This is a genomic window from Sporosarcina sp. P2 (genome assembly GCF_002743255.1).
In the GTDB taxonomy this organism is placed as follows: Bacteria; Bacillota; Bacilli; order Bacillales_A; family Planococcaceae; genus Sporosarcina.
This window is the reverse complement of record NZ_PDYY01000012.1, coordinates 56,283-113,953: the sequence shown is the minus strand read 5'-3', so window position 1 is coordinate 113,953 and position 57,671 is coordinate 56,283. Positions and strand designations below refer to the sequence as shown.

The 57,671-nt window shown below is 41.2% G+C and carries 58 protein-coding genes (2 of these 58 cut by a window edge); 39 read left to right on the top strand and 19 right to left on the bottom strand.

Translation table 11 applies throughout. The annotated features are described in order from the left end of the window. The 16 genes from CSV67_RS13150 to paaX all read left to right on the top strand — a co-directional run. Positions 1–281 carry the 3' portion of an ABC transporter ATP-binding protein gene (locus tag CSV67_RS13150; protein ID WP_099632049.1) on the top strand. The gene continues 460 nt to the left of window position 1, outside the view, so 281 of the gene's 741 nt are visible here — the last part of the coding sequence; its start codon lies off the left edge, out of view; it ends in the stop codon at positions 279–281. A gap of 17 nt (positions 282–298) precedes the next feature. Next, a complete protein-coding gene (locus CSV67_RS13145) occupies positions 299–1,474 on the top strand; it encodes an ABC transporter substrate-binding protein (protein ID WP_099632048.1) in 1,176 nt (391 codons plus the stop codon). A gap of 255 nt (positions 1,475–1,729) precedes the next feature. Beyond that, positions 1,730–2,764, top strand: a complete 1,035-nt coding sequence (locus tag CSV67_RS13140; protein WP_099632047.1) for an NAD(P)/FAD-dependent oxidoreductase — start codon at positions 1,730–1,732, stop codon at positions 2,762–2,764. 36 nt (positions 2,765–2,800) lie between these two features. Continuing rightward, positions 2,801–3,040, top strand: a complete 240-nt coding sequence (locus CSV67_RS13135; RefSeq protein WP_099632046.1) for a ferredoxin — start codon at positions 2,801–2,803, stop codon at positions 3,038–3,040. A 121-nt stretch (positions 3,041–3,161) separates the two neighbouring features. After that, positions 3,162–4,115 (top strand): 1,2-phenylacetyl-CoA epoxidase subunit PaaA, encoded by a 954-nt coding sequence (gene paaA, locus CSV67_RS13130; RefSeq protein ID WP_099632045.1) that lies wholly within the window; start codon positions 3,162–3,164, stop codon positions 4,113–4,115. A 16-nt stretch (positions 4,116–4,131) separates the two neighbouring features. Continuing rightward, positions 4,132–4,479, top strand: a complete 348-nt coding sequence (paaB, locus tag CSV67_RS13125; RefSeq protein WP_099632044.1) for a 1,2-phenylacetyl-CoA epoxidase subunit PaaB — start codon at positions 4,132–4,134, stop codon at positions 4,477–4,479. Beyond that, on the top strand, positions 4,476–5,285 hold the full coding sequence (gene paaC, locus CSV67_RS13120; RefSeq protein WP_199173180.1) for a 1,2-phenylacetyl-CoA epoxidase subunit PaaC: 810 nt from the start codon (positions 4,476–4,478) through the stop codon (positions 5,283–5,285). The genes paaB and paaC overlap by 4 nt, the downstream gene beginning before the upstream one ends. Before the next feature lie 24 nt (positions 5,286–5,309). Next, positions 5,310–5,813, top strand: coding sequence for a 1,2-phenylacetyl-CoA epoxidase subunit PaaD (gene paaD / locus CSV67_RS13115; RefSeq protein ID WP_099632043.1), 504 nt, complete (start codon positions 5,310–5,312; stop codon positions 5,811–5,813). Between the two features lie 14 nt (positions 5,814–5,827). After that, positions 5,828–6,133: an EthD family reductase gene (locus CSV67_RS13110; RefSeq protein ID WP_099632042.1), complete on the top strand. Its 306-nt coding sequence runs from the start codon at positions 5,828–5,830 to the stop codon at positions 6,131–6,133. Further along, on the top strand, positions 6,130–6,906 hold the full coding sequence (locus CSV67_RS13105; RefSeq protein ID WP_099632041.1) for an enoyl-CoA hydratase/isomerase family protein: 777 nt from the start codon (positions 6,130–6,132) through the stop codon (positions 6,904–6,906). Before CSV67_RS13110 ends, CSV67_RS13105 begins: the two co-directional genes overlap by 4 nt. A 14-nt stretch (positions 6,907–6,920) precedes the next feature. Continuing rightward, positions 6,921–7,694 carry an enoyl-CoA hydratase-related protein gene (locus CSV67_RS13100; protein WP_099632040.1) on the top strand — a complete coding sequence of 258 codons (774 nt, stop codon included), beginning with the start codon at positions 6,921–6,923 and terminating at the stop codon, positions 7,692–7,694. Positions 7,695–7,708: 14 nt separating this feature from the next. Beyond that, entirely contained in the window at positions 7,709–9,223 is a 1,515-nt protein-coding gene (locus CSV67_RS13095; RefSeq protein ID WP_099632039.1) for an aldehyde dehydrogenase family protein, read from the top strand. A gap of 93 nt (positions 9,224–9,316) precedes the next feature. Then, complete coding sequence (locus tag CSV67_RS13090; protein ID WP_099632038.1) at positions 9,317–10,189, top strand: 3-hydroxyacyl-CoA dehydrogenase; 873 nt, start codon at positions 9,317–9,319, stop codon at positions 10,187–10,189. Beyond that, the gene (locus CSV67_RS13085; RefSeq protein ID WP_099632037.1) at positions 10,186–11,391 is read left to right on the top strand and encodes a thiolase family protein; all 1,206 of its coding nucleotides are present in this window, start codon (positions 10,186–10,188) and stop codon (positions 11,389–11,391) included. The genes CSV67_RS13090 and CSV67_RS13085 overlap by 4 nt, the downstream gene beginning before the upstream one ends. Positions 11,392–11,427: 36 nt before the next feature. Further along, positions 11,428–12,204: an enoyl-CoA hydratase-related protein gene (locus CSV67_RS13080; RefSeq protein ID WP_099632036.1), complete on the top strand. Its 777-nt coding sequence runs from the start codon at positions 11,428–11,430 to the stop codon at positions 12,202–12,204. A gap of 95 nt (positions 12,205–12,299) precedes the next feature. After that, entirely contained in the window at positions 12,300–13,160 is an 861-nt protein-coding gene (paaX, locus tag CSV67_RS13075) for a phenylacetic acid degradation operon negative regulatory protein PaaX (protein ID WP_099632067.1), read from the top strand. Positions 13,161–13,218: 58 nt separating this feature from the next. Here paaX and CSV67_RS13070 read toward each other — a convergent pair whose 3' ends face one another. Then, the gene (locus CSV67_RS13070) at positions 13,219–13,746 is read right to left on the bottom strand and encodes a gamma carbonic anhydrase family protein (protein WP_099632035.1); all 528 of its coding nucleotides are present in this window, start codon (positions 13,744–13,746) and stop codon (positions 13,219–13,221) included. 63 nt (positions 13,747–13,809) lie between these two features. Here CSV67_RS13070 and CSV67_RS13065 point away from each other — a divergent pair, with 63 nt between their 5' ends. Further along, a complete protein-coding gene (locus CSV67_RS13065) occupies positions 13,810–14,757 on the top strand; it encodes an NAD(P)H-dependent flavin oxidoreductase (protein ID WP_099632034.1) in 948 nt (315 codons plus the stop codon). Positions 14,758–15,045: 288 nt separating this feature from the next. Here the strand turns inward: CSV67_RS13065 and CSV67_RS13060 are convergent, their stop codons facing one another. Continuing rightward, positions 15,046–16,410 carry a sigma-54 interaction domain-containing protein gene (locus tag CSV67_RS13060; RefSeq protein ID WP_099632033.1) on the bottom strand — a complete coding sequence of 455 codons (1,365 nt, stop codon included), beginning with the start codon at positions 16,408–16,410 and terminating at the stop codon, positions 15,046–15,048. Between the two features lie 255 nt (positions 16,411–16,665). On the opposite strand from CSV67_RS13060, the gene CSV67_RS13055 reads away from it, so the two are divergent. The 6 genes from CSV67_RS13055 (at position 16,666) to CSV67_RS13030 (ending at position 23,443) form a co-directional block, all read left to right on the top strand. Next, a complete protein-coding gene (locus CSV67_RS13055) occupies positions 16,666–17,700 on the top strand; it encodes an NAD(P)/FAD-dependent oxidoreductase (protein WP_099632032.1) in 1,035 nt (344 codons plus the stop codon). Between the two features lie 26 nt (positions 17,701–17,726). After that, entirely contained in the window at positions 17,727–17,975 is a 249-nt protein-coding gene (locus tag CSV67_RS13050; RefSeq protein ID WP_099632031.1) for a ferredoxin, read from the top strand. A gap of 48 nt (positions 17,976–18,023) precedes the next feature. Further along, positions 18,024–19,118, top strand: a complete 1,095-nt coding sequence (locus tag CSV67_RS13045) for an aromatic ring-hydroxylating oxygenase subunit alpha (protein ID WP_099632030.1) — start codon at positions 18,024–18,026, stop codon at positions 19,116–19,118. Beyond that, positions 19,111–20,556 carry an aldehyde dehydrogenase family protein gene (locus CSV67_RS13040; RefSeq protein ID WP_099632029.1) on the top strand — a complete coding sequence of 482 codons (1,446 nt, stop codon included), beginning with the start codon at positions 19,111–19,113 and terminating at the stop codon, positions 20,554–20,556. The genes CSV67_RS13045 and CSV67_RS13040 overlap by 8 nt, the downstream gene beginning before the upstream one ends. 17 nt (positions 20,557–20,573) lie before the next feature. Continuing rightward, a complete protein-coding gene (locus CSV67_RS13035) occupies positions 20,574–21,656 on the top strand; it encodes a tartrate dehydrogenase (protein WP_099632066.1) in 1,083 nt (360 codons plus the stop codon). Positions 21,657–21,781: 125 nt separating this feature from the next. Then, positions 21,782–23,443 (top strand): BCCT family transporter, encoded by a 1,662-nt coding sequence (locus CSV67_RS13030; RefSeq protein ID WP_099632028.1) that lies wholly within the window; start codon positions 21,782–21,784, stop codon positions 23,441–23,443. 437 nt (positions 23,444–23,880) lie between these two features. Here CSV67_RS13030 and yedF read toward each other — a convergent pair whose 3' ends face one another. Both yedF and yedE read right to left on the bottom strand, forming a co-directional pair. Further along, complete coding sequence (gene yedF / locus CSV67_RS13025) at positions 23,881–24,120, bottom strand: sulfurtransferase-like selenium metabolism protein YedF (RefSeq protein WP_099627815.1); 240 nt, start codon at positions 24,118–24,120, stop codon at positions 23,881–23,883. Continuing rightward, entirely contained in the window at positions 24,110–25,318 is a 1,209-nt protein-coding gene (yedE, locus tag CSV67_RS13020; protein WP_099632027.1) for a selenium metabolism membrane protein YedE/FdhT, read from the bottom strand. The genes yedF and yedE overlap by 11 nt, the downstream gene beginning before the upstream one ends. A gap of 427 nt (positions 25,319–25,745) precedes the next feature. On the opposite strand from yedE, the gene CSV67_RS13015 reads away from it, so the two are divergent. After that, on the top strand, positions 25,746–27,260 hold the full coding sequence (locus CSV67_RS13015) for a BCCT family transporter (protein WP_233192619.1): 1,515 nt from the start codon (positions 25,746–25,748) through the stop codon (positions 27,258–27,260). Between the two features lie 111 nt (positions 27,261–27,371). Here the strand turns inward: CSV67_RS13015 and CSV67_RS13010 are convergent, their stop codons facing one another. The 4 genes from CSV67_RS13010 to CSV67_RS12995 all read right to left on the bottom strand — a co-directional run bounded on the left by CSV67_RS13010 (position 27,372) and on the right by CSV67_RS12995 (position 31,250). Next, positions 27,372–27,941, bottom strand: a complete 570-nt coding sequence (locus tag CSV67_RS13010) for a nitroreductase family protein (protein ID WP_099632025.1) — start codon at positions 27,939–27,941, stop codon at positions 27,372–27,374. A gap of 117 nt (positions 27,942–28,058) precedes the next feature. Then, positions 28,059–29,591 (bottom strand): AbgT family transporter, encoded by a 1,533-nt coding sequence (locus CSV67_RS13005; RefSeq protein ID WP_099632024.1) that lies wholly within the window; start codon positions 29,589–29,591, stop codon positions 28,059–28,061. A gap of 313 nt (positions 29,592–29,904) precedes the next feature. Further along, on the bottom strand, positions 29,905–30,747 hold the full coding sequence (locus CSV67_RS13000; RefSeq protein ID WP_099632023.1) for a YitT family protein: 843 nt from the start codon (positions 30,745–30,747) through the stop codon (positions 29,905–29,907). A 68-nt stretch (positions 30,748–30,815) separates the two neighbouring features. After that, the gene (locus tag CSV67_RS12995) at positions 30,816–31,250 is read right to left on the bottom strand and encodes a hypothetical protein (RefSeq protein WP_099632022.1); all 435 of its coding nucleotides are present in this window, start codon (positions 31,248–31,250) and stop codon (positions 30,816–30,818) included. Between the two features lie 132 nt (positions 31,251–31,382). On the opposite strand from CSV67_RS12995, the gene CSV67_RS12990 reads away from it, so the two are divergent. From CSV67_RS12990 to proS, 5 genes are all read left to right on the top strand, one after another. Beyond that, positions 31,383–32,288 (top strand): DMT family transporter, encoded by a 906-nt coding sequence (locus CSV67_RS12990; protein ID WP_099632021.1) that lies wholly within the window; start codon positions 31,383–31,385, stop codon positions 32,286–32,288. Between the two features lie 155 nt (positions 32,289–32,443). Continuing rightward, positions 32,444–33,718 (top strand): sensor histidine kinase, encoded by a 1,275-nt coding sequence (locus CSV67_RS12985; RefSeq protein WP_099632020.1) that lies wholly within the window; start codon positions 32,444–32,446, stop codon positions 33,716–33,718. Beyond that, positions 33,715–34,590 carry a response regulator gene (locus tag CSV67_RS12980; protein ID WP_099632019.1) on the top strand — a complete coding sequence of 292 codons (876 nt, stop codon included), beginning with the start codon at positions 33,715–33,717 and terminating at the stop codon, positions 34,588–34,590. Before CSV67_RS12985 ends, CSV67_RS12980 begins: the two co-directional genes overlap by 4 nt. A gap of 98 nt (positions 34,591–34,688) precedes the next feature. Next, positions 34,689–35,978, top strand: a complete 1,290-nt coding sequence (locus tag CSV67_RS12975) for a cation:dicarboxylate symporter family transporter (RefSeq protein ID WP_099632018.1) — start codon at positions 34,689–34,691, stop codon at positions 35,976–35,978. Positions 35,979–36,137: 159 nt separating this feature from the next. Beyond that, a complete protein-coding gene (proS, locus tag CSV67_RS12970; protein ID WP_099632017.1) occupies positions 36,138–37,574 on the top strand; it encodes a proline--tRNA ligase in 1,437 nt (478 codons plus the stop codon). Between the two features lie 489 nt (positions 37,575–38,063). On the opposite strand, the gene CSV67_RS12965 is transcribed toward proS, so the two are convergent. Beyond that, positions 38,064–40,256, bottom strand: coding sequence for a DNA topoisomerase III (locus CSV67_RS12965; RefSeq protein WP_099632065.1), 2,193 nt, complete (start codon positions 40,254–40,256; stop codon positions 38,064–38,066). Positions 40,257–40,457: 201 nt separating this feature from the next. On the opposite strand from CSV67_RS12965, the gene CSV67_RS12960 reads away from it, so the two are divergent. Beyond that, entirely contained in the window at positions 40,458–40,895 is a 438-nt protein-coding gene (locus tag CSV67_RS12960; protein ID WP_099632016.1) for a GatB/YqeY domain-containing protein, read from the top strand. A 51-nt stretch (positions 40,896–40,946) separates the two neighbouring features. Here the strand turns inward: CSV67_RS12960 and CSV67_RS12955 are convergent, their stop codons facing one another. From CSV67_RS12955 to CSV67_RS12945, 3 genes are all read right to left on the bottom strand, one after another. Beyond that, positions 40,947–41,549, bottom strand: coding sequence for a hypothetical protein (locus CSV67_RS12955; RefSeq protein ID WP_099632015.1), 603 nt, complete (start codon positions 41,547–41,549; stop codon positions 40,947–40,949). Between the two features lie 510 nt (positions 41,550–42,059). Beyond that, positions 42,060–43,577: an osmoprotectant update ABC transporter permease/substrate-binding subunit OpuFB gene (gene opuFB, locus CSV67_RS12950; RefSeq protein ID WP_099632014.1), complete on the bottom strand. Its 1,518-nt coding sequence runs from the start codon at positions 43,575–43,577 to the stop codon at positions 42,060–42,062. Beyond that, complete coding sequence (locus CSV67_RS12945) at positions 43,570–44,520, bottom strand: ABC transporter ATP-binding protein (protein WP_099632013.1); 951 nt, start codon at positions 44,518–44,520, stop codon at positions 43,570–43,572. The genes opuFB and CSV67_RS12945 overlap by 8 nt, the downstream gene beginning before the upstream one ends. Positions 44,521–44,678: 158 nt before the next feature. Between CSV67_RS12945 and CSV67_RS12940 the strand changes: the two genes are divergently transcribed. From CSV67_RS12940 to CSV67_RS12925, 4 genes are all read left to right on the top strand, one after another. Beyond that, positions 44,679–45,710: an ABC transporter permease gene (locus CSV67_RS12940; RefSeq protein WP_099632012.1), complete on the top strand. Its 1,032-nt coding sequence runs from the start codon at positions 44,679–44,681 to the stop codon at positions 45,708–45,710. Position 45,711: 1 nt separating this feature from the next. After that, positions 45,712–46,389: an ABC transporter ATP-binding protein gene (locus CSV67_RS12935; protein WP_099632011.1), complete on the top strand. Its 678-nt coding sequence runs from the start codon at positions 45,712–45,714 to the stop codon at positions 46,387–46,389. Positions 46,390–46,580: 191 nt separating this feature from the next. Next, a complete protein-coding gene (locus CSV67_RS17080) occupies positions 46,581–47,555 on the top strand; it encodes a c-type cytochrome (RefSeq protein ID WP_099632010.1) in 975 nt (324 codons plus the stop codon). Positions 47,556–47,644: 89 nt separating this feature from the next. Next, entirely contained in the window at positions 47,645–48,274 is a 630-nt protein-coding gene (locus tag CSV67_RS12925) for an alpha/beta hydrolase (RefSeq protein ID WP_099632009.1), read from the top strand. Between the two features lie 226 nt (positions 48,275–48,500). Here the strand turns inward: CSV67_RS12925 and CSV67_RS12920 are convergent, their stop codons facing one another. From CSV67_RS12920 to CSV67_RS12910, 3 genes are all read right to left on the bottom strand, one after another. After that, on the bottom strand, positions 48,501–49,406 hold the full coding sequence (locus tag CSV67_RS12920) for an EamA family transporter (RefSeq protein ID WP_099632008.1): 906 nt from the start codon (positions 49,404–49,406) through the stop codon (positions 48,501–48,503). A 161-nt stretch (positions 49,407–49,567) separates the two neighbouring features. Then, positions 49,568–49,807, bottom strand: a complete 240-nt coding sequence (locus CSV67_RS12915) for a hypothetical protein (RefSeq protein WP_099632007.1) — start codon at positions 49,805–49,807, stop codon at positions 49,568–49,570. Between the two features lie 16 nt (positions 49,808–49,823). Beyond that, the gene (locus CSV67_RS12910; RefSeq protein ID WP_099632064.1) at positions 49,824–50,123 is read right to left on the bottom strand and encodes a DUF3243 domain-containing protein; all 300 of its coding nucleotides are present in this window, start codon (positions 50,121–50,123) and stop codon (positions 49,824–49,826) included. 157 nt (positions 50,124–50,280) lie between these two features. Between CSV67_RS12910 and CSV67_RS12905 the strand changes: the two genes are divergently transcribed. Then, a complete protein-coding gene (locus CSV67_RS12905) occupies positions 50,281–50,748 on the top strand; it encodes a YflT domain-containing protein (protein WP_099632006.1) in 468 nt (155 codons plus the stop codon). Between the two features lie 199 nt (positions 50,749–50,947). On the opposite strand, the gene CSV67_RS12900 is transcribed toward CSV67_RS12905, so the two are convergent. After that, positions 50,948–51,157 carry a CsbD family protein gene (locus CSV67_RS12900; RefSeq protein WP_099632005.1) on the bottom strand — a complete coding sequence of 70 codons (210 nt, stop codon included), beginning with the start codon at positions 51,155–51,157 and terminating at the stop codon, positions 50,948–50,950. 295 nt (positions 51,158–51,452) lie between these two features. Continuing rightward, positions 51,453–51,575, bottom strand: a complete 123-nt coding sequence (locus CSV67_RS17045; RefSeq protein WP_255397303.1) for a hypothetical protein — start codon at positions 51,573–51,575, stop codon at positions 51,453–51,455. 145 nt (positions 51,576–51,720) lie between these two features. On the opposite strand from CSV67_RS17045, the gene CSV67_RS12895 reads away from it, so the two are divergent. Next, on the top strand, positions 51,721–52,914 hold the full coding sequence (locus tag CSV67_RS12895) for an MFS transporter (RefSeq protein WP_099632004.1): 1,194 nt from the start codon (positions 51,721–51,723) through the stop codon (positions 52,912–52,914). Positions 52,915–52,962: 48 nt separating this feature from the next. On the opposite strand, the gene CSV67_RS12890 is transcribed toward CSV67_RS12895, so the two are convergent. After that, positions 52,963–54,612, bottom strand: coding sequence for an SLC13 family permease (locus CSV67_RS12890; RefSeq protein WP_099632003.1), 1,650 nt, complete (start codon positions 54,610–54,612; stop codon positions 52,963–52,965). A gap of 256 nt (positions 54,613–54,868) precedes the next feature. Here CSV67_RS12890 and CSV67_RS12885 point away from each other — a divergent pair, with 256 nt between their 5' ends. Further along, the gene (locus tag CSV67_RS12885; RefSeq protein WP_099632002.1) at positions 54,869–55,948 is read left to right on the top strand and encodes an AI-2E family transporter; all 1,080 of its coding nucleotides are present in this window, start codon (positions 54,869–54,871) and stop codon (positions 55,946–55,948) included. A gap of 99 nt (positions 55,949–56,047) precedes the next feature. Further along, positions 56,048–56,326, top strand: coding sequence for a hypothetical protein (locus CSV67_RS12880; protein ID WP_099632001.1), 279 nt, complete (start codon positions 56,048–56,050; stop codon positions 56,324–56,326). 37 nt (positions 56,327–56,363) lie between these two features. Here the strand turns inward: CSV67_RS12880 and CSV67_RS12875 are convergent, their stop codons facing one another. Beyond that, positions 56,364–57,071 carry a hypothetical protein gene (locus tag CSV67_RS12875; RefSeq protein WP_099632000.1) on the bottom strand — a complete coding sequence of 236 codons (708 nt, stop codon included), beginning with the start codon at positions 57,069–57,071 and terminating at the stop codon, positions 56,364–56,366. A gap of 107 nt (positions 57,072–57,178) precedes the next feature. On the opposite strand from CSV67_RS12875, the gene CSV67_RS12870 reads away from it, so the two are divergent. Then, positions 57,179–57,671: the 5' portion of an ABC transporter permease gene (locus CSV67_RS12870; RefSeq protein WP_099631999.1), read on the top strand. Its footprint extends 326 nt past the window's final position; only the first 493 of its 819 coding nucleotides appear in the window; the start codon lies at positions 57,179–57,181; the stop codon falls past the right edge of the window.

The following is a 57,671-nucleotide window of genomic DNA, read 5'->3' as shown; positions in this document are numbered from 1 at the left end:
CAAGAGGTATGATGGCAGAGCCTGACTTATTGTTATTAGACGAACCTACATTAGGACTAGCTCCACTTATAGCGAAGGACGTATTAGAACTAGTCGGTAATTTACGTAAGCAGTTTGGAACAACGATTTTATTAATAGAACAAAATTTACATGCATCCCTTAAAGTTGCTGATCGGGGGTATGTCATTTCTCATGGTGAAATCATTAAGAGCGGCAGTTCAAGTGAATTATTGAATGATCCGGAAGTAAAAGAAGCTTATTTAGGTCACACAGTACATTGATGATGGGGGATGAGAAGATGTTCAAAAAATTAACTATGTTATTTCTAGCAGTTATCATTTCATTGGTGCTAGCCGCATGTAGCGACACTGACGCGAAGTCCGAAAGTGGGGAACTGACAGAGTATAAGATCGGTGCCATTTATTCAAAAACGGGTCCAAACAGTCCGTTAGGCGAACCTGAATGGAATGCAGCAAAACTACTAGAAGAGAAAATCAATGCAGATGGTGGAATTAATGGCATTCCGCTAAAGATCATCTTGGCGGATGATGAATCCAGCCAGGAAAAAGCAACACAAGAAGCTAATCGATTAGTGAACGACGAAAAAGTATTAGCGTTACTCGGGTCTTCAGGTAGTGGTGAAAGCCTTGCTATGAAAGGAATCGCCTTGCAACAAAAAGTTACTATGATCTCGGCTGCAGCGAGTGCGCATGTCGTTGAACCTGTTGAAGATGCAGAATGGGTATTTAAAACACCGCAATCGGATAGACAAGCAGTTGAACGGGTTTATATGTATTTAAAAGAACAAGGAATTAAGAAAATTGGTACGATTAGTGATTCTAATGCGTTTGGCTCAAGTGGCTTAGAGCAATTGGAAGCTTTAGCAGATGACTATGATATTAAAATCGTAGCAAAAGAAAGCTATAATACACAAGATCCTGATATGAGTACGCAAGTGACGAAGATTAATAGTGCAAAAGCAGAAGCAATCGTCGTCTGGGGAACGAATCCAGGACCTGCCGTCATCGCAAAGAATGCGCATGATCTAGGAATTAGTTTACCGGTATTTGGAAGTCATGGCATTGCAAATCAAAACTTTATCTCTTTAGCGGGAGAGGCTGCAGAAGGTGTAGTAATTCCAACTGGAAAGCTATTATTCCCAGACCAGATTCCTAAAGATGATATACAGCACAGTGTATTATCAGAGTTCTACAATGAGTATACAGAAAAGTACGGCAGTGAACCGACTAACTTTGGTTCTTATGGCTATGACAATGTGATGTTGACAGTGGAAGCATTGAAGAATGGTGCTACTGATCGTGAAGCAATTCGAGATTATTTAGAAGAGAATATTAAAGACTGGATTGGTACGACAGGAGTTTATAATTACACAGCTGAAGATCATAATGGGCTTGGACCGGAGAGCTTTGTAATGGCGACTGTGAAGGATGGAAAATGGACATATATTGAATGATGTAAAAAGCACTGCGTCTTAGCAGTGCTTTTTGTATGAAGAGTTTTTAAACAACTACATATCTACTAAGTAAAATACGTCCGTGACGCAATGCTCTGGAATCTCGAAATGAAAATAAATTATTCTGAATATATTCTTGACAACGCTTACACATTGATTTAAGATACTAAGTATAACAAGAAAAGCTAACAACGTATTTTATGCGTTATACTTGGAAGGATCGATTTTCTTTCGATAGAGAGGAGAAGCCAGCATATGAGTAATGAACAGAAAGTTTATGATATAACAATAATTGGTGGCGGCCCTGTGGGTTTGTTTACATCCTTTTATGCAGGTATGCGTCAAATGTCGGTAAATTTGATTGAGAGTCTTCCGCAACTTGGCGGTCAACTAACAGCTTTGTATCCAGAGAAGTATATTTACGATATTGCAGGTTTCCCAAAAATCACTGGACAAAAACTTATTGACAATCTAGTTGAGCAGATGTCTCAGTTTGAACCAACTATCACACTTGAACAAGAGGTACGTGAAGTGACTAAGCAAGACGACGGGAACTTCAAAATCAAAACGAATAAAGAAACACATTATTCTAAGGCAATTATTATTACTGCAGGAAATGGTGCATTTCAACCTAGAAAGATTGAAATTGAAAACGCTGAACAATACGAGGGTAAAAACTTACATTACTTTATTAAAGATTTACAATACTTCGCAGGAAAGAATGTTCAGGTTCTTGGCGGTGGAGATTCTGCGGTAGATTGGTCTCTAATGCTTGAGCCGATTGCCAACAAAGTAACACTCGTTCACCGCCGCGATAAATTCCGCGCACATGAAGCTAGTGTTGAGAACTTAATGAATTCCAAAGTAGAAGTTAAAACACCATATATTCCATCATTATTTATTGGTGAAGATCATATTGAAAAAATCGTTCTAAGTAAAATGAAGTCAGACGAGGTAGAGGAAATCGCAATTGACGAAGTAATAGTCAACTATGGTTTCGTGTCTTCACTTGGTCCTATCAAGGATTGGGAACTAGAAATAGAAAAGAACAGCATTGTCGTTAATTCGAAAATGGAAACGAACATTAAAGGTATTTATGCTGTAGGCGACATTTGTACGTATCCAGGAAAAGTTAAACTTATAGCTAGCGGGTTTGGAGAAGCACCTACGGCTGTTAGTAATGCCAAGGTCTACATTGATCCAACGGCTAAAGTTCAAGCAACACATAGTACGACATTAATGGAGAAAAAGGAAAAGCTAGATCAGAAAAAAGTCCCGGTCAACTCTTGAACATTTGACTCATTAGAATAAAGGAGGACACCTTTTATGGCTACACATACTATTGTTGATCAATCAACTTGCATAGCGTGCGGTGCTTGCGGAGCAAGTGCACCTGACATTTTTGATTATAATGATGAAGGTTTTGCATTCGTACATCTAGATAATAATGAAGGTTCAGCAGAAGTCGATGAGGATTTATTGGATGATTTGGATGATGCGGTTGAGGGCTGCCCAACTGACTCCATTAAAGTATCAGAATATCCAATCGTTTTGGAAGAGGTCTAGTATTTTTTTGAGACCAAGTATAACAAAATTTGTGAAAAGACGTTAAGTTTGTTATATTTGATCGTTTAAATACGTATCTTGTGGTATTAACTTTTCAAAATCTAAAGGAGGAATTAGATAAATGGTAATGATGACAGCGATGACCGCAGATGAAAAGATGGAGTATTTCATGGAACGTATAGAAAGTGGCGAAAAGATCCAGGCAGATGATTGGATGCCGGAAGAGTATCGTCAAACGTTAATTAAACTCATTTCCATGCACGGAATCAGTGAAATTATGGGAGCGCTCCCTGAGAAAGAGTGGGTACCTAAAGCGCCTTCACTATACCGCAAACTTGGAATTATGGCGAAAGTACAAGATGAAATGGGTCACGGACAACTATTATTACGCGTAGCAGAAGATTTAATGAAGCCATATGGTAAAACTCGCGGTGATATCATGCAGGATCTATTCAATGAGGATCTGAAGTTTCATAATGTATTTCATATGGAAACAAAGACTTGGGCAGATGCAGGATTGATAGGTTGGTTAGTAGATGGGGCTGCAATCATTACACAAACGAATATGCTAGATGCATCTTACGGGCCGTATGCAAAGGCCTTACAACGTATTTGTGCAGAAGAAGTATTCCATGCGCAACACGGAGAGTCGATTATCATGGCACTTGCTGAAGGAACAGAAGAACAGAAAGCAATGGTGCAAGACGCGCTTAACCGCTGGTGGCCAGCACTGCTTATGTTTTTTGGACCTCCAAGTAAAGCTACGACAGGTGCATCAAAGCAAGAAGCTACTATTAAATATCGTATTCGTAAGAACACAAATGAAGAATTACGCCAGAGCTTCTTGGATAAATATATTCCGAGAATTCTATCGCTCAGTTTAACAATCCCGGATGCTACATTGCATTTCAATCAGGAGAAGAAACATTGGGTTTATCAGCAACCCGACTGGTCAGAGTTCAAAGAAATTATTAAAAATAATGGACCAAAATCACAAGCGCGTCTTAATCTTCGCCGTTCATCATATGAGAACAATGCGTGGGTACGTGAAGCGTTAAGTGCAATTGTTGAATAAAGGAGCGGAAGAGAATATGTCAGAGAAAACATTTTATCAAGAGTTTGAAGTATTTAGTAAACGCACCCATGCTGCGTCATTCCAGCACCAATTCGATTTACTAGCACCAAATGAAGATATGGCACTTATGATGGCACAAGAAAACTTTATGCGTCGTGAGCCAGTCGTTGATATATGGGTCGTAAATAAAAAAAATATCCGAAGTATGGATGAAGAAGAACGTCTTTCTTTGAGTCGTTTAGATAACAAAGATTACCGTACTACAAAAGGTTATGGTTACTTACGTAAAAAATGGCGTAAATACGAACAAGAAATGCTCGATGAGAAGGAAATCCTATCTTGGGCAGGAGGTAAAGAAAAATGAGTAATGTTGAAAAAATGATGAGTACGGAAGAGAAAAAAGCAGTAGAAACGCTTTTATTTCAGTTAGCAGATGATGATTTCCTGTTTTCATATCGTGGCTCTGAATGGTTGGGTCTAGCTCCGCATATAGAAGAGGATGTTGCATCATCTTCTATCACACAAGATTCCATGGGTCATGCAGCTATGTATTATAAGTTGCTAGAGGACTTAGGATTAGGTAATGCGGATGATCTAGCCCACTTACGCCCTGCAGTAGAACGAAAAAATAGCGTTTTGACTGAACGTATTAATGGTGACGGCTATTATATGGACACACCACAATATGATTGGGCTTATACAGTAGTTAGAAGTTACTTCTATACACAAGCGAAACGAGCGAAGATCAATTCACTTAAAGAAAGCTCATATAAACCACTCCAAGAGATTGCTGTAAAAGTTAGTATGGAACTCTATTATCATGTGATGCATTGGAAGTTATGGTTCAAACAATTACTAAGCTCCACAGAAGAAGCGAAAACTAAAATGATGAGTGCAATTGAATTGGTTGTTGCAGACATGGGAGATCTATTCTCTTATGGAGAACAAAAAGAACCGATTGAACGCTTTGACTTGATAGATTCAGAAGAAAAAATACAAAATGCTTGGCTTGAAGCATTACGTCCAACATTTGAAAAATTGGAATTGGATTTACCGATAATTCCTGAACCTAAGTTGAATGGACGTAATGGACAACACACAGATGAGTTGCAAGCAGCAATCGATACACTTTCTGAAGTGTACAGAATCGATACAGCCACTAACTGGTAATAGATAGAAAGAGGTGTTTTGGAAATGGTAGCTCTTATAAAAAACTCACAAAACTTGGAAGTATGGAAGGTGCTTGAAAGCGTCAAGGACCCTGAAATTGATACAGTCAGTATAGTGGATCTTGGAATGGTGGAGAAAGTGGAAGTTGAAGCCGAACAGATCAAGGTAACGTTATTGCCTACGTTTTTAGGTTGCCCGGCACTTGAAATCATCCGAACGAATACTAAGAATGCTGTGATGGGGCTATCTTTTGCCAAAAACGTCGAAGTAGAATTTATTTTCAGTCCTCCTTGGACATCTGATCGTGTGACGGAAAATGGAAAAAAAGGATTGAAAGAGTTTGGAATCGCTGCTCCACCGCGTCATCTGGAAGAAGATGGATCGTGGCACGTGGATTGCCCGTATTGTAATTCAACCTACGTCACGATGGAAAATATATTTGGACCAACTGCTTGTAGAAGTATTTTATATTGCAAGAGTTGTAAAACACCGTTCGAAGCAATGAAACCTGTATCAACAATAATGTAATTGGAGGATTTTAAATGGCTAAATTAATCGCACTATACAAACACCCTGAAAACAAAGAGGAATTTGACGAGCATTACTTCAATGTTCATTCACCACTCACAGCGAAGATTCCTGGCTTGCGTGAAATGAAAGTAACGAAATTCACTGGTAACCCAATGGGTGGAGAACCACCGTATTACTTGATGTGTGAAATGATTTACGATGATGCTGCATCATTAAAAGCAGGTTTGAGCTCTGATGAAGGAAAAGCTTCTGGAAAAGACTTGATGGGCTTTGCAGGTAAGCTAGTTACTTTAATGATAGGTGAAGACAGCGAATGACAGCCTTCAAATTCATAGAAACATCGGTTGATCAACAAATCGGCATCATTGAATTGAACAGACCTAAGCAATTGAACTCTTTAAATCGTTGTATGGTAGGTGAAATTCTCGAGGCGCTGCAAGCGTTTGATCGAAATGAGGAAGTACGTGTAATTTTGCTAGTTGGCAAAGGAAAAGCTTTCTCTGCTGGTGCTGATATAGAGGAGATGGCCGGGGCAGATTCAATGAGTCTCGAATTGTTGAATCAGTTTGCTGACTGGGATCAGATTCCTCTTATCAAAAAGCCCATCATCGGTGCAGTTCATGGATTTGTTTTTGGTGGAGGTTTTGAACTTGCCCTTTGCTGCGATGTCCTATTAGTCGCTGATGGCACAGAGTTTGCATTCCCTGAAGTGACGTTAGGTGTTATGCCAGGAGCTGGCGGGACGCAACGCTTAACTAAGTTAGTTGGACGTGCGAAAGCGATAGAGTGGCTGTGGACAGGTGAGCGAATCAAAGCTAATGAATTACAAAAATACGGAGTGATCAATCGAATCGTCTCTCCAGAGCTATTGCGCGAAGAAGCTTTACGGTTTGCAAATAAGATCGCTAGCATGCCGCCACTTGCTATCCGAATGATTAAGGATTCAGTGAACAAGGCGGTTGACTATCCACTGTATGAAGGTATGCAGTATGAGCGAAAGAACTTCTATCTCTTGTTTTCATCGGAGGATCAAAAAGAAGGAATGCAAGCTTTTGTCGAAAAGAGAAAACCGGTATATAAAGGAAGATAAGGAGACGACTTTCTATGTTTGAAACAATTCAATACGAGTTGAAAGATGGTATTGCTTGGCTGACATTGAATCGTCCTGATAAATTAAATGCATTCGTAGCTCAGATGAATCGTGAAATTAAAGATGCGTTGCGTATGGCATCAAAGGACGACAATGTAAGATGCATCGTCGTAACAGGAGCGGGTAGAGCGTTCTGTTCAGGCCAGGATCTGTCAGAAGTTGATGAACAAATGGATCATGGGCAAGTACTAAGAGATCACTACGGTCCAATGATTTTGGAGATAAAGAAATCGGAAAAGCCGATTATTGCAGCAGTCAATGGAGTAGCGGCCGGAGCGGGTTTTAGTCTAGCTTTAGCATGTGATTTACGTTTGATGTCTGAGAAAGCCAGCTACATAAATGCATTCATACATGTAGGACTCATTCCTGACTCTGGCAATCTGTTTTATCTATCGCAATTAGTTGGTTCAGCGAAAGCAGCAGAAATTTCAATTCTAGGTGAGAAAATCTCTGCAGCGCAGGCGTTGGATTTGGGTCTAGCAACAAGAGTTTATTCTCAAGAAGATTTTGAGGTAGAAGTGAAAGCGTTCGCAAAAGGTATTGCCACGAAGCCAACTAAGGCTATTGGACTAATTAAAAGAGGATTGAATGACGTTCAAACACTACCGTTTGAAGAATATCTTCAACGTGAAGCAGAAAGTCAGCGTATTGCTGGCTTAACTGAAGATCATGTAGAAGGTATCGAAGCATTTAAAAACAAAAGAAATCCTGAATTTATTGGAAAGTAAGAGGAGGAAATAAAATGACAAATGTTCAAGAGCAAGAAGTAGCACAAACGATGAAGCGTGATTTCTATAAATTGTTTATCAACGGAGAGCAAGTAGAGAGCAGCAATGGTGCTCGGACAAAAGTCTATAATCCCGCAACAGGAGAGCTCCTAGCGGAAGTCGCAAAAGCAACTCAAGAAGATGCACAACGCGCTATTGAAGCAGCACGTAATGCATTTGATAACGGGAAGTGGAAAATTACCCCAACGGGAAAACGTGCTCGTGTACTTAATAAAATTGCAGCGATCATGAGAAGTCGTTTTAGCGAATTAGTAGAACTAGAAGTACTGAATACGGGTAAAACTATTTCGGCAGCACAAGCTCAGATTAATCAGGCTGTAGAAGACTTTGAGTTTTATGCAGGGGCACTAGTTTCACACCGCGGCTCTGTAAATAACGTACCTGGCCAATTCCACAACTACACAGAAAAAGAGCCGGTTGGCGTATGTGCGCAAATTATTCCATGGAACTATCCTTTAATGATGGCAGCTTGGAAAGTTGCACCGGCACTTGCGGCAGGGTGTTCTGTAATTATTAAACCTGCATCTCTTACACCGCTGACAGCAATTATCTTAGGAGAAATTTGCCATGAAGCTGGAGTTCCCGAAGGTGTAGTAAACATCTTACCGGGATCAGGTTCTGAAATTGGAAACTATCTGGTTGAACATGATTTGGTAAACAAAGTAGCTTTCACAGGCTCTACACCGATTGGTAAAGATATTATGGCACGTGCTTCTGGCACATTGAAGCGTGTCACATTAGAGTTAGGCGGAAAATCACCAAGCCTAATCTTTGAAGACGCGGATATTGATCAAGCAGTAGATTGTTCTATCTATGGTATTTACAATAACACTGGACAGTCATGTGACGCACGTTCACGAATTTATATACATGAAGATGTGTATGATGAGTTCGTTGAGAAATTCGTTGAAAAAACTAATCGTATCGTTCTGGGTGATCCGTTCAGCAAAGGAACACATGTAGGGGCAGTAATTGACCAAGGACAATTGGATACTGTAAAAGAATATGTACAATCGGCAATTGATGAAGGGGCAGAAATTTTGGCCGGCGGTGAGCAAATACACCCTGAAGGCTTTGAGAAAGGTTTCTGGTATGCACCGACAGTTATCGGTAACGTGACGCAAGAAATGCGCGTAGTACAAGAAGAAATCTTTGGTCCTGTTGTTGTGCTTTCCAAGTTCTCAAATGAAAAAGAAGCGATCGCATTGGCGAATGACTCGGTGTTCGGTCTAGCATCATCTGTTTGGTCTAAAGATGGCGCACGTGCAACACGTGTTGCAAATCAAATCCAAGCGGGCATCGTCATGATCAACTCACCATTCTCTGCTTTCCCTGGAACACCATTCGGTGGATACAAGCAATCAGGATTTGGACGCGAGTTAGCTATTGAAACATTGGATCTTTACTCCGAGACGAAGAGTATCATGTCTTACTATGGATCTCGCCCATTAAACCCATTCGGACTGTAAAAAACATTACCTTAAAAGGAACAGGGGCTAGTTTGCATGCCGCTGTTCTTTCTTACTATAAATATGAAATAGCTATTTAAAGGGGGAAGTAAAATGATTAAAAATATAGTAGTTGTTGGTTCTGGCGTGATGGGTAGAGGTATTGCTTATGTAAGTGCATTAGGTGGATATTCTGTCACTATCGTAGATATTAATGAACAAGCATTGGCTAACGCAGAGAAAGAAATTGAGTTGATCATTACAAAAGGTGTGGATCGACAAAAAATCACGCAACAAGTAGCGAAAGAGCTTCGTACAAATCTTCATTTCGAAACGGAGTTAGCAATCGCGGCAAAAACAGCGGATCTAGTTATTGAAGCGGTACCTGAAATTGCAGATATAAAAAAACAAGTATTCCAAACGATTGAAGAAAATGCACCTAAATCCTGCTATTTTGCAACTAATACGTCAACTATGAGTCCAACTGAAATTGCATCGTACGGTCAACGTCCTGAACGCACTATTGCCATGCACTTTTTCAACCCTGTACATAAAATGCCACTTGTAGAAATTATACGCGGGCTAGAAACAAGTGATGAAACAGCAGAAGTCATTAGAAATGTAGCTGTAAAAATGGGGAAAGAAACGGTTGTCATCAATGAATTCCCTGGTTTTGTCACAAGCCGAATTAGCGCACTAGTCGGAAATGAGGCTTTTTACATGTTGCAAGAAGGCTTAGGCTCACCTGAAGAAATCGATAAAGCAATTAAATTGGGCCTAAACTATCCTATGGGACCCTTTGAATTAGTAGATTTAGTCGGACTAGATGCACGCTTGAATAACTTGAAATATCTCCACGAAAAACTTGGTGAAAAATATCGTCCTGCCCCTCTGCTAGAACAGTACGTTAAAGCTGGACGTCTCGGCAGAAAGAGTGGAATAGGAGTCTATGACTACACGGATAACAAGGAGATGGTGAAATCATGAAGGAAGTTGTAATCGTTGATGCAGTACGTACACCATTTGGAAGATATAAGGGGGCGCTAAAAGCAGTTCGTCCAGATGATTTGGGTGCAACAGTAATTAAGGCCTTAATTGATAGAAATCCAAATCTTCAAACTGAAGACATTGAAGAAGTGGTCTTTGGAAATGCGAATCAGGCAGGCGAAGATAATCGTAATGTGGCTCGTATGTCAGCCTTACTCGCCGGCTTGCCTATAGAAGTGGGCGGAACAACTATTAACCGCTTATGTGGATCGGGAATCGATGCAGTTATGTATGCAGCTAGAGCAATCATGGCAGGCGAAGGGGATGTCTTCATCGCAGGCGGTACGGAGAGTATGACACGCGCGCCATTTGTGATGGGGAAGCCTGAAGTAGAGTACCCACGTGGAGATATGAAAATGTATGACACGACTATTGGATGGCGCTTTACTAATAAGGAATTAGAAAAAATGTACGGATCTGACACCATGCCGAAAACAGCGGAAAATGTAGCGCAACGTTATAACATTTCGCGAGAAGAGCAAGATGCTTTTGCATATGAAAGTCAACGCCGTGCAAAAAGGGCAATTGAAGAAGGTACATTCAGCGAAGAAATTGTACCAGTTGTATATAAAGATCGTAAAGGCAATGAAATCATTGTGGATCGGGATGAACATCCACGTCCAGAATCTTCTGTCGATGCATTAGCAAAACTACGACCGATATTTGAAGGCGGCACAGTTACGGCGGGTAATGCATCAGGGGTAAATGATGGAGCAGCAGCTCTATTATTAATGAGTGCGGAGAAAGCGAAAGAACTCGGACTAAAGCCACTCGCAAAGTATGTTACAGGGGCAGTGGCAGGTCTTGAGCCGGCGGTGATGGGACTAGGTCCAATTGATGCATCGCGCAAGGCTTTAAACCGTGCAAACTTAACAATTGATGACATAGGCTTAGTAGAATTAAATGAGGCATTTGCTTCTCAATCGCTTGAATGTATTCGCCAACTAGAATTGGATACAGAGAAAGTAAATGTTAACGGTGGAGCGATTGCGTATGGACATCCACTAGGAGCAAGTGGGGCACGTATTTTGATGACTTTAATATATGAAATGAATAAGCGTGATACGCAGTACGGCCTGGCAACTATGTGTATAGGTGTGGGGCAAGGTATAGCAATGATCGTAGAAAAACCAGAAGTGTAAAATCTATTACGCTTTACGCATAAAGGAGCTTGTATAATGAAACCAGTTTTATTAGAAATTAAAAACCGTATCGCTTATGTAACAATTAATCGGCCGGAATCTTTGAATTGCTTTAATTATCCGGCCTTAAAAGAACTACAAGAAATCGTAGAGACCCTCCATATTGCTCCTGATGTCAGAGTTGTAATCTTCAAAGGGGCAGGGGAAAAGGCATTCAGTGCTGGAGCAGATCTGAAAGAGCGTAAAACTCTTAACGAATCGGAAGTACGCCGTAATGTAAAAGCCATTCGTGATGTGTTCAATAGTATTGCAGAATTACCACAACCTACAATCGCTGCAGTGAATGGCCATGCACTGGGTGGCGGTTTTGAATTGATGCTAGCTTGTGATTTCTCGATCGCAGTTACACATGCTACGTTAGGTTTGACTGAAACTAGTTGGGCAATCATTCCGGGAGCGGGAGGCACACAACGTCTGCCCCGATTAGTTGGAGTGATGAAAGCGAAAGAACTGATATTTACTGCCAAGCGCCTGACTGCAGCTGAAGCATTGGAGCTGGGTATTATATTAAAAGTAGTTGCATCAGATAATTTAATGGCATCTTGTGAAGAAGTGGCAGAAGCTATTATGAAAAATGGTCCTGTTGCAATTAAACAAGCCAAATATGCAATTAATGAAGGTTTAAATACTGATCTCCGTACAGGACTTGCAATCGAGACAAAAGCATACGAATTAGTCATCCCGACCAAAGATCGCGTTGAGGCTTTACAAGCATTTAATGAAAAGCGTGAACCGGAATTCCAAGGCACATAAGCTTGTCATCATTATTGGCCAAAGGTTATAATAGAGAGAAGGAACCGAATAATTTAATTGAAAGAGTGGTTTTTTCTATCTCTAATACAAAGTCTATGATATTTACGATTTTCGGTGATTATGTTCGCCACTATGGCAATAAAATTTGGATTGGTAGCCTGATCCAGTTGATGAAAGAATTTGGCCATAATGAACAAGCTGTACGCGTTGTTCTATCTCGAATGATGAAGCAAGGATGGTTTGAAACAGAGCGTGTAGGAAGAAAGAGTTATTATTACTTAACAAAACGTGGGGTATCTCGTATCGAGGAAGCTGCATCGCGTATTTTTAAATTAGAGCCTCATGAATGGGATGGTCAATGGCGTATGTTGATTTACAACATACCTGAAGATAAACGGCAACTCCGCGATGAATTGCGGAAAGAGCTTTTATGGAGTGGATTCGGTACCTTTACGAATGGTTGTTGGATTACGCCAAATGATTTGGCGAAAGAAGTACGCTTATTAATAGCAAAATATGAGATTGAAGATCACGCCGACTTATTTCTCTCTGAGAACAGAGGACCCAGGTCAAACCAAGAATTGGTTGCCAAAAGCTGGCCTCTTGAAGAAATTGAGAAAAAGTATGAAGAGTTTATTTCGATATACAGTCATAAATTCGTCGTGTCTACAAGTGCAATGGAAAGTGGTTTGCTATCGGATGCCCAATGTTTTGTAGAACGCACCAATTTAGTGCATGAATATCGTAAGTTTTTGTTTGTTGATCCTGGTTTGCCAAAAGAACTTCTTCCTGAGATGTGGAGCGGAACACACTCAGCTCATTTATTTGCACAATATTATAAGTTACTTGCGGAACCCGCTAATCGATTTTTCGAACATATATTTGAAAAAGATAATGATATAAGTAGAAAAGACGCTACGTACGATGCTGAAGACAACCCGATGATTATAAAATGATAGAAAAAAGCCGTGAGCATTTTATTTTACGCTCATGGCTTTTCTTAATTATAACCTATCAAGCATTCAATTCGTTCTGTAAAATCAGGTTGAAGTCTTTTCCTTTCTCAACGTACGTATCTATAGACAGCTGAATCAGTTCAAGATCTTGGTCATTCAATTGTCTAACGACTTTTCCAGGAGATCCGATCACTAAAGAGCGCGGTGGAATAACTTTTCCGGAAGGGATTAAAGTGTTTGCGCCTATAATGCACTCTTCCCCGATGTCTGCATGATCAAGAATGGTTGAACCCATACCAATAATAGAACGTTTTCGGATTCTACAGCCATGTAATACTACATTATGTCCAACAGTTACTTCGTCTTCAATTTCAACAGGTGCATTTTCATATAGATGAATTGTAGAATTATCCTGTATACTGCACCGCTTGCCAATTACAATAGCACCCTCGTCTCCTCGTAATACAGAGTTGAACCATATCGTAGATTCTTCTCCAACTGTTACGTCGCCTATTAGATAAGCGCCGGGGGCAATGAAGGCGGATTCATTAATCAAAGGACTTTTGTTATTGTAAGGTATAATCATGAACTTTCTCCTCCTATCGATGTAAATATATGATAAAGTATAACATAAAAGGGAGTGCATTGTATGAATAGGTTATGTAAGGAATTGTCTATACGATATCCAGTCATTCATGGTGGGATGGGAAATATCAGTAGCGTAAATTTGGCGGCAGCTATTTCTGAAGCTGGGGGTTTAGGCACAATAGGTTGTGGAACATCCGGATTAGATGAGGTAGAGCAAAAAATTACCGATTTGAAATCTATGACTTCACGTCCTTTTGCTGTAAATATTGCTATTAATGTAGCACCTCAAGTCGAAGAGTTACTAGCATTAGTTATTAAGCACCGAGTACCTATTGTATCGTTATCGGCTGGCAATCCGTCGCCATACATTCAAACCTTACATGATAATGAAATAAAGGTTATGGCTATCGTAGCTTCTGTAAAGCATGCATTAAAAGCGGAAGCGGCCGGAGCGGATATTATAGTGGCGGAAGGGTTTGAAGCTGCTGGTATCAACTCGCCTCTTGAATTAACTACGATGACATTGATTCCGCAAATTACTAAAAGTATTCAAATTCCTGTCGTAGCAGCAGGTGGTATTGGGGACGGAAAAGGTTTAGCTGCAGCACTTGCTTTAGGTGCTGAAGGTGTGCAGATGGGCACTCGCTTTATAGCCACTCAGGAAATGCAAGCGCACGAACTCTATAAGCAACGTCTACTAGATGCATCTGACATAGAAACGAGAATCATTGGTCGTGAAGTAGGTCGTGTGAGAAGAGTACTAACTAACGATTATGTAATGAACCTAGAAAAGCGTGTAAAAGAGGGGATGAAGCTAGAAGAGTTTAATGAAGCGACTACCGAGGTGCAGCATGTTTTAGGTGCCATAAAGGGAGATATGCAGAACGGCTATATCAATAGTGGTCAGGTCGCTGGATTAATAGGAGATATTCCAACGGTCCAAGAATTATTGGAACGTATGATGATAGAAGCGAAGGAAGCGTGTAAACGCACTGCAAATTTACTGTGAATCAATAAAGAACAGATATAAAGCACTTGCTTATAATTGTTGGATAGCAAGAGCTAGTATATCTATTGGTTATTCAAAGATAGCAAGACAAAATACCTTAGTTATTCTATTCACTTATATGATCTGCGTAGAGGGTATGGTTGTTCGATTGATCACCCCATGAAATAGAAAATAGAATCTCCAGGGAAAATCCTATAAAAACAATAATAAAAGGCTACCGCTCGGCAAAATGTTACTCGTGCCGAGTGATGCCTTTTTATTATTGTCAAATTTATGATAATAGTTTTCTTACTCTTCATCCCGACAATAATCACGAATCAATCGGGATGCTTTCGACTGGCTGATCTGGAGGTCTGATGCCACACCTCTCGTAGAACCAAACTTCTGATAGGATCTTCTGACCATGGTAGCTGTTACATTATCCAATGCCTGGTCGAGGGAATGGGAATAGGCGAGTTCAGGTATATCTTTTACTTTTTCCAAGATTACTTCGGGTAAATCTTCTAAAGTGATGACTGCATCACTTGTAATAACCAGTCGCTCTATCAAGTTTTCTAACTGTCGCACATTGCCTGGCCACGAATAATGATAGAGTACATTCAAACAATCTTCGGAAATTATTTTAGTAGAGTTGTACTTGTTGTTAAAATTATTCAGAAAGCTATAAGTTAAAGGGATAATATCTTCTTTGCGTTCATCCAACCGTGGCAGTTCGATGTCAATGACATTGAGTCGGTAGAATAGATCTTCGCGGAAAGTCTTATTTTCTACCATTTTCGGTAAGTCTTGATTTGTTGCGGCGATAATACGGATATCCACTGTCTTGCTAACGTTGCTGCCAATTGGAATAAACTTTTTGTCTTGTATGACTTGAAGAACTTTTGCCTGAAGGGGCAAAGCCAACTCGCCGATTTCATCCAAAAAAATTGTGCCGTTATCTGCTGCCTCGAACAAACCAATTTTACCGTCTTTTTTAGCACCAGTAAATGATCCTGCCGTGTAACCAAATAGCTCCGATTCTAACAGATCTCCGGGAATAGCTGCACAATTTACATTAAGGAAAGGACCATCCTTTCTTTTACTCAATTTATGCAATTGATATGCGATGACCCCTTTTCCAGTTCCCGATTGACCATGGATTAAAATAGTAGAATCTGTAGGTGCCACCTTTTCACAAAAGCGCAGTATTTTTCGCATTTTTGCGTTGTTCGTTATAATCGTACTTGCAAAAACTTCATCTGCCGAGTTTGTAAGGTTAGGTTCTTCCTTTTTGATGAGCCGTTTAAAATCTTGTATTTCGGTTGCTGTGCACACAATGTATTCAATCTCATTGTTCGAGTTCAATATAGGGAAAGCCCTAGTCAGCAATTCAGCACCAATATGAGTTTGTTGGCGTACTGAAACGGGAGTTTTCTTTTCCAGTACGAGTGGAACTACGGAAGGCGTCCAGTATCCATCGTTAAAAAAGTCATCATTATACTTACCGACAACATCATCTTTTGTCATTCCATAATGCTTTTCACAATTTCGATTTACATAGACGATCCTTATCTCTTTGTCCAATACATAGATTTCATCTGATGAATAATCCAGAATTTTAAGCAAGGATTCTAAAGATAGACTCATTTTCTCCTGTTCGTTCTCATAGGACATATTGTTACACCTTCCTACTAATTATTTTGAGTTAATTTTGAGAATATTTATATTTTACTGAGTCTCCATTGACTCAATTGTGAATCAATTGTAACAGCGTTTTATAAAAAAGACGAGAACAATCGTATTCCCATGCAAATCTCAAAAGTTGGCATGATACTTGCAATAGTATTTAGTAACGCGGCAAGGATAAGGGAATACCCTGATCGCCCCGTAACTATACCTTTTATATAAATGATAATGAGGAGGCACAATATGAACAGATCAGCCGAAGTTAGTGACATAACAATTATTGGAGGTGGACCAGTCGGCCTATTTACTGCATTTTATGCAGGACTTCGACAAATGTCTGTAAAAATTATTGAAAGCTTACCCCAACTAGGCGGTCAACTTTCTGCATTGTATCCCGAAAAATATATTTATGACATTGCAGGGTTTCCTAAAGTCAGAGCTCAGGAGCTAGTAGATAATCTAGTTGAACAAATGAATCAATTTGAGACTACTATCTGCTTAGGTGAGACGGTAATGGAAGTCTTAAAAGAACATGACGGTGTTTTCAAGTTGACTACAAATAGTGGAGTACATTATTCACGAACAATTATTATCACTGCCGGTAACGGTGCTTTTCAAGCAAGGAAGATGGAAATCGAAAGTGAAGAGAAATTCCAAAATCAAAACATTCATTACTTCGTTCAGAACATGAATCAGTTCCAAGGCAAGAAAGTGGCTTTGTTTGGTGGCGGGGATTCTGCAGTAGATTGGGCATTGATGCTTGAGCCGATTGCTGAAAAGGCTTCCATTATTCACCGGAGAGATAAGTTTCGTGCACATGAACACAGTGTAGAATTATTGAAACAATCCAAAGTGAACTGCTTGACGCCATATGTTCCAGTTGAATTGGTGGGAGACGAGAAAGTTGAAAAGGTCATCATCAAGCATTCGAAAACAGGTGAGTTGGAAGAGCTTGAAGTCGATGACGTATTGATCAATTACGGTTTCGTCTCATCGCTCGGTCCTATCAAAGACTGGAGTCTTGAAATAGATAAAAACTCCGTAGTGGTTAATTCAAAAATGGAAACAAATATTGAAGGAATATACGCGGTGGGCGATATTTGTACGTATGAAGGAAAAGTTAAGCTGATTGCATCTGGTTTTGGAGAAGCACCTGTTGCGGTGAGTAGCGCAAAAGTATTAATAGATCCGACTGCAAAAATGCAACCGCTACACAGTACGAGCGTTATGGGTGAAGCGGAAGAAGTGCCAAAGAAAGCGAAGGTTGGAGTCAACTGATTAATTTTTAGATAGGAGGCTAGGAAATGGCGCAATATACAATGGTGGAGCGAAGTACATGTATTGCTTGCGGGGCATGTAATCCTGTTGCTCCCGAACTATTTGACTACACAGCCGATGGATTTGCTTTTGCTTTATTGGATGACAATGAAGGAGTTACGGAAGTTCCTGAAGATCTGATTGAGGATTTGGAAGACGCATTTGAAGGTTGTCCAACCAACTCTATCAAAATGGCAGATACTCCGTTCTCTTGTCAGAAAATTAAAGCTAGTTGATAAAATAATTGATAAATTGAAAAATACAACTCTGAAGGAGAATGAAAAATGGCTTATAATAAAGTACAGAACGCAACGAATAGAACTTTTGAAAGAACGATGCCTTACAACCTATTTACGGATCCAGAGGTATTGAAAAGAGAAAGAGAATTGATTTTCGCAAAGAGTTGGCAATTAGTCGGCCATGTTAGCCAAGTTGAGAAAAAAGGTGCATTTTTTACTGCTGAGGTTGGCGATGACCCACTTATCATTATTCGTGGAACAGATGAAGTTCTACGCGCGTTTTATAATGTTTGTCCTCACAGAGCGACGAAGCTGGAGAAAAGTGATTCGGGCAAAAAGAAAATTCTACAATGCTCGTATCATGGCTGGACATTCAAAACGGATGGCGCTTTAAACAAAGCACCGAACTTCCGTAGTGAAGAAGATGCTGCTTGCGTTCAAGATGCGTGCTTGCGTTCCGTCAGAATGGAAGTAATCGAATCTTTAATTTTTGTTAACTTGGATGACAACGCAAAGCCATTGGCTGAATCATATGGCGATTTCTTCGATCGTCTAGGTAAATTTGAATTCTTGAAGAATCTACAATTTACTCACAGGAAGTCCCGTCATATTAAAGCGAATTGGAAAGCATTTATTGAAAATTATCTCGAGTGTGATCATTGTCACGTAGCACACCCAAGTTTTATTGACACATTGGACATGGATGATTATCAAATCATTACGTGTGAGAACTATTCAATACAAGGTTCTATGGTGAAGCCTGATAAGCAATATGGAGAAGTAAATCTAGATGAAGCAGAAATGCAAGGTGGCTCATTCTTCTGGTTATGGCCGAACTTGATGTTGACAATTTATCCGGGACCTGCAAATATGGCAACTATTCAATTAGTTCCGATCGATGAAGAAAATACTGAAATCGTTTACACATACTACTTCAGCGAAGACAGCTTGGAAAAATTGACTCAGGAAGAAAAAGACTTGATGACGTTCGCGGAGCAAGTTCGCTTTGAAGATATCGAATTGGTTGAATTAGAGCAACTCGGCTTCAAATCACGTGCATTCGAGAAAGGTCGCTACTCACAATCTGAACAAGCAATTGTACAATTCCATGAAATGGTTCTGGAGGCGCTCAATGAATAAATTACTTGATAGAACAACTAATAAACACTTAATGATTAATGGGGAATATGTAGAAGCACCAAGCTACGCTCCATTATATTCTCCATACTCCAATGAAAAAATTGCTGACATTGCTATGGCGGATCAAGCATTGACGGAACAAGCAATTGAAGCTGCGTATAATGCCAGAAAAGTTATTGGTAACATGCCAGCATTTCAACGTGCTGAAATATTGGAAAACGTTGCAAGCATACTAGCAGAGAGAACGGAAGAAGCAGCGACAGTCATTTCAAGTGAATCTGCGAAGCCCATCATGTTTGCTAGAGCGGAAGTTTTAAGAACAATTGAGACATATAAATTCGCCGCGGAAGAAGCAAAACGTATCCATGGAGAAACGATTCCATTTGATGCTGCTTCAGGCGGTGTCGGACGCATCGGTTATACATTGCGTGAACCGATTGGCGTAATCGCAGCCATTACGCCATTTAACTTCCCAATGAATTTAGTGGCGCATAAAGTTGGCCCGGCAATTGCTGCAGGGAACCCGATCGTTTTGAAACCGGCTTCCCAAACACCTTTATCTGCTTTATTCATTGCGGAAGTATTTAAAGACGCTGGTCTTCCACCGGGCGTGCTAAATGTCATCACAGGACCGGGCGGTGTGATCGGCGACGTTCTTGTCTTAGATGAACGTGTTAAAATGGTTACGTTTACTGGAAGTCCAAGTGTCGGAATCGGAATCAGCAATAAAGCTGGATTGAAGAAGACAACATTGGAATTAGGATCCAACTCTGCGTTGATTATAGATAAGGACATCGAAATTGACTCTATTATCGATCGCTGTATTATGGGAGCCTTCTCGAATCAAGGTCAAGTGTGTATCTCAACACAACGAATTTACGTTCACGAAGATCTTTACGAAGAATTCACAACTAAATTTGCTGCTGCTGCTAAACAATTGAAGTTAGGTGATCCGTTTGCGGAAGATACGTATATCTCATCGTTGATTTCAAAGAAAGAATTGGAGCGCACACTTAGCTGGATTGAAGAAACAAAGAATTATGATGCAGAAATTCTTGCAGGTGGCCATGCGCAAAACGGTGTCCTGGAACCTACAATCATTGCAAATGCAGATCATGCGCTAAAAGTTTCTTGCCAGGAAGTGTTTGCACCAATTGTCGTGGTAAATAAAGTAGATTCCGTGCAAACAGCTGTTGAGTTAGTCAATGACTCTCGTTTCGGTTTACAAGCGGGAATCTATACAAATAATGTGCAGCATGCTCTGTATGTTTCGAAAAACTTGGAAGTCGGCGGCGTGATTATTAATGACGTACCTACTTACCGTGTAGACCAAATGCCATACGGCGGTGTAAAAGAGAGCGGAACAGGACGCGAAGGCTTGAAATATGCCATTGAAGAAATGACAGAAATGAAACTCGTAGTCTGGAATCAAGGATGAAAGTGGTGGATCCGAAATTGAAAACGTATAAAATTGCAGTTATTGCAGGAGATGGTATCGGTCCCGAAGTTATTGACGAAGGGATTAAGGTATTAAAGAAAACTGCCGAACTAGACGGCGGCTTCGCATTTGATTTCACTTATTTCCCTTGGGGTTGTGAATATTACACGCAACAAGGACGAATGATGGCTGAAGATGGAATTGAACAACTGAAGGAGTTTGACGCGATCTATTTAGGAGCTGTCGGATTCCCGGGTGTTCCGGATCATATCTCGTTATGGGATCTCTTGTTGATCATCCGTAAAAGTTTCGATCAGTATGTCAATATACGTCCTGTGACGTTGCTAGCGGGGGCACATACTCCACTGCAGAATATCGAACGCAAAGATATTGATATGCTGTTCATTCGTGAAAATACAGAAGGTGAATATTCGGGAGCTGGAGATTGGCTGTTTAAAGGTCAGGAGCATGAAGTGGTTCTGCAGAACGGTGTATTCTCCCGCAAAGGTACAGAAAGAATTATTCGCTATGCTTTTGAAACTGCTAAAAAACAAGGCCGTAGCCTGACAAGTATCAGTAAAGCGAATGCATTAAACTATTCGATGGTCTTCTGGGATCAAGTATTCGAAGAAGTAAGTGCAGAATACCCGGAAGTCCAAACTGCATCTTATTTAGTGGATGCTGCTGCGATGCTAATGATCACAGATCCAAAACGTTTTGAAGTAGTAGTTACTTCGAATTTGTTTGGTGATATTTTAACCGATGTCGGCGCAGCAATCGCAGGCGGAATCGGCCTGGCTGCAGGTGCAAACATTAATCCGGAGGGTACATTCCCTTCCATGTTTGAACCTGTACATGGGTCGGCTCCCGATATTGCAGGCAAAGGAATCGGTAATCCTTTAGCTACCATCTGGTCTGCGAGTCAAATGCTCGATCACTTCGGTTACGAACAATACGGTAAAATGGTTGTAGATGCTATCGAGCAATTATTGGTCGACGATGAAGTGCTCACGCCTGATATGAAGGGCAGTGCTTCTACTTCTGAAGTGGGAGACCGGATTGTAGATATCATAGGGAATTTGCAGTCAGTTAAAGCTTAAATTCGATTTAATCGGTGTTATGCAAATAACACCGATTAAAATTTAACAAATGCCCGCTCGTTTGGCTGTGTGTGGGGATACTCGACACATCCACACAAGTGGGTCTTTGAAATAGGAGCGGTAATATGAGAGATAAAAAAACAGTGTTTTATTCTTCATTGGCTGTTAGCTTAGTTTTAATAAGTATCGGTATTTTTGCGCCGAAGCAGCTAGAAAACTTCTCAAATTCCTCACTTAGTTTCATCTATAATAATCTAGGTTGGTTCATTTTGGGAAGCGTTTTCATTTTCTTCGTTTTTTGTATTTATATCGGGATGTCCAAATTCGGTCATATCCGGTTGGGAGATGATGATGATCGGCCGGAATATAAGACGGCCACTTGGATCGGTATGCTATTTAGTGCTTCTATAGGAATCAGCCTGGTCTTCTGGGGAGTTGCAGAACCGGTTTCCTACTACATAGACCCTCCGTTTGGAACGGGTTATTCGGAAGAATCTGCAAAAACGGCAATGCAATTCGTTTTCCTGCATTGGGGTGTTTCGGCATGGGCCTGCTATGCGTTGGTCGGTGTATCATTAGCATTTTTCCAGTACCGGAAAAAACTACCCGCTTCTTTAAGTTCCGTCTTTTATCCGTTGGTCGGCGATAAAATTCGAGGAACTTTCGGCAAAACTATCGACGTCATCGTCATCCTATCCATCGTCATTGGGATTGCGACTTCGCTCGGCTTCGGAACATTACAAGTCAATAGCGGCATGAATTATCTCTGGGACGTGCCGATCGGTATTTCCACACAAGCGATCATCATCATAGTCGTTAGCATTATTTACGTGGCATCGACAGTTTCCGGTCTTCAAGGGGCGATGAAGCATCTATCCAACTTGAATATGTTACTGGCGTTCGTTTTATTAGGGTTGGTGCTTCTCTTTGGTCCGACACAGATGATTATGAAAATCTTCTTCCAAGGAATAGGTGATTATGCGCAGAACTTCATCAGCATGTCATTCCGTACGGATCCATATGGGGATGGTTCGTGGATTTCAAGTTGGACGTTGTTCTATTTCGGCTGGTGGATCGCATGGGCTCCGTTAGTCGGCAGCTTTGTAGGCAGGATTTCAAAAGGCAGAACGATAAAGGAATTTATGTTCGGTGCGATTTTCATCCCAGTATTGGGATCTTTCATTTGGTTTTCGGCCATGGGTGGCTCAGCGATTACGTTCATCCAGAATGCAGGCGCGACTGCACTTGCAACTGCGGTGGAATCAGATGTTACTTCAGCACTGTTTAAGTTTTTTGAATACTTACCAATGACAGTATTTTTGAGTATTTTAGCTATGGTGCTAGTCATTGTTTTCTTTATCACTTCCGCAAACTCAGCAGTATTTGTACTAGGTATGATCAGTGAAAGTGGGAATCCGAATCCATCACATCTGACGAAGATCGTATGGGGAGTGATCATCGCAGCTATCTCTATCGTGTTGATCATGACAGGTGGCTTAGCAGGGCTGCAATCTGCACTCGTTGCCACAGCCATTCCAATCGCAGTCATGATGCTCTTCATGTGCTACTCAACATTTATTGGGTTAAAAGAAGAGGCTGCAATCATTTCTGGGGAAAAAGCGAAGGAGAAGGCGGAACCTTCTGAACCGGGGAAACCGGAACTTTCTAAACCAGTAAAGTCCGGTCTTTCTAAACCGATAAAGCCGGTAGAGACGAAGAAAGAACCAGCACTTTTGGCAGACGTGGAAGGGACACGGGAAGAGGAAATGGTAGTCACGAGTAAATAATTTCTCTAAAAAACAATGGGTGAGCCATAAATGTTGTAAGCAGTAACATCGATTGATAAAGTAAGAGATTAAATGAAAAGGGCTGTTCCGGGTATTCAATACAAGGAACAGCCCTACTTCTGTTGCTTGGGGATCAAGGATAGTTATCGGACATAGCAGCGGTTATTACTGCATTGTCTCTGGTCTTCATCATCTTATCAATGATGGCTTCGTTTATAAAATAGGTGTGTCAGTATGTAAAAAGATGGAATCCATATTTATGAAGGGATACCTTATGACGAACTGGAAGAACAGATGGTGGAGATCACAATTGAAAAAGGGACAAGGTATAAAAAGACGACTACTGTCATTGAGAAAGAAAACTTGATTTAGACGTGCGGTTTTCAGTTTTAAGAATGTAAAAGGCAACTTCCCTTTCAGAGGAAGCTGCCTATTTTTCATGCGTAAATATGAAATATATATTCTTGTCCGTTCTTGACAGGATCTTGTGCAAATTTGTAACCGTGAGCAATTGCTTCTTCGGGTACGTTGCGGAAAGAGCCGGGGCAATCGGTGATGACTTGCAGCAACTCGCCTTTATTCATACCTTCGAGTGTTTCTAATGTGTAAATAACAGGGTAGGGACAAGATTCACCGCGAAGGTCGAGTGTGAAGTCCGCTTCTAATTTAGCTTGCATGTACCTTCATTCCTCTCTTAATTGCTAATTTCTGATGGTAGCGTTTTTCTCCATACACTGTTAATGCATATAGCCCGCCAAGCATGAGGAGTGTGATGGAAATTGCTCCAATGGGTCCAAGTGTATCAAGTAGATTGATTTTCGCACCATTCTTAACTAATACATTATAAACACCGAGGTGATCCCATGCGTAGGCAAGGAACGTAGCACCGATAATATTGCCCAAAAATACCGGCAAAAATAATAATTGACCTTCCATCAAGCGATACATCATACCTGTTTCACAGCCTGATGCCATAACAATACCAAGTCCGAATAATGCGCCGCCGACAAACGTGCTAAGTGCCGCAATTTGTGTGATCGGTGTTACATCATAAATAGAAATGACAATGATCGTCAAAATAGAACTGACGGACATTCCGAGAATAATCGCTTTTGCCATGACACTGCGTCCAACGAGAAATAAATCACGGAATGCAGAAGTAAAACAAATTTGTCCGCGTTCGATTAGAATACCGAATGCGAGACCAAACAGCGCGCCTAAACCAAGCAGTTTTTGTCCTGACGCAAAGAAGTATATAATGAGTCCGATATAAAGTACGGCGATCCCTCCGCCGACGTACGGTTGGATAATACGTTTGTTAAGTCGTGTAGGCTTTGTACTCCCTCGAATCAACGAAGGCTTACCTTTCCACCAGTGTGTTTTTGTTAGTTTAGCACCGAAAAATGTACCTATACCTGTCGCCACAATGAAGATCCAAGAATGGAAAGAAAATTGCGGAACGCCTGTGAAGAAAGCAGCCAAGTTACAACCGAGTGCCAAACGAGCACCAAATCCTGCGATGATTCCACCAATTAACCCCTGTACATAACGTCGCTTTTGCTGTGGAAGACGGATCTTGAAGCTATTACTAAGCAACACCATAATGAGCGCGCCTACAAACATCCCCCAGACAATCCAGCCATCTGGCCTATTCCACGTTTCTCCTTGTAGATGTACCATATCAAAGTATTGCCAGTCTGAAATATCTACCCCGAATAACAATAAAATATCGCCACCAAGCCGAGTAAATTCACCGGTAACTGCCCAAACAGTTGATGTTAAACCGAAATATAGTGCACTCAGAATACCCGCCATCAATAAAACGAGATAGGGATTCCAATAGCGTTGAAAAATAGATTGTATGCTTGATTTCATATGATAGCCCCTTAAAAAGTTCTTTTTCTAGTGTAAACCTAAATGATGAGAAATCAAGTGCAATATAAATAAAGTTCATACAAAAACTCGGCATACTAGACATCGGGTATTCGATTAAAAGTCATGATGTGTAGAATATGTACTTCACTTTAAGTAAATAGAAATAAAGGTTATTAACAGATTAATTTGATATATATGTTAAGTTGACAATTTTAAAACAAGGTTATAGTCTGTAACGTAGGTTCTTTTGAGGTAGGGCATAACAAGAAATTGAATGTGTCTGGAATGATGAAATCTACTATAGTACGGGAACTTTTTTCTTTATTACGTTCCGATACTTGAACTAACAATCACTAGATTATAACAGGTAAAGAGGGCTTTAGAAATAGAATGGAGTGGAAGTATAATAGAAGAGTATTGGCAGTTCATACGTAGAAAGATTGATTGGCCGGTGTTTGTATGTAGTGGAGGGGTATTGTTGGCGTTTGTATTGTTTTCACTTTTTGAAGTGGAAGCGGTAAATGCATTTGTAAATAAGGGATTTGAATTATCTATTCGCTATTTCGGGGCATATTGGCAATTCCTAATGATTGCGACATTTGTAGTCGGAGCAGTTTTAGCCATATCAAAGTACGGAAAAGTACGTTTAGGAGATTCCCCAAAACCTGAAATGAGTTATTTTAAGTGGGTGGCCGTTATTTTGACTACCGGACTTGGAGCAGGTGGAGTTTTTTGGGCAGCAGCAGAGCCTATGTATTACTTTTTAGACGTTCCTCCGATGCATAAAGGAATCAAAGAAGGAACAGAAGAAGCAATTGGACCTGCGCTTGCCCAAAGTTATATGTCGTGGGGGTTTACTGCATGGTCAGTGTATGGAGCGATCAGTGCGATCATCCTCATTTATGCGCATAAACATAAAGGAATGCCTTTGAAACCACGCACTCTTCTTTACCCTATTTTGAAAGAAAAAATCCTGACAAGTAAATGGGGCACCGCAGCAGATGTGTTTTGTATAATCGGGGCAGCAGCGGGAACAATTGGTCCGATCGGCTTTCTAGGTTTACAAGTCAGCTATGGACTCAGTTCTATTTTCGGAATCACCGATCAATTTACTATACAGCTCGCAGTCATCGCTATTTTGACTGGAGTTGTTCTGATATCTACACTTACGGGCATCAATAGAGGGATACAATTTTTAAGTAAGCTGAATGTCAATATGGTAGCTGTGATTGCTGTATTTCTATTGTTGTTCGGGCCGGGATTATTCATCGTCAATTCCTTCCTGACCTCTTATGGAACATACGTCAGTGAATTTATTACTATCAGTACGTTTCGCGGAGACAATGCGTGGCTTGGTTCATGGATGTTATTTTTCTTCGGTTGGTTTATCGGATTTGGACCGTTAGTGGCGCTATTCGTAGCCAGGATCTCTAATGGAAGGAAGATCAGAGAGATATTTGTTGTAGTAGCCATTATTGCACCAGTTGTAGCCAATCTTTGGTTCACAATCCTCGGAGGTAGCGGTATATTCTATGAGCTGAAAAATGCGGGGTCAGTGAGTGAACCGTTAACTGAAGGCGGCTTGCCTAGTGCAATTATTGCAATAGCAGAGCAGATGCCGCTTGGAACTATCATGCCATCCGTTTTCTTGATACTGACCACTTTGTTTGTGGTAACTACGGTGGATTCAATGTCTTACTCGATATCCATGGCCGTAACAGGTGTGGGCAATCCACCAAAATCAGTTCGTGTATTTTGGGTTATGATCATGGCGACAATTGCTACGATACTTATAAAAATTGGCGGGGGAGGAATTGGGGCCTTACAATCCTTTGTAGTCATCGCAGCTGTACCGGTATCCATTCTATTACTTCCTGTTATCTGGTATGCTCCCAAGGTAGCCAAAGAGCTAGCGGTCGAGCAAGGAATAGTCAAAAAGTAAATACTATATGTACTAAACTGGATTTCGATGAATGAATAAATGAGCCCCTCATTTCTTGCTTGCCGTTCAAGGGCAAGCAGGCAATGAGGGGCATTGCTATTTAATTGGAAATCATTCATTGATAATTATAAGTAATTCCTCTATATTCTTCCTTTCCTCAGCTTTAGGAATATGTGCAGGATAACCAATCATCAATGTCCCAACAATTTTTTCATCAGGTGCTACATCGATTGCGTTTTTAAATACTGGATCATGCGTCCAATCATTGGTACGCCAGATCATACCAATACCGCGTTCCCATGCGGCGAGCTGGAAGTTTTGAATCATTGCGGAAATTGCAGCATAGTCTTCATCCCAGCGTTTTTTACGGGAGTCTTCCGGCATGATGGCAACTAAGTGAAGGGGAATGTCGCGGAAATATGCTGCTTTGTTCTTAGCTTTATCTGGTAAGGCACCGTCTTGTTCTTGTGAAGCCAGAAACGCTTCCACGAATTTTTCCTTGCCAGCGCCTGTGTATAGCTGAAAACGCCAAGGTTGAGTCAATTTATGGTTAGGTGCCCACTTCGCAACATTCAATAATTCAATCACTTCATCTATATCAACCGGATCTGATGTAAACTTCTTAATAGAGCGTCTGCTCATGATTGATTTTTCTACATCGTTTTTTCCTTCGTAGCCCATAATGTAAAACTCCTTTACTTAAATAGAATCACTCTAAATGAAAACTATTATCAACTACTATCGTATCATAAAAAAACCCGAAAGAGCAAAGAATGCTCTTTCGGTTTACTGATCGTCTTATTTCAAGTAATAAATAGGGGAGCCAGGTCCAAGATCAATTCCTAGCAACATCCAAATAATTAACGTGGCGCTCCAGAATAGTAAGAAGAACATGGAATAAGGGAACATAACGGAAACGAGCGTTCCAATCCCCATTTTCTTATCGTACTTCTGCGCAAACGCAATAATGATCGCAAAATAGGTCATGAGTGGTGAAATAATATTAGTTGAAGAATCTGCCACACGATATGCCATTTGCGTCAGTTCAGGGGAATAGCCGAGCTGCATCATAATCGGTACGAAGACTGGTGCCATCATGGCCCATTTTGCAGATGCGCTACCGATGAACAAGTTGATGAACGCCGCAATTAGGATGAACATCAGTAACAATGGAATTCCCGTTAAATTAATGCTGTCAAGGAAGTTTGCACCGTAAACACCTAACACTAAGCCCATGTTTGACTCTGAGAAAAAGGCAACAAACTGACTTGCCGTGAATGACAAGACGATAAACATTCCCATTGCAGACATCGTCGTGGACATCATAGCGGCTACGTCTTTGTCAGTACGAATCAGTTTCGTTACTCTACCGTAGACAAGACCCGGCACAAAGAACAGGAATGCAATAATCGGCACGAGCGATTTCATGAATGGTGATTTGATGATTGGCATATCCGCTTCATCCCCACGCAATGGAGCGCCCGGGAATACGACAAGAAGGGCAACTAATGCTCCTGCAACAACGACAGAAACACCTGCTAAAATCAACCCTTTCTTTTCAAGACGAGTCAGCTTTTCAACTTTCTCACGGAATTCACCGTTATATTCGCCAAGACGTGGTTCTACGATTTTTTCTGTGACCCACGCACCAACGATAGTCAGAACGATAACAGAAAATGCGATGAAGTAGTAGTTCATGGCAATATTCATACCTTCTGCGTATTCAGGATTGATGATTGCTGCTGACATGATTGTCAATTCGCCAAGTAATGCATCGGTACCAGAAAGTAACAAGTTTGCACTGAATCCACCGGAAACCCCGGCAAAGGCAGCTGCTAGACCCGCAAGAGGGTGTCTACCAAGTGCTGCAAACAATACCGCACCTAGTGGCGGTAAGACAACATAGCCTGCGTCAGACGCTACACTCGACATAACGCCTGCAAACACTAATCCAAGCGTAATCATTCGTTTTGGAACAGACATTACAAAGCCGCGAAGTAAAGCACTGATTAACCCTGAACCTTCCGCAACGCCAATACCAAGCATCGTGATGAGTACGACACCAAGCGGAGCGAAACCGATAAAGTTATCGGTCATATTCGTAATGATGTAATGAATACCTTCACTACTCAGTAAATTATTTACTTCAATCATTTCGCCTTCTTTACCCGGATGTTCAGCACTTACGCCGAAGTAAGAGACAACTGCTGAGATGACGATTACCAATAAAGCCAAAACAGCAAATAATGTAACCGGATGCGGCAATCGGTTACCAGTTTTCTCGATCATATCCAAAAACTTCTGGAAAAATCCTTTTTTCTGTTGATCCATGATAATTTCCTCCCACTTAAAAAACACTATTCAATCTATCACGAAAGGTATAAATTTTTTAGACAGTATCAAGTATATAGAAGAACTCTGTTGAGTGAAATGCTTTATTGAAATAATTAAATTGGAAGATAGTTGCGACTCTTGCGAGGAGGTTGAATAGTCTAAAATAAAAAGAAGCCTACCGAATAATAGGCAGGCAGGGGCTGATTAATTATTATAACTTTACATAGAATACATTTAACGTTGATTAAAATCCTTTGGCAGCAAGTAAAATGACTGCGAAATTGCCTCTCTTATAAACTGTGAGAACAATTTATTTTGGTCGCCTTTCCTTGAATCCACGCTTAAAAACCTCTTGTACATTATTGATTGTGACATATGCATCTTCGTCTACTTTCTCTAAAATACGTCGCAATTGAACAATTTCCGTCTGGTTAATAATAATATATAAAATTGCTTGTCTCTCGAGCGTATAGCCGCCGCGTCCATCGAGAATCGTGACACCTCTGCCCATTGTAGTGAGCAATTCTTGGCGAATGTCTTCTTGGTGTTTCGAAATAATCATCACGGCTTTACGATCATCTGCACCGTCGACGATTTTATCGATCACTTTTGCACCCACGTAGACAGCAACGAGTGTGAACATTGCTTTTTCTTTACCGATAACAAAAGCTGACAATAAAATGACGGAAATATCAATGACTAGCATCGCTTTCCCAACGCTCCATCCGAGCCACTGCTGAAGCATCCGTGCCACTGTTGTCGCACCTCCGGAAGTACCGCCAACACGAAAGATCATTCCGAGACCACCACCAACAAATAAACCGGCAAACAACGCAGCCAGTAATGTGTCACTGCCTAACTGTTCTCCCCAATTTTTCGTAAGCTCAAGGAAAACGGACGAGAAAATGATGGTGATAACCGTATAGATTATCGTCCGTTTACTGAAGAATTTGTACCCGATTGCAACGAGTGCTAAGTTAATTATGAAACTGACGAGTCCAGGAGACCATTCGAATAAATAGTATGTAATGATAGTAATCCCAATAACGCCACCTTCAGATAGCATATTCGGAATCGCAAAATAGTTAATTCCAAGTGCAAATATAAAGGATCCCAAGAGTAAAGCGGCGTAATCTACTAGTTTTCGTTGCATGCAATCCTCTCTTTCCGAAAAAAGCGACATACTATAGTATGGCGCTTCAAATGACTTCTTTATATTTTTTAGTCCACATCAATGAAAATTCCTTTAATAACCGGTATATCTTCATCGTTTTTCCCTACATACGTACCGTAAACGGAAACTTCAGAGCCTTCCAAAATATCCATACGTTCTCCAAGTCGAATATCTTTCACATATACGATTTTATCCGAGGATTCATCAGCGTTGCTTTGCACAGTTAATGTTCCTTCGATAACAGCCGTCACAATTCCAAGAAACTTTACTTTGGAATTGACAGGTACTTGGTCATCAGCAAACGCAATGTATTTATGCTCTATTGTATCTGCTTTTAGCCCTTTTTCTACTTCGTCGCCTGCTTGTTCTTTCGGTACTGTCTCTTCGACTGGTTCTGTTGATTCAATCGGACCTTTCGGTTCCTCATTGCTACAAGCTGCTAGTACAGCAGTAGTTATCATTATTGCGAATAGCTTTTTCAAGTAAATCGCCTCCAATAGTAATCATAAGGAACTTTTGCAAAAAAGAAAACCTTTGTCTTTGATTGTAGTCAGAAATAGGATAGCGGGAATAGACTACATCAAAATGGTAAATACAGTGGAAAGGATGGGGGAGTGAACAAGCTATTCACGAAATCTTCCTTGGCGTTGGTAATGTTAGTAGGGATTTGGGGTGTCAGTTGGCCAATTTACAAACTATCTATTGTGTATGCACCACCACTAGTATTCTCGGGAATGCGTGCATTGCTTGGCGGTTGTTTGATTGCATTGCTAATTATAAAACTACGTGACAGGTTGCAATGGCGTCAACATTGGCGGAAGTATTGTATATCGGCTCTTTTCAATACCGTCCTGTTTTTTGGATTACATACAATTGGACTGCACTATTTGCCGGGCGGGTTATTCTCTGTACTTGTATATTTCCAGCCTGTTCTTCTTGGTCTATTTGCCTGGATGTGGTTGGGTGAAAGTATGACGGCAATTAAAGTAACCGGCCTGTTGATTGGATTCATCGGAATAGTTGTAGTTAGTGTTGAACATTTCAGTAACCAGATTTCGTTGCTCGGCGTGATACTAGGTGTATTGACCGCTTTCTTTTGGGCAATTGGGGTTGCCTATGTGAAAAAAGTAAGTGAGGAAATTGATGCGTACTGGATGGTGGCGATGCAATTTACTATAGGGGGTGTCGTGCTGCTAATAGTCAGTGCCATTACAGAGAGCTGGTCTGCAATAGAGTGGCATCCTATGTATATTTTCGGCCTCGGATTCGGTGCAACGATGGGTATCCCGGTTGCGTACATCATTTATTATTCACTCATTCGTGCGGGAGAGGCAAGTAAGGTGGCTGTTTTTACCTTTTTAGTTCCCGTAATTTCTGTGTTGATCAGTACAGTATTTGTCAGAGAGCCAATGACGCATACGTTGTGGGTAGGCTTGTTGCTTGTCGTTGTCAGTATCTGCTTCGTCAATTACCGCAAGAAGGTTCCCGTTACACTGATGGATATAAGTGAAAAAGGATAATGAATAGATTTGATACTATTTTCAACCATTCGATATATTACTATAATAAATGGCTATCTAACTGTACCCGTACCGTTTAATTCCAAAACTGTACATTGGTTTTTGGGTTGCTATAATACGTGTACAATTACTTATTTTATTAGGAGTAGAAACTTATGAATATAAAATTAATGTGGCGTCAATTCTATCAATCGGAAGCGGCCAGAATGGTGTTTATTGCAATCGTGACAGCCTTTACCGGTGAATTGAAAGTGATGCCGTTTGACGGAGAAATATTTCGTTTTGCGCTTGGCGGTATTTTATTCTTTTTACTGATTCTGATCTATCCACCTGTTTCTATTTTGCGTACGGGATTTGTTACGGCAGTTACCGTAGTTGTATTTCGCGTAACGAAAGAGCTATGGCTGGGTGCTGCTTTACTTGAAAGTTTACAGATGCATGTACCGGTCTTTTTGTTTTACTTTATCATCGCGGTCGGCTGGCACTTTGTTGGACTTGAAAAGTATAAATCTTTCCCACTTCGACTGGGTGCGTTGGCCTTCTTATTTGAAGTAATTAGCAACACGTCTGAGCATGCACTGCGTAACTGGTGGCTGCATAGTTCACTACTTAATAGTAAAGAATGGGGAATACTCGTAGGCGTCGCGTTATTACGTAGTTTCTTCACAGTGGGGTTATATAGTTCCGTGGCATTATCAAAAGAGAAGCAGCGTGTAGAAGAGATGCTCGGAGTAGGTTCGGAACTATATGCGGAAGCGTTGTATTTGCAAAAATCCATGAATCATATAGAACAAATCACCGCGTCAAGTCATGACTTATACCGCAAGCTCAAAAAAGAGAATCAAAAGGAGCTTAGCAGCCAGGCGTTACACATCGCGCAGGAGATCCACGAAGTGAAAAAAGATTCCCAGCGTATTTTAGCAGGATTGTCAAAGTGGACAACTCGGCAACAGATAGAGGCATTTTACTTATCTGATTTACTCGACATGGTCGTCACTGCGAATGAAAAATATAGTGAAATGATTGGTAAGGAATGTGTATTGGAAACTACAATTCACGAGGATTTCCAAACGGGTCAGCACGTACCTTTACTTGCCGTGTTAAACAATTTGACAGCGAATGCGGTAGAAGCGATTGAAGAGAAAGGCCATATATTCATTACAATTGACAATGATGAGGAATGGGTGTGTTTTAGTGTACGCGATACAGGAAAAGGGATTCCTATTGAGCATGAAGACGTAATTTTTGAACCGGGTTATACAACGAAATTTACGGATCAAGGAACGGCAGCAACAGGTATCGGGTTATCGCATGTTTCCACTATTATTGACGCGATGCAAGGTACGATTGTTGTAGAACGTTTAGATAAAGGTCTGATCGTAACCGTGAAAATCCCTATGGAATCCATCATGAAGGAGATAGAGACATGAGATATTTTATCGTAGATGATGACAAAGCAAGCCGTGTGATGCTGAAAAATATCTTGACTGAGGCGGAAGGGATGGTAATTGGAGAGGCGGATAGCGGAGTAAAAGCTATTCCTCAAATCTTATCCTTGGCTCCAGACGTTGTATTGATTGATTTATTAATGCCGGAACTTGACGGAATTGAAACGATTCAACAATTGAAAACAGAAGGCTACAGCGGCCAATTCATTATGTTGAGCCAAGTCGTCAATAAAGAAATGGTTGGAGAAGCTTATCAAGTCGGGGTAGAGTTCTTCATACATAAACCTATCAATCAAATAGAAGTCCAAAGTATAGTGCGACGTACAGCAGAACAGCTCCGCCTGAAAAACTCCTTACTAACGATTCGGGAATCATTGGCGCAATTCGCTTCCGTCGAGCAGCCAAAAGTACAGCAACCGGTAAAAGATATTGTACTGAAAAAGTTACACGATATGGGAATCTACAGTGACAGCGCGAGCCGCGATATCATAGCGATCATGGAAGTCTTGACTGAACAACGAGCTATTCAGCTACCGCCCTTAAAAGGATTATATGAAGATGCCCTAACTAAACTAGGTGTACCTGATCAAGACATCCAAAAGGAAAGTAAGGCAATGGAACAAAGAATTCGTCGGGCGATCCTTACTGCAATGGAACACTTAGCATCACTTGGCGCAGTGGATTATACAATCGATGAATTTGAATACTATGCACCGCGCTTTTTTGATTTCCAAGAGATTAGTCTGCGAATGAAACAGATTCAAGAAGAAACTTTCGATAATAAGCCCATCAAAGTGAACAGTAAAAAGTTTTTGCATGTTTTATATATGGAGACGGTAGATAAACGAAAATAGTTTTTGTAGGATGCCGTAGAATTATGTAGGACCCCCGTAAGATATGAATAAGTTACTGAAAGAAAGCGTTTTCAGTGAACATTAAAGGGGGATTATCGATGAGAAAGATATTTAAATTGTCTTTAGCTTACCAAATATTGATTGGATTGGTTTTAGGTATTGCAGTCGGTGCAATCTTCTACGGTAATCCTAGCGTAGAAAGATATTTACAACCAATCGGTACGATGTTCATCAATATGATTAAAATGATCGTAGTACCTATTATTATTTCAACGTTGGTAATTGGAGTAGCAGGTACAGGTGATATTAAGAAATTAGGAAAACTTGGCGGTAAAACGCTTTTATATTTTGAAATTGTTACAACGATTGCGATTATTGTTGGTCTAATGTCAGCTAATATTTTCAAACCGGGTGAGGGCATTGATATGTCTTCTCTTGAAAAAGGTGACATTTCGCAGTATGTTCAAACAACGGAAGAAGTGCAGAGTGGCGGCTTCATGGATGTGTTGGTTGGCATCGTACCAAGTAATATCGTAGACTCGATGGCGAATGGTGATATGTTGCCAATCATTTTCTTCTCTGTATTATTTGGATTAGGTGTAGCGGCAATCGGAGAGCGCGGCAAACCGGTACTGGATGTTTTCCAAGGGGTCGCAGACGCGATGTTCTGGGTAACGAATATGATTATGAAATTTGCGCCATTTGGTGTATTCGCGTTAATTGGTGTAACCGTATCCAAATTCGGTTTGGAATCACTCATTCCGATGGGTAAATTAATGGTTCTTGTATATGCAACGATGATATTCTTCATCATCGTCGTGTTAGGTGGAATCGCGAAGATAGTCGGCGTGAACATCTTCCACCTCATGAAAATCCTAAAGGACGAGTTAATCCTAGCGTTTTCTACGTCCAGTTCGGAAACGGTGTTACCGAAAGTGATGGAGAAAATGCAAAAGTTCGGTTGTCCAAAAGATATCGTATCTTTCGTGGTGCCGACCGGCTATTCGTTTAATCTAGACGGATCTACACTTTATCAGGCATTGGCTGCAATGTTTATTGCACAAATGTATGGAATTCAGTTGAGTATTACGGAACAAATCACATTGGTTTTGGTGTTAATGATTACGTCTAAAGGAATTGCGGGCGTACCTGGCGTTTCTTTCGTCGTGTTACTTGCAACGCTTGGAACAATAGGCATTCCGCTTGAAGGATTGGCGTTCATCGCGGGTATCGACCGTTTGCTAGATATGGCACGTACAGTAGTTAACGTAGTCGGAAACGCACTTGCAACAGTTGTATTGTCGAAGTGGGAAGGTCGCTTTGGCGAAGAAGCTGAGAAGGTAGAACGCGAACCACAATTTGTCTTTGCAGAAGAGAAATTAGTTTAATCGAAGGCTGTCCTCGTGAGTGAGGGCAGTTTTTTTGTGGTATTGATGATGTCGGACAAGCATTATGACGGCATTCAATTGTAGGAATGCTTGATTTGTTATATGATTAACAGTATGGAATAACAAGAGTGCGGTTTTTACTAAGGAGGAAATGAAGTAATGAGCAATCAGCAAAATGATTTTACGAAATGGTATATCGACACAATCCAGAAAGCGGATTTAATGGATTATACACCAGTGCGCGGATGTATCGCGTTTAAACCGGACGGCTATGAAATCTGGGAGCATATTCAAGATGAAATGAATCGTCGTTTTAAAGAAACGGGTCACCGTAATGCATATTTTCCCATGCTAATTCCGGAGTCGTTTTTTGAAAAAGAAAAAGATCACATCGAAGGATTCTCTCCAGAATTGCCCTGGGTAACAGAAGCCGCGGGCGAGAAATTGGAAGAACGTTTAGCGCTACGTCCGACGTCTGAAACGATGATTGGTCATTTGTATTCCGACTGGATCAAGAGCTATCGTGATCTTCCTGTATTGATCAACCAGTGGGCAAACGTATTCCGCTGGGAGAAAAAGACGTTACCATTCATTCGGACATCAGAATTTTTATGGCAAGAAGGACATACTGCACACGTAGATGAAGAAGAAGCGCGCCATGAGACGATGCAAATGTTGGAAATCTACAAAGAAGTTGTAGAAGACCTACTTGCAATTCCTGTATATGACGGTCAGAAAACACCATCGGAGCGTTTTGCGGGTGCTATTGATACATTCTCGATTGAAGCGATGATGAAAGATGGTAAAGCAGTACAAGCCGGAACTTCACATTACCTCGGAACAAAGTTTGCGGAAGCATTTGATATCAAATACTTAACAAAAGAAAATAAGCATCAGTTCGTGCATACGACATCGTGGGGGACATCCACACGCTTGATCGGTTCTGTTATCATGGTACATGGTGACGAGCAAGGTCTTGTATTACCTCCGCGCATTGCACCGACACAAGTCGTGCTGATCCCAGTGGGTCCTTGGAAGAAGAATCCTGCCATCATGGAAAAGCTGGACGAAATCTACGCTGAATTGAAATCTAAAGGCATTCGTGTTCGTTTAGACGATTCTGATCAGTCTCCAGGTTTCAAGTTTAATGAGTATGAATTAAAGGGTGTTCCAGTACGTCTAGAACTAGGACCACGTGATCTTGATAACAATCAAGCATTAATGAAAGCGCGTGACGGCGGCGAGAAAGTAGCAGTTGACCTGACTGAAGCTGTAGCGAGCATCGAGCAAGAACTACAGACGATGCAGAAGCGATTGCTTGAAAATGCTCTTACGTTCCGTGACGAACATTCCCATACGAACATCGATACGCTGGATGAGTTGCAGAAGCATATTGAAGATAGTGCGACAAACGAAGTAACTCCAGGCTGGATCCTTGCAGGCTGGTGTGGAGATGACGCATGTGAAGAACATGTCAAAGATGAAACGAAGTTTACAACACGTAATATTCCATTCAACCCACCAGCAGAGAAATCCACATGTATTAATTGTGGAAATGAGTCGAAGCATACGGTTTGGTTTGCAAGAGCTTACTAATAAAGAAATTAAAAGCTGTCCCACGAAGTTTTGTGGGACAGCTTTTTTAGTGATTTAAAGTACAAATACTGTAGAGAGTGAAGTGGTGTTGTGTTGGGGATTGAAGTTCCAGTTGGCGGACGCTTTCCCATGGACCCGCGGTGAGCCAACCAGTTCGCTGCGCTCTCTTTTGGTTGTCTCACCTGATTGGGCTGATCCATCGGTAGGCGCCACCAACTTCCGCTTCCATTCTACATTGATAGTGCGGGTACTTGGATCACTCACTGTAAGTAGTATGAGAATTATTTTTTTGCCTTAACTTATTTAGATTCAAGTACTGAAGTTCAAAAGCTATTACAGCATTTACTTTAATGCACAACCAAAAGTATCAATCACTCATATTGTAAGGGATTGGCGCGTAGAAGGGCTTTTGCGAGTTAAAGCGAAACGTTAGGAGCACATCTTCGCACTCAATCCCCACCTCAATACAATAGCCAGCCTTTTTTGATATTAGTCGTCCAGCTTTAACCCTTTCAAAGCATCTGCAAATGGATTATTGACAGGCTCATCATCATTGTTTTTCTTTAAATACTTCTGCACATCGCGCTTGTTGACCTTACCTTTTGAATTCTTCTCACGTCGCGCTTTGAACGTAGAAAGTTTTTCACGATAACCACACTTACATGTAAAGATCTGCCCGTCGCCTTCGCCTCGTAGCTCCATTTTCTTTTTACATTGTGGACATCGTGCGTTCGTGACACGGGAGACGTTTTTACGGTGACCACACTCACGATCCTGACAAACGAGCATCTTGCCGTGCTTGCCATTTACTTCAAGCATCGGCTTGCCGCAGTCTGGACATGTTTTCGTAGAAATATTATCGTGCTTAAACTTCGCTTCGCTCGCTTTAATCTCTGAAACAATTTCCTTCGTATAGTCCTTCATTTCATTAATGAAATCTTCTTTTTTCAGCTGACCTTTTGCAATCTTCTCTAGTTTCAATTCCCACTCCGCTGTCAGCAAAGGAGATTTCAATTCATCCGGTACTAATTCGAGCAACTGTTTTCCTTTGTTCGTGACGTGGATGTCTTTTCCGCGTTTTTCGATCAGGAATGAGTTAAAGAGCTTATCGATAATATCAGCACGCGTTGCCACGGTTCCTAGTCCGCCTGTGGATTTCAATGTATCAGCAAGTTTCTTATCCTGTGTACCTATATATTTCGTTGGATTTTCCATTGCAGATAATAATGTAGCTTCATTGAATCGGGCAGGGGGCTTCGTTTGTCCAGAAGTTTCTTTGATAAGTTTGATGTCTAGCTTATCGCCTGCTACGAGCTTAGGTAATAATTGTTCTTTTGTGTCCTGTTCAGTTTCTTCTTCATCGAATTGGTTATTATAAACTTCTTTCCAACCAGCGGCCAAAATGGTTTTTCCGCGTGCTGTGAATCGTTCGTCTGCAATTTTTGCATGAACCGTTAGTTGTTCGTATTCATGTGCTGGGAACAGAACGGCTAAGAATCGCTTAACAACCAGATCATAGATTTTCCGTTCGCGATCGGACAATTTGTCGAGTAATACGATTTCTTCTGTCGGAATGATTGCGTGGTGATCGGATACTTTGCTATCGTCAACAAAGGACTTACTCGTCTTCAGCGGTTTCTTCAATATTTTATTCGCAAGTGCACGATATTCGCCTATACCGACAGTTTTCAAGCGCTCGGGAAGTGTTGCAACGAGATCGCTTGAAAGGAAGCGAGAGTCGGTGCGTGGATAGGTAAGTATTTTATGTTGTTCATATAATTTCTGCATGATGTTTAGTGTATCTTTTGCCGAGTAGCCAAACATTTTGTTGGCATCACGCTGTAATTCAGTTAAATCGTATAGACCTGGTGAGAATGTCTTTTTCGCTTTCTTCTCGACATTTTCAATTACAGCTTGTTTGCCATCCACTTTTTGGACGATGGCAGATAGTTTATCACGGTCAAATGATCGGGTATCGCCTGTTTTTGCATCCTGCCATGTCAGTTTTAATTTAGAGTCAGACTGTGCTTCGATGCCGTAAAAAGTTTTAGGACGGAAGGTGTTAATTTCCTCTTCACGCTGTGCAATAATTGCAACGACAGGCGTCTGCACACGTCCGCAATTCAGTTGTGCGTTGAATTTGGTTGTCAGTGCGCGCGTGGCATTGAGACCGATATACCAATCAGCTTCAGAGCGGGCGACTGCAGCTTCAAATAAATTTTCATAAGCTGTACCAGGTTTTAACTGAGCGAAACCATCTTTAATTGCTTTGTCCGTTACGGATAAAATCCATAGACGTTTAATCGGCTTCTTAACTTTCGCTTTTTCAATAATCCAACGTGCGACTAATTCTCCTTCACGTCCAGCATCTGTCCCGATAATGATATCTGAAACGTCCGTGCGAAGTAGTTGTGCTTTTACGGCATTGTATTGTCTGCTCGTTTGTTTGATGACGGTAAGTTTCAAGTCCTTGGGCATCATCGGTAGATCATCTAGTTTCCACGTCTTGAATTTCGTATCATAATTTTCTGGATCAGCGAGTGTCACCAAGTGTCCAAGAGCCCATGTCACGATATATTTATCGCCTTCTAAATAGCCGTTACCTTTTTTATTGCAGTTCAGCACGCGGGCAATATCCCTCGCCACGGAAGGCTTTTCCGCGAGTACTACACTTTTTTTCATATAATGAACTCCTTTTTTATACATGTCGAAAAACTCCTCCAATAGATAAGGTTTATGGCCTTACGCTAAATGAAGAAGTTACTTACTAAAAAGTGTAAACCAGACCGCTACTTTCGTCAATTAAGGCGGAGTGACAATACAAGACTGAACGCAGGATTATTTTGTATACTGTAAGTAACACTATAGAAACGAGGGATTTCAATGTCAGAACTAAGAGATCGTTTAATGGCCGATATAAGGACAGCAATGAAGGAAAAAGACACAATGAAGAAAGGTGTCATCAATTTATTGAGAGCAGGTCTACAGAATGAATCACTAGATCTAAAGCGTGAACTGACGATTGAAGAAGAAATCAAAATCGTTCAGCGTGAGCTCAAGCAAACCAAACAATCGCTTGAAGAAGGTCAAAAAGCCAATCGCGAAGACATCGTGGAAGCAGAAAAAGCGAAGATCGCGATTGTCGAATCTTATTTGCCGAAGCAGATGAATGTGGAAGAAGTAAAAGAATTGATAGCATCATTAGGCATTCCAACCGATGCATCAATGGGGCAGACAATCGGCGTTGTAATGAAGGAAGTTGCTGGTCGTGCAGAAGGAAAGACTGTTTCGCAGGCAGTAAAAGAGTATTTGCAGAATTGAATTACCAATCGGGAACTGGGCGACAAGTCGTGTACTTGTCATCCAGTTCTTTTATTTTTCAAACGAAGCCCGTAATACGTAAACTACATCGTATTCTTTTAATTCGTCCAAGTAGCCTTCTTTTTGTTCATAAAAATCGTTAGATAACGTACTAGTCGGTGAACCTTCTGTCGTAGATGTGTAGATGATACCGGCCAACAACATGTTGTCCGAAAGAAGTAAACCTTCTTGTGGATTGGTATTAAATAGAGTCGCCATGTCATCCATACTCTTAAGTTCATCTTGATTACTCACACTCGCAGAGCCTTTAGCGTCACTAACACTTGCGGAGAATAATAATTCTTTCTCGAGAGTTTGTGTGACCGTCAAAACGATACTACCCTTCGTCGACTCACCAGGCAGTGGAGTAGATAATTCGCTGATCGGTTCCGCAACCTTCTTACCTTTTTTGTACTTCTCTACCCACAAAGTTACCTTTTTGTAGTTTTGATCTGCTGTATAATCAAAGACAAATGAAGTATTAGCAGCTGTTTCAAGTATTTGTTTTTCACGATCCGTAAGTTCAGGCATCGTCAATTTATTCGTATCGGTTGCTGCACAGGCACTTAGAAATAATATGCAACTTAAGAGAGCTATACTCATCCATTTTTTCATCGCATATGCCTCCTTATCTATATATTTTATTATAACATTTTCCAGTATTGTCTGAAGCCATTGGGCACTCCGAATATGTAAAAGCAACCCATCTATTTTTAATAAATACATACTAGTTAACTAAAAAGGTGAGATGAATTGTTGCGGGTGTCAGGTGGCCGTAGTAATATGACGGGTTAGGTAGAGAAGTTCATACGCGACGGGCGTGCACGCGTTATGATGGGGTCAACAACCTACATGTTGCGTGGATGGATTAATTAAATAAACTAAAAATAGTCACCAGCATATTTCTGCCAGCGACTGTTTTTAGTTTTATAGATGCCTTGGTAAGTAGGAGAGGGCTGTTCCGTTTCGCTCATTAAACCGAATAAGCGATCATAATGTTCGATTAACCGCTCTAAGGCGGTGTCCAAGCGCTCTATCAGCGTACACACGCGCTCTATCATACGCCGTATGCGCTCATACCTGCCCTGTAACCGCTCAATACGTACAACGGTCATACCTTCCGAACTACTCCAACAAACCTTGTTCTTTCAAAAATGCCTCTGCTACTGTTTTCGCACTAGCACCTTCCGCGTTCACTTGATAATTCATTTCACGCATCTCATCGTCCGTCACGATTCCGGCTAGGCTATTTAACGCTTCCTCAAGTTCGGGATATTTATTTAATGTCTCTTTGCGAAGCAATGGCGCGCCTTGATACGGAGGGAACAGTTCTTTGTCGTCTTCTAGAACTGACAAATCATATTCGCGTAGCTCACTATCCGTCGAATAGGCATCCATCAAGTTGATTTCGCCTGCCTCTATAGCCTGATAGCGCAGCTTCGGTTCCATCGTTTGGATGGAAGGGAACGTAATGCCATACAGCTTTTGTATACCCAGGTATCCATCTTCACGGTCATTAAATTCAAGAGTAAAGCCCGCTTTAACGGCTTGTTCAACTGCGGCTAGATCAGAAATTGTTTTAAGTCCGTACTCTTCTTGGAATGCTTTGGAGACAGCGAGTGTATACGTATTATTGAAGGACATCGGTGTCAGGAATGTCATATTAAATTGTTCGTCTAGTCCTTTTCGCGCTTGCTCATACACTTCGTCCCGGTCATTGCTGACGGCTTCTTCCTTCAAAAACTCGGATATAGCCGTACCTGTAAACTCCGGGTACAAATCGATGCTTCCAGATTTCAGTGCATTGAAGACGAATGACGTTTTACCGAGCCCCGGTTTTAATTCCACGGAGAGATCCGTTTGGTCTTCAATCAATAGTTTATACATATTAATAAGAATTTCAGGTTCTGCGCCAAGCTTGGCCCCAATGACTAATTCGTGTTTGGAGTTACCGCCTATGAATGGAGCTGCTATCATCAAGACTGCTACAATAACGAAAATGACAAATGCGGTAATAGCTTTCCTAAACGAAAGACCTTCGAATATCTTTAGTAGGTAATCGAAGAATAGTGCTAGTAACGCTGCAGGTATAGCGCCTAGGACAATTAATGATGGATTATTACGATCAATACCAAGCAATATCAAATCACCTAGACCACCTGCGCCAATCAAAGCCGCTAATGTTGCAGTTCCGACGATCAATACCATCGAAGTGCGGATACCTGCCATGATGATCGGCATTGCGAGCGGTAATTCAACTTTCATCAGCCTCTTTCGGGTATTCATTCCCATCGCAGTCGCTGCTTCTTTAAGTGAAGGATCTACTTCTTTAATGCCCGTGTATGTATTACGTAAGATGGGCAACAACGCATAGACGACTAACGCTATAATTGCGGGTATTTTCCCTATACCGAATAAGGGAATCAATAGACCAAGTAGTGCAAGGGAAGGAATCGTCTGCAATACAGCACTTGCACCGATGACAGATTCCGCCATTTTTCGCCGATTTGTCAAATAGATGCCAAGTGGAACAGCAATCAGTACCGCAATTAATAAGGAGATTAATGAGATTTGAATATGTTCGATCAGAGCTTCCAGTAATTGAGCGCGCCGACTTTGAAGAACATCTAGAAAACTATTCATGAGATATTCCTCCTTTCAGTGACTGCTCCGCTAGGAAATGTAGGATTCCTTTTCGGGTAACCATACCAATAACTTGTCCATCTTGTTTAATCGCAACTTGATCATCAGAAGCCAAGAACTGCAAGAGTGGCCCCCATTCAGAATCAATTGGAATTGCAAAAGCGAGCGATAGATCTGTCGGGATCTCTTCTATATGATCCGCAATGGAAAATGTGCGGGCTACGGCTGATGCTGTAAATTCGCGCACGAATGGTGACGCAGGTTTGGTGAGGATTTCTTGCGGTGTTGCAACTTGCTCAATCTTGCCCTCATTCATGATACAGACACGATCACCTAATTTAAATGCTTCTTGTAAATCATGCGTGACGAATACGATGGTCTTTTGGATTCTATTTTGCAAATCTAGCAGATCATCCTGCAGTTTCAAACGGCTAATTGGATCTAGTGCGCTGAATGGTTCATCCATCAATAGAATATCTGGGTCTGCCGCCAGTGCACGTACGACACCTACTCGCTGTTGCTGACCGCCTGATAATTCATCCGGTTTACGCTTTCGGTACACTTTGGGATCTAGCCCGACCATTTCAAGTAGTTCCGTTACACGTGCGCGGATGTCTTTCTTTTTCCACCCGACCAGTTCGGGAACAATTGCAATGTTTTCTTCAATTGTCATATGGGGAAATAAGGCGATTTGTTGTAAAACATAGCCGATTTGCCAACGGAGCTCATGGATTGGATAGTCACTGATTCGCTTGCCATCGAGCCAAATCGTACCTTTTGTAAGTGGGATCAGTCGATTGATCATCTTAAGCGTTGTGGTCTTCCCGCAACCACTGGGTCCGACCAGTACAAGAAACTCCCCGCGCTGAATCTCTAAATTCACCGATTCCACGACTAAGCGTGACATATCATAACTCTTTGAAACATCTTCAAAACGAATCATCGAAATCCCTCCCTTTTTATTATGATTTTCACATAGTGTCAGAAAAATAGGAAGTTATATACCTTTAAAAAGAATAAAGCATTGTAATATGCCGTTCATTCTCCGTTCATCTTCGTAAGATAAGATGTGAGTATAAAGAATAACACGGAGGCGTTCATATGAAAATTGCATGGAAAGAAATGAAGAAAAGCAAAGCCAAGTTTCTGATTCTCGGATCTATTATATTTCTTGTCAGCTTCTTGACGTTTATTATTTCAGGACTAGCAAATGGATTATCTCAGGACAATGCTGCGCTAATAAAAGATTTACCCGACGGACAATTTTATCTAAGTAAAGATGCAGACAGTACCTATAATCTCTCAAAAATAGACGAAGAGATTCAAAAGCAAATACTTATGGACAATCCTAATGCAACCGCATTTTCGGTTCAGATGGGATTTGTCAACGATGCGGAAGATAAGCAGCATAGTGTAGCATTCGTTGCTTCTACTGAGTCCGGGCTATTTGAAAATGTCAAAGACGGGGAAATCGTTCTGGATAGCTCTTTGAAAGAAAACGGTATTGAAGTAGGTGACGTCTTAACTAACAATCAATTTAGTGGAGAATTCATTGTAAAAGGATTTGTTGACCAGCAGAAATACAGTCACGCACCGGTTGCATTCATTGGAATGACGAACTACCAAGAAATCTATCGTGTGATGGAAATGCAGACGATTTTCATTCCAGGTGAAGAAGCACCAACACTGAGTGCACTGGATTCTTTCTCGAATAAAGAGTTTTTAAATGCTATTCCGAGCTACAGTGCAGAGCAGATGTCATTGAATATGATTGTCTGGTTCCTAGTCATCATCAGTGGTATGTTGTTTGCGATTTTCTTCTATATGATGAATGTTCAGAAGATCGGATTGTACGGCATATTGAAAGCGATTGGTATGAGGACAATTTCGTTATTCAAGATGATTTGGTATCAGATGTTAGTCATTACCGCTATTTCACTCGCATTGTCCATTACGCTCAGCAAAGCATTCAGTTTTGTTGCCCCAGAAGGCATGCCGTTCCACTTAACAATGGATACAGTATGGATGCTGTCAGCAGTATTTATGGCGGTCGGTTTTATTGGTGCTACAATTTCAGGAATCCAAGTGAAAAATATTGAACCGCTTCAAGCGATTCAACAAGGAGAGATGTAATATGTCTGCCTTTACTATTGAGAAAGTGAAAAAGACGTTTTCCAATGGAGAAATTGAAGAAGAAATATTAAAAGGTGTGAATTTGTCGTTGAAAGAAGGGGAAATTACCGCGTTGATTGGCCCTTCTGGCTCTGGAAAATCAACAATCTTGACAATTGCAGCAGGTTTGCAAAGAGCATCTTGCGGTGAGATTTTATTTGAAGGTAGTGACATGACGAAGATGAGTCAGGAAGAGGTTCGTCATGTTCGTGCAACAGACTTCGGATTTGTTTTTCAGTCTTCCCACTTGGTTCCTTTTTTGACGGTGGAAGAGCAACTGCAGTTGATGCTTGACGTAGCAGAAACGAAAACGAGTAAAAAGGAACAGGCCAAAGCAATAGATGAGATGTTAAAGTTAGTTGAAATGCAGCACCGCAAAGATGCTTATCCTTCTTCTTTATCAGGAGGAGAGCGTCAACGTGTGGCGATTGCTCGTGCGCTCATCCATCATCCGAAAATATTGTTTGCAGACGAACCCACTGCAAGTCTTGATACGAAACGCTCAAAAGGTGTGATGGAATTATTGCGGGAACTAACACGTACATTACATTTAACGACATTGATGGTGACGCATGACGAAGAAATGCTATCGTATGTTGATCGGGTTATTACGATGCGTGATGGTTATATAGTAGAATAAGCAGTCGACGGCATCTTGCCGTCGGCTGTTTACTTTTTGTCATAAAGTATTTAGGCTTTAGAATTACTTACACCATAAATTTTAAGGTTAACTGACATAAGGATATCAGTCATTAATTGAATAGACTGATAAAGGGATGTGTGGTAGGTTAAATATGGAATATATAAGATGGTGAAAAAGGAGGAGTGGACATGAAAAGAGCAACGGGACTAGCCCTAGGCTTTATTGTCGTAGTTTGTTTGGTTATCATAGCATTTATGGGCAACCAAATGCGTGTTAACAAAGACCAGGCAACAGAAGTTTCTGAAGTAGAAGCACCGACAGAAGAGATTGCTGGGATTCAACACAACCCGCCTTCAATGGATGACATTCCAGAGGGAAAAGAAGGGGAAGCAATCAAACGCGGCTTCGATTTATTCGATGATACGTCTAACGTATTACGTTCTGAGGCAGCTACGGTAGAAGACGGTCTTGCACGAGTGAATGAATTATCTTGTACAAGTTGTCACGCAGGTGCAGGAACTGACGAAGGCGTTTCATCCATGGTCGGAATGTCTGCAGTTTATCCGATGTACATCGGACGATCAGGTCAAATGGTTACACTAGAAGAACGTATTAACGGTTGTATGGTAAGAAGTATGGACGGACAAAAATTTGCTGCCGATGATGAGGACCTAGATGCAATGGTCGCATACATGACGTATATCTCCGAAGGTATTCCAGTAGGCGCTGAATTAGATTGGCGCAACAAGAACACTCTGGATGACTTACCGACACCGAACGTAGAAAACGGTGAAAAAGTGTATCAGCAATCTTGTATCGCATGTCACGGTGAGAACGGTGAAGGGATTGGTTCTAACACGGGTCCTAAACTTTGGGGTGAAGGATCATTTAACGATGGAGCAGGAATGGCACGTATGACTAAAATGGCGGGATACATTCAGAACAACATGCCTGTTGGTCAAGAAGACACAATTACTGATCAAGAAGCTAGTGACTTGGCGGCGTACATCCTTTCAAAAGATCGTCCTGAATGGAAAAATCATGACAAAGACTGGCCGGATGGTGGTCGCCCGAACGATATAATAACGAAAGAACGTCGTGATCAAATCAAAGATGGAACTATCAACTGGGATGAAGTATTAGCGAAGCCAGAAAAGAAATAAGCTGTTCAACACGTCTGTTGCATATAGTGGCAGACGGTTTTTTCTGTGGTAAACTAGTGGCATAAAGAAGAGAAAAGGGGAGAATGACTGTGAAATCACCATTTACATTTACACATACAAAGCCAGTGAAGTCAGAAGAAAAACAACCTGCGCTATTTTTACTTCATGGAATGGGGAGTCATGAAGATGATCTACCACAATTAGTTCAAGAATTTAAAGAAACACATCATATTTTCAGTTTGAGGGGTCCTGTCGTTCATGCGCCAGGCTATGCATTTTTCACAATTGAAGAAGAAGGAAAGCCGGTCCGTGAAGTATTTGATAAAGTGCTCGTCTACATCCAATCATTTATTCGTGAAGCCATCCAAGAGTATGATCTAGATCCTGAGCGTTTGACGGTCATCGGTTTCAGTCAGGGAGCCGCCCTTGCACAGGCGCTGGGTGTAACGTTGATACCTTCACTCCATGGAGTGGCGGCACTTAGTGGATACGTACCTGATTTCGTCAAGAGTGAATACGCAATACAGTCCGTGGAAAATCAACACGTATTCATTTCCCATGGTGACTATGACTATATAATTCCATCCCAATCTGGAGTGGAAAGCAAGGAATACTTTGAATCACTCGGCGCGGATGTTACGTTCAAAACATATAATGATGGACATGGCGTAACGTCAGAGAATCAACAAGACTTGGTGACGTTTATTCGGTCACTATAAGGGGTTGACCCATTGAACATCAAACCGTTTTAAGCAATTATGCAACTACCGTTCCCCGTCACTTCATTGCGTAGAGTGGATGGGTCGGAATATGAAACAAACGAGACTTCACTAAATTAGTGGGGTCTCGTTTGATATATCATTTACTTGTATTTTACTAATGAAGAGAGTGACCAGTTGACCGAAAATGAAGCGTGTACGTCTCGGACGCCGATCAATTTTACGTTTACTCGGCTCGTCTTAACCGCAATTTCCTATTCATCGCAAACCGTTGCAACATAGCCGGCCACGTCATCCCGAACAAAACGAGGAAAATGCCAAGAAACTGCAATAACGTTAATCTTTCGCCGAGCAACAACATCGAAGCTATAATCGCTACGGGCAACTCAACAGCGCTTAAAATAGAAGACATGCCTGCGCCGACTTTCGGTACTCCGATAGAAAATAAGAAGATGGGAAGAACAATGCCAAATACACCTAAAATGGTGCCATAAATCCACAATCCATCACCTAACATCCCGTTCCATAAAATTTCGGGAGATTGGAAAAAAGTGATTGCGATCGCTGCATAAAACGACATTAAGAACAACCGCGTCACTACATCCATACCTGGTACTGGCTGCTGATTCGCTGTAACGAACGCTGCGAAACTAAACGCTGCAGCAAGTCCCCATGCCCATCCTTGCCATGGAATCCCGCTTACATCCACGTCAATCAATCCTGCAGCTAAAATCGTTCCACCGAATAGAAAGACAAGCGATACCCCTTCGGATTGTTTAGGCAAACGCTTGGATAATACACATTCATAGAGCATGCCGATCCATGTAAATTGAAAGAGTAATACGACTGCTAAGGAAGCAGGCATATATTCAACGGCTTTCCCATACACCGTTCCAGTAATTGCTGTGAATAATCCCGCAATTAGAACGGGGAAGCTTCCACGGATTGTCGGTAAGCCGCGTTTAACTAGAATAAATATAATAAGAGCTAAAAGAAATCCTGTATAATATTGGCTCGTCACTGCCTCTGAAGCGGTGAAGCCATCTTGAATAGCTAATTTGATAATCGTTGATAAAATCCCATAACATGCAGCCCCAAATACAACGAGCAACGGATACATCCACAGTTTCATCGGTACAACCTCCATTTCCATCGGATCATAGTATATCATGAAAATGGTTTTTCAAACTGCGCAATACTAACCGTATTTCCCGGGAAATAGCGATAATAACTGCAAATAAACGGGGAAAAGCTGTACAGTGGAATTTTCACTGTACAGCTTTTATCGGTAGATCAGTGGGGAGCGCCGTAGTCATTCGACAAGCTGCCACCACTAAAACGGGGGGAGTGGTTGATTTTTTCTTTCATAAGCGCTTTTCGCTGATCGGGTAGAGAGATGGAATCGACTGTTTGCATATCTTCATGCAAATCGAACAAACTAACGGTGTTAGTCTGCAGATTTTCAGGATGTGTCTGAATTAGACGATACGTGTTCGGATGATATTTGGGGCTTGGATTTTTCGTTGACGTCACGTCTAATCGCCTCCTATTATGCTTGACGAACCATTTTTAGAAGCATATGCGCCAAAGAGTGTTGCTCTTCTTTAGAGCCTGAATCCCAAAGTTCTTGTAATAAATATTGCTCACGGTTTCGAGGTTCTTCATGACGTGACAAATAATCGGCAATAAATGTTGTAGTTTTCGCCAATTGTTCATCATTCATTCCAAGGATTTCACCTTTTTTTACCTTATCAGCGAGATACCCTTTAAAATGATTGAAGTTCTGCAAAATCTGATCTTTCTTTTCATTACCCATGTTTGAAACTTCAGACTCCAACTTATTTTTCATATCCACCAATCAACCACTCCTTTTCATTGTGATACAACTAGCTTGCACAGGAAGTAATGATTTATGCATGTGAAGATATAGGTAATGTATTTTGAATTATGTGTGAAAAAAGGCTTCAGTGGGTAGGAGTATAGCATAGTGAAAGGGAGGTGCAATAATGGCTAATAAACAATACGCGGGTACATTTCATTCTGTGGATAATGTTCTTTATAAAATAACTGAACTTGAGGCAAAAGGTTTTAAAAAACATCATATGTGTGTAGTTTCCAATGTGCGGGATGATCTAAAAGTTTTGGAAAGTGATTCTGAAATAGAGATAATCGGTATCCAGGAAGGGTCGCTCTGGGATCATACGCGCCGTTTATTCAACAGTAAAGATGAAATGTTGACGATTTTCATTAAAATGGGTTTTACGAAACTAGAATCCAAAACATTTTATAATGATTTAAAAGAAGGCGGCATGGCTTTGTTTGTCGATCAACTAACAGACGAAGAACGAGCCCAATCTGTAGATCCTCATGACAGTGCTCGACAGCAAACAGAAAGCGGTGAAAATCTGGATAGTGATCCGAATGAAGGAGTGGGGAACCCGATTCCAAACAGCCCGAGATTAGGTACTGATTAGTTGTAAAAAAGAAGAGGCTGGGACAAAAGGTTTTCAGCAACCAAAAAAGCCGAACTATTATTAGAAATGCTAACATGGCATTCTAAAATAGTTCGGTTTTTTGTATTTAGATAATAAAAACGTATTTATCATTCGGTTTTGGACAAAGCTAAATTAGTTATGTCCCAGCCTCTTCTTTTTTATATTCGTACTACACGTATTACTTGCTAGGGTGTGCTTCATCATCACTGAAGTGTTCTTTCGCTTCACCGATTTTTTCTTGTGCGGTACCTTTTGCCTTATCCCATTTACCTTCAGCCTGCATTTTAGTGTTATTTGTTAAATCGCCTACAGTGTCTTTTACACTGCCTTTGACTTTGTTGCCAATACCTTTTAATTTATCTTCTGTACCGTGATCTTTGTTACTCATATTATCTCCTCCATTTCGTCTGTTAGTATATAAATACCCACTTTCAAAAAGAGAAAACATCTGAAGTATTGTTGGAACGGTTACAGCATGATTGTGCCTGCCACATTCTACTGACCGATTATTTCATAACCTCATTTCACAAGATACCAGTTATTCAAAGTATGAGTTACGGATGACTTTTGGATGAACAGTCGGAATGGGGGCATGATATTGCACGATATATTGTGACTAAACAAGTGAAAAGCCGGAAACCTTTAGAGGCTCCGGCTTTTCGGGTGTTTACAAATGTCTGGCATTACGGAGTACTGTTCATTCCAGAAAGGTTACTAATTTGCTCCATAAGCTTTTCCCGTGACTGCTTATTTCGCATGAGGTAAAGTGCACCAAGTCCGACAGCTGTCATCGCCATTTTGTTCATTTGTCTAACACCTCCAAATGGTAGGATGGCTCTTTATAGAAAGAATATACAATGGATTTCAACTTGTCTCCTACAATTTCCTGTTAAACTTTTAGTGTAGTGATATAATTTCATTATTCACATTTAATGGACTGGAAGTGTCATCATGAATTTACAAGCTAAATCAACGATTCGCGAGCTTCGATTTTGGCGTATTGTCATCGGGCTAGGCATTGCTTCAGTGCTTATTTTTGCCGCGATGTATGCTATACAGCCTTTGCTACCTATTTTAACAAAGCAATTCAATGTCTCCGTGTCTACTGCCAGTTTGGCCATGTCTGTTAATACAATAGGTCTAATTTTCGGTTTGGTGATTCTTGGGTTTTACTCTGACCGGCTAGGTAGATCAATTTTTGTGAAAATCTCAGTTTTGGTAACAGCACTTTTATTTATTCCTATGTTTTTAACGCATTCTTTTACGGTGATCCTCGTATTGCGTTTTATACAGGGCTTTGGGATGGCGGGTGTATTGGCTGCAGCTCTAGCCTATATCAATGAAGAGATTAATGAGCGGGTAGTGAGCGTGGCGACTGCTCTGTATATTTCATTCAACGGCACTGGCGGGATGCTTGGTCGTTTTGTAACGGGGTATTTGGCAGAACGCTGGTCTTGGGAACTGTCCCTTCAACTTCTAACGGGCGCAGGTGTATTGGTATTTATCTTCTTACTATTCACGTTACCTAAATCCAATTACTTCGAACCGAGTGTGGCGTCGATAAAGAAAGACATGGAAGGTTTCGGCGTACATTTAAAGAATCCGGCCTTGCTAATGGTCTTTGGGCTTGGTATTGTACTCCAGCTGAGCTTTACCGGCATGTGGACGTTTCTACCTTTTCATTTGACTACTTCACCATTTTCGATGACGCTTGATGAAGTTTCCTATATCTACTTCGCTTATGCATTTGGAATTATCGGTGCACCGCTGGCTGGCTCGATTGCCAGTAAGGTAGGTATGAATCCTGTTCGTTTAATAGGCGTACTATTACTGGCAGTCGGTTGTCTTCTAACAGTTCCAACTATATTGCCACTGATTATTATTGGTTATTGCGTGATCTGTCTTGGCTTTTTCTCTGCCCATTCTTTAACTGCTGCATCTGTCAGTAAAGAAGCAACGCATCATAAGGGGAGTGCATCAAGCCTGTATCTCGTTTCTTATTATATTGGTATGGCGGCGGGAAGTACGCTAGTAACACCGCTTTGGCAGTTTGCAGGGTGGACGGGTCTCGCTGTGTTTTCAGCTGTTGTGCCAGTTGTCTATGTACTGTTGATCCGACTACGACGTAGCGTGTTAAAAGCGTAGTACATAATAAACCAGCTGCCTGGAATGATACCCGGCAGCTGGTTTGTTTTAGTTTTTAAATATTTCTGGAATAGTCTGTAAGTCGATACCCCATAATAATGGAAGCAAGAAGTAAATACAAAGCGTCACGAGCACAACTCCGACTATATTGAGCACGAATCCGGCTTTCGCCATATCAGGAATCCGTAGATAACCCGATCCGAAAACGACCGCGTTCGGTGGGGTGGCAACCGGTAGCATAAACGCACAAGATGCTGCTACACCCGCTGCAATCATTAATGCATACGGATGGAAATTTAGTGCCAATGCCAACGAAGCCATGATTGGATACATCATAGAAGCTGTTGCTGTATTCGATGTGATTTCCGTCAAGAAAATGACCAATGTGGTGACAATCAAAATAATGACAATGAGAGGAACACCTTTCAACCCAATCAGTTGAGTACCGATCCATTCTGACAGACCACTACTGACAAAGCCAGCTGCAATAGCTAGTCCGCCACCAAAGAGAAGTAAGATACCCCAAGGTAATTTCACTGCTGTGTTCCAATCTAGCAAGTGATCACCTTTTTTATTTACAGACGGGATGATAAACAAAATCATCGCAAAAGCAATAGCAATGACACCGTCACTTAAGCCGTCAATGAATTTCGATAGGAAGAACGAGCGTGTAATCCATGAGAAAGCAGCAAGCGCGAAGACGATGAAGACCATAATCTCTTCAATTGAAGGTCGTCCAAGCAACTTCTTTTCGTTATCAATGACTTCACGTCCGCCAGGTAATGTTTTGACTGGTGATTTGTAGACGATCTTCACTAAGTACCACCACGTCAATAAGATAAATACCCAAGCAAACGGTACACCGAACAACATCCATTTACCAAATGATAACTCGATGCCGTAAATTTTATTGATAGCGCCGGCAAGCAATGTATTCGGAGGCGTACCGATCAATGTCGCAATCCCGCCTAGTGAAGCTGAGTAAGCAATACCAAGCATCAAGGCTTTACCGAATCCAAAGTTTTCTTTTGATGTATCGATAGAGGGGTCGTCCTTTAATGCAATCGTTACTTGTGTAATGATCGCCAAACCAATTGGCACCATCATCATGGCTGTGGCAGTGTTAGAAATCCACATAGAAAGAAATCCGGTAGCTACCATGAAACCGAGAACGATTTTGTCCATGTTTGTTCCGATAGCAGAAATAATAGTCAGTGCAATTCGTCGATGCAAATTCCACTTCTCAAGCGCGAGTGCGATCATAAATCCACCCATAAATAAGAAAATCGTTTCATCTCCATAGGAAGATGCAGTGTCTTTCATTTCCAATCCGCCTGTCATGGGAAACAATATGAGTGGTAGCAAGGAAGCGACCGGAATGGGAATAGCTTCCGTAATCCACCAAACCGCAATCCATACCGTACTAGCTAAAATAGCGACGCCGGCTGCGGATAAATCTGCAGGTTTGAAGAACAGTAAAATAAGGGAAAAGAGTAATGGACCAAGCACCAATCCAATGAGCTGTGTAGCTGAATAACTGCGGGAGTCTCTACCTCCCCCTTCATGATTTACGCCAATCTTCTTTCCGCCTTGTCCGCCTCTCACCATTTCAGAGGAGTCAGGCGCAGTGAAAAAACGGAAGACATCTTTCGCTTGATCATGTAACGACCAAAGACGATTCCAAGTCTGTTGTAACATTAAGATCCCTTCATTTCTACGTTGTATTTCTTGAAGAGTAGCAATCTTCCAAGACACCACCATTTTACCTATTAAATACAACTTGAACAAGAGGAATTAAGACTTTTTCGTATAATTAGACAAATATTGTTGCAATACAGTGTTTAAATCAAGAATTATTATATAGCAAGCGACAAAAAGAATTTTTCGACACAGTTCGTTCAACCGCGTATACTAGAACTAACTATGTAAATTAAAATAGAAGGGAAGTGAGCATTTGACGAAAAAGGCGTGGTTCCAGGCAGGTGTGGGTATATTGCTAGCATTGTTGATCACGAAATTCTTTTTAGAAGTAAATTATATCTTTAGACCGGTGGGTATCATTGTACAAACGATTATCATGCCATTAATTTTCGGTGGCCTGCTCTATTACATAACGGTACCTATCCAACACTATTTGGAAAAGAAAAAAATGCCGAGATGGGGAAGCATCATTACGATTATGCTCATACTCGTAGCCGTTTTATGGATTTTAGTCGCAATTATTGGACCGATGGTGACGAAACAAGTAAATAATTTGGTAGACAATGGGCCAGCTCTCACACATCAGCTCGAGCAACTGAAAGATAAAGCGATTAATCAAAAGGAAAACTTACCAGAAGGGTTGCAGGACTCCTTAAATTCAGCAATCGAATCCGTCCAAACTTTTGCGGTAACATTCGGCAAATGGTTCGTACAATTTGTACAATCATTCGTTCAAGCAGTAGTATTACTGTTACTTGTACCGTTCTTCTTTTTATTTATGTTGAAGGATCATGAAAAACTAGCTCCGAGAGTGTACAATCTATTTTCGGGGAAGCGGCGCATATGGGTAAAGAAGACATTGGAAGATATTGATCAGGTCTTACGTTCTTATATTCAAGGACAATTATTAATTAGTGCTATTTTGGCAGTGCTTATTTTGATTGGGTATTCAATCATCGGATTGGAGTATGCCTTGTTACTGGCAATTCTCGCGTTATTCATGAATATCATTCCGTTTATTGGACCGTGGATTGCGGTGGCTCCAGCCTTAATCATTGCGTATTTACAGGAACCCAAATTAGTCATTTGGGTCGGAGTTGTTACGTTAGTCGCGCAACAAATCGATAGTAACCTGATTACGCCGAACGTGATGGGGAAATCACTTGATATCCATCCACTGACGATCATTACGGTATTATTAGTAGCGGGAAGTCTTGCAGGGTTCCTTGGTATTTTGGTAGCTGTACCTGCTTATGCTGTTGGTAAAGTAATTGTGCAGAACATCTATGAAATGCGACGAGAAATTAGTGAAGCCGCCACGAAGAATGTCTAGTGGTAGTACCAACCTCTTGGTCTTTGAACTGAGAGGTTTTTTGGATGGATAAATAAAGTAAAACCGCACATCCTAACAAAAATGAAAGGGTGTTAACGGATGTTGACGGAGTTTCCAGTTATTCATACCAATGTATGGGACGCGATATGGGGTGTACCAGTTGTTTTGGTCGTAGTACTGTTCATTAAGTGGCTTTTTAAATTGTCGCCTGCCTGGCTTTCAACAGTAGCCACAGTAGTTGCGCTTGCTATGTCAATATTCATTAGCCATCCAAAGAATTTGTCTGCCGGAATTTTCATGGGCTTTTTTTATAGCGGTGCGGCAATGGGTATTATTTATTCGACTAAACAATCTTTTCATGCATATCGTAAACGTTAAAAGCAGGCCTTCGCGTAGTGAGCGAAAGCCTGCTTTTTTAGTGTAATGGACAAAATCCGCAACGCATCAACCCAGGTACATCTTTAGAGAAGCAGCAGGTTTTGCGAACAGTCGTATTCAATAAAGCGGATGGTTCGGAGCCGTTTAAATAGCTTGCAAAACGTGAGTGATCAGCGATACCTGTCCATAAGGTGTCGTTTTTTAGCATTTCTACATCTTCCCTTGCTTCCATTTCCGATCCCGGATCAGACAATAGTACATGATATTGCCAGAGCCAGAACCCGAAGACATTCTCCCATAAGGTGAGAGGGGATATTGACACTACGCTACGCAACGATGTAATGACTGCATGTGCATCATCCAGTACACGTTTAATCTGTGCTTGCCGGTCTTCGTCATCTATCATTTCCCAGTCTGCGCTATTTATAAATAGGCTGACGGTTTTATTGCCAAACTCCTCTCGCACTCCGAACTGAAGATCTTCTGCCAATCCGTTCCACATTTCGTCGTATGCCGCTAAATTATACAGTTGCATGGCGAAGAACATACCGAGGCGGCGTACGAAGAACGAAGCGGCCACGACTTCATTTGGACTTTGGCTGATAGTCTGAGTGACTTCGACGATGGTCTGTACTTTTGAAGAATCCAGAACATCTGCCAGCGTAAAGACTGGAATTGCCGGCGGTTCCAAGTAAACACTGTAACTATTCAATTCTCTGATTTGGTCTGCTGTAAGTGTAGTCATGACTTCAGTATAGTCAAACTACTTGGTGGAAACAACCTGAACGTGATACCTGCCCAACCAGTTTACTAGGCCTTTACATACAATAGGCAGTGAAGAGGTGGTGAAGAGTGGAAACTCAAGAATTGGCTCGCAATAAATCATTCGAGGTAGAGCAAAGGGAATGGAAGCTGCGGCAACGCAAGGAACGCGGCAAGCAACTACTGACAATTGTGTCACCGTTATTCCTGCTGGTGCTGTGGGAAGTGATGTCGAGAACAGGTATCTTGGATATTCGCTTTTTCCCGCCGCCCAGTACGATTGTGCAAACCTTTTATGACATGGTTGTGAGCGGCGTGATGGCGAAACATGTTGGCGTCTCATTGTATCGGATTTTCATCGGGTTTTTAGCAGGTGTCATTCCAGGCATTATTGTCGGTTTATTGATGGGATTATATTCTCCAATCCGGCATTTCGTTCAACCAATTGTTATGGCACTTATGCCAATTCCAACGTTGGCATTATTGCCAATCATTATTATTTTATTCGGAATTGGAGATTTGTCGAAGGTCGTGACGATTGCAGGAAGTGTATTTTTCCCAGTTGTCATTAATACGGCGGCGG

Coding starts and splice junctions, on each gene's coding strand:
- CSV67_RS13145 (WP_099632048.1), top strand. CDS start 299: ATGTTCAAAAAATTAACTATGTTATTTCTAGCAGTTATCATTTCATTG.
- CSV67_RS13045 (WP_099632030.1), top strand. CDS start 18,024: ATGGCTTATAATAAAGTACAGAACGCAACGAATAGAACTTTTGAAAGA.
- CSV67_RS13140 (WP_099632047.1), top strand. CDS start 1,730: ATGAGTAATGAACAGAAAGTTTATGATATAACAATAATTGGTGGCGGC.
- CSV67_RS13135 (WP_099632046.1), top strand. CDS start 2,801: ATGGCTACACATACTATTGTTGATCAATCAACTTGCATAGCGTGCGGT.
- CSV67_RS13040 (WP_099632029.1), top strand. CDS start 19,111: ATGAATAAATTACTTGATAGAACAACTAATAAACACTTAATGATTAAT.
- CSV67_RS12880 (WP_099632001.1), top strand. CDS start 56,048: ATGTTGACGGAGTTTCCAGTTATTCATACCAATGTATGGGACGCGATA.
- CSV67_RS12890 (WP_099632003.1), bottom strand. CDS start 54,612: ATGTTACAACAGACTTGGAATCGTCTTTGGTCGTTACATGATCAAGCG.
- CSV67_RS13085 (WP_099632037.1), top strand. CDS start 10,186: ATGAAGGAAGTTGTAATCGTTGATGCAGTACGTACACCATTTGGAAGA.
- CSV67_RS12910 (WP_099632064.1), bottom strand. CDS start 50,123: ATGAAAAATAAGTTGGAGTCTGAAGTTTCAAACATGGGTAATGAAAAG.
- CSV67_RS13050 (WP_099632031.1), top strand. CDS start 17,727: ATGGCGCAATATACAATGGTGGAGCGAAGTACATGTATTGCTTGCGGG.
- CSV67_RS17080 (WP_099632010.1), top strand. CDS start 46,581: ATGAAAAGAGCAACGGGACTAGCCCTAGGCTTTATTGTCGTAGTTTGT.
- proS (WP_099632017.1), top strand. CDS start 36,138: ATGAGCAATCAGCAAAATGATTTTACGAAATGGTATATCGACACAATC.
- CSV67_RS13010 (WP_099632025.1), bottom strand. CDS start 27,941: ATGGGCTACGAAGGAAAAAACGATGTAGAAAAATCAATCATGAGCAGA.
- CSV67_RS13030 (WP_099632028.1), top strand. CDS start 21,782: ATGAGAGATAAAAAAACAGTGTTTTATTCTTCATTGGCTGTTAGCTTA.
- yedF (WP_099627815.1), bottom strand. CDS start 24,120: ATGCAAGCTAAATTAGAAGCGGACTTCACACTCGACCTTCGCGGTGAA.
- paaA (WP_099632045.1), top strand. CDS start 3,162: ATGGTAATGATGACAGCGATGACCGCAGATGAAAAGATGGAGTATTTC.
- CSV67_RS13090 (WP_099632038.1), top strand. CDS start 9,317: ATGATTAAAAATATAGTAGTTGTTGGTTCTGGCGTGATGGGTAGAGGT.
- CSV67_RS12905 (WP_099632006.1), top strand. CDS start 50,281: ATGGCTAATAAACAATACGCGGGTACATTTCATTCTGTGGATAATGTT.
- CSV67_RS12985 (WP_099632020.1), top strand. CDS start 32,444: ATGAATATAAAATTAATGTGGCGTCAATTCTATCAATCGGAAGCGGCC.
- CSV67_RS12975 (WP_099632018.1), top strand. CDS start 34,689: ATGAGAAAGATATTTAAATTGTCTTTAGCTTACCAAATATTGATTGGA.
- CSV67_RS13070 (WP_099632035.1), bottom strand. CDS start 13,746: ATGATTATACCTTACAATAACAAAAGTCCTTTGATTAATGAATCCGCC.
- CSV67_RS13000 (WP_099632023.1), bottom strand. CDS start 30,747: ATGCAACGAAAACTAGTAGATTACGCCGCTTTACTCTTGGGATCCTTT.
- CSV67_RS13100 (WP_099632040.1), top strand. CDS start 6,921: ATGTTTGAAACAATTCAATACGAGTTGAAAGATGGTATTGCTTGGCTG.
- CSV67_RS12965 (WP_099632065.1), bottom strand. CDS start 40,256: ATGAAAAAAAGTGTAGTACTCGCGGAAAAGCCTTCCGTGGCGAGGGAT.
- CSV67_RS13110 (WP_099632042.1), top strand. CDS start 5,828: ATGGCTAAATTAATCGCACTATACAAACACCCTGAAAACAAAGAGGAA.
- CSV67_RS13005 (WP_099632024.1), bottom strand. CDS start 29,591: ATGGATCAACAGAAAAAAGGATTTTTCCAGAAGTTTTTGGATATGATC.
- CSV67_RS13095 (WP_099632039.1), top strand. CDS start 7,709: ATGACAAATGTTCAAGAGCAAGAAGTAGCACAAACGATGAAGCGTGAT.
- yedE (WP_099632027.1), bottom strand. CDS start 25,318: ATGAAATCAAGCATACAATCTATTTTTCAACGCTATTGGAATCCCTAT.
- CSV67_RS12940 (WP_099632012.1), top strand. CDS start 44,679: ATGAAAATTGCATGGAAAGAAATGAAGAAAAGCAAAGCCAAGTTTCTG.
- opuFB (WP_099632014.1), bottom strand. CDS start 43,577: ATGAATAGTTTTCTAGATGTTCTTCAAAGTCGGCGCGCTCAATTACTG.
- CSV67_RS12945 (WP_099632013.1), bottom strand. CDS start 44,520: ATGATTCGTTTTGAAGATGTTTCAAAGAGTTATGATATGTCACGCTTA.
- CSV67_RS12935 (WP_099632011.1), top strand. CDS start 45,712: ATGTCTGCCTTTACTATTGAGAAAGTGAAAAAGACGTTTTCCAATGGA.
- CSV67_RS13065 (WP_099632034.1), top strand. CDS start 13,810: ATGAATAGGTTATGTAAGGAATTGTCTATACGATATCCAGTCATTCAT.
- CSV67_RS13060 (WP_099632033.1), bottom strand. CDS start 16,410: ATGTCCTATGAGAACGAACAGGAGAAAATGAGTCTATCTTTAGAATCC.
- CSV67_RS17045 (WP_255397303.1), bottom strand. CDS start 51,575: ATGAACAAAATGGCGATGACAGCTGTCGGACTTGGTGCACTTTACCTC.
- paaD (WP_099632043.1), top strand. CDS start 5,310: ATGGTAGCTCTTATAAAAAACTCACAAAACTTGGAAGTATGGAAGGTG.
- paaC (WP_199173180.1), top strand. CDS start 4,476: ATGAGTAATGTTGAAAAAATGATGAGTACGGAAGAGAAAAAAGCAGTA.
- CSV67_RS12960 (WP_099632016.1), top strand. CDS start 40,458: ATGTCAGAACTAAGAGATCGTTTAATGGCCGATATAAGGACAGCAATG.
- CSV67_RS12980 (WP_099632019.1), top strand. CDS start 33,715: ATGAGATATTTTATCGTAGATGATGACAAAGCAAGCCGTGTGATGCTG.
- CSV67_RS12955 (WP_099632015.1), bottom strand. CDS start 41,549: ATGAAAAAATGGATGAGTATAGCTCTCTTAAGTTGCATATTATTTCTA.
- CSV67_RS13055 (WP_099632032.1), top strand. CDS start 16,666: ATGAACAGATCAGCCGAAGTTAGTGACATAACAATTATTGGAGGTGGA.
- CSV67_RS12920 (WP_099632008.1), bottom strand. CDS start 49,406: ATGAAACTGTGGATGTATCCGTTGCTCGTTGTATTTGGGGCTGCATGT.
- CSV67_RS12875 (WP_099632000.1), bottom strand. CDS start 57,071: ATGACTACACTTACAGCAGACCAAATCAGAGAATTGAATAGTTACAGT.
- CSV67_RS12900 (WP_099632005.1), bottom strand. CDS start 51,157: ATGAGTAACAAAGATCACGGTACAGAAGATAAATTAAAAGGTATTGGC.
- CSV67_RS13080 (WP_099632036.1), top strand. CDS start 11,428: ATGAAACCAGTTTTATTAGAAATTAAAAACCGTATCGCTTATGTAACA.
- CSV67_RS12895 (WP_099632004.1), top strand. CDS start 51,721: ATGAATTTACAAGCTAAATCAACGATTCGCGAGCTTCGATTTTGGCGT.
- paaB (WP_099632044.1), top strand. CDS start 4,132: ATGTCAGAGAAAACATTTTATCAAGAGTTTGAAGTATTTAGTAAACGC.
- CSV67_RS13105 (WP_099632041.1), top strand. CDS start 6,130: ATGACAGCCTTCAAATTCATAGAAACATCGGTTGATCAACAAATCGGC.
- paaX (WP_099632067.1), top strand. CDS start 12,300: ATGATATTTACGATTTTCGGTGATTATGTTCGCCACTATGGCAATAAA.